General features: G+C 27.9%; 54 protein-coding genes, 1 tRNA gene and 1 pseudogene (1 of these 56 only partly in view). 37 read left to right on the top strand and 19 right to left on the bottom strand.

Features of this window, described 5'->3' with window-relative positions; genetic code table 11:
- The 4 genes from KQ44_RS10285 to KQ44_RS10270 form a co-directional block, all read left to right on the top strand.
- Positions 1-983 carry the 3' portion of a V-type ATP synthase subunit B gene (locus tag KQ44_RS10285; RefSeq protein WP_013114055.1) on the top strand. Its footprint begins 340 nt before the window's first position, so only the last 983 of its 1,323 coding nucleotides appear in the window; the start codon falls outside the window, past its left edge; it ends in the stop codon at positions 981-983.
- A gap of 21 nt (positions 984-1,004) precedes the next feature.
- Positions 1,005-1,604 carry a V-type ATP synthase subunit D gene (locus KQ44_RS10280; protein WP_008721418.1) on the top strand — a complete coding sequence of 200 codons (600 nt, stop codon included), beginning with the start codon at positions 1,005-1,007 and terminating at the stop codon, positions 1,602-1,604.
- On the top strand, positions 1,601-3,469 hold the full coding sequence (locus tag KQ44_RS10275; protein ID WP_096737318.1) for a V-type ATPase 116kDa subunit family protein: 1,869 nt from the start codon (positions 1,601-1,603) through the stop codon (positions 3,467-3,469). The genes KQ44_RS10280 and KQ44_RS10275 overlap by 4 nt, the downstream gene beginning before the upstream one ends.
- A 77-nt stretch (positions 3,470-3,546) precedes the next feature.
- Positions 3,547-4,014 (top strand): V-type ATP synthase subunit K, encoded by a 468-nt coding sequence (locus KQ44_RS10270; protein ID WP_008721414.1) that lies wholly within the window; start codon positions 3,547-3,549, stop codon positions 4,012-4,014.
- 1,191 nt (positions 4,015-5,205) lie between these two features.
- Here KQ44_RS10270 and KQ44_RS10265 read toward each other — a convergent pair.
- Positions 5,206-5,580 carry a hypothetical protein gene (locus KQ44_RS10265; RefSeq protein WP_240516593.1) on the bottom strand — a complete coding sequence of 125 codons (375 nt, stop codon included), beginning with the start codon at positions 5,578-5,580 and terminating at the stop codon, positions 5,206-5,208.
- 196 nt (positions 5,581-5,776) lie between these two features.
- Here KQ44_RS10265 and KQ44_RS15435 point away from each other — a divergent pair, with 196 nt between their 5' ends.
- The 5 genes from KQ44_RS15435 (at position 5,777) to KQ44_RS10250 (ending at position 8,431) form a co-directional block, all read left to right on the top strand.
- A complete protein-coding gene (locus tag KQ44_RS15435; protein WP_276307040.1) occupies positions 5,777-6,031 on the top strand; it encodes a DUF1349 domain-containing protein in 255 nt (84 codons plus the stop codon).
- Positions 5,956-6,153 (top strand): DUF1349 domain-containing protein, encoded by a 198-nt coding sequence (locus KQ44_RS15605; RefSeq protein WP_346426137.1) that lies wholly within the window; start codon positions 5,956-5,958, stop codon positions 6,151-6,153. The genes KQ44_RS15435 and KQ44_RS15605 overlap by 76 nt, the downstream gene beginning before the upstream one ends.
- A 5-nt stretch (positions 6,154-6,158) precedes the next feature.
- The gene (locus KQ44_RS15425; protein ID WP_276307039.1) at positions 6,159-6,371 is read left to right on the top strand and encodes a DUF1349 domain-containing protein; all 213 of its coding nucleotides are present in this window, start codon (positions 6,159-6,161) and stop codon (positions 6,369-6,371) included.
- Positions 6,372-6,491: 120 nt separating this feature from the next.
- Entirely contained in the window at positions 6,492-7,214 is a 723-nt protein-coding gene (locus KQ44_RS10255) for a hypothetical protein (protein ID WP_096737317.1), read from the top strand.
- 311 nt (positions 7,215-7,525) lie between these two features.
- The gene (locus KQ44_RS10250; RefSeq protein WP_143277862.1) at positions 7,526-8,431 is read left to right on the top strand and encodes a hypothetical protein; all 906 of its coding nucleotides are present in this window, start codon (positions 7,526-7,528) and stop codon (positions 8,429-8,431) included.
- Between the two features lie 85 nt (positions 8,432-8,516).
- Here KQ44_RS10250 and KQ44_RS10245 read toward each other — a convergent pair whose 3' ends face one another.
- Complete coding sequence (locus KQ44_RS10245; RefSeq protein WP_096737315.1) at positions 8,517-9,620, bottom strand: DNA/RNA non-specific endonuclease; 1,104 nt, start codon at positions 9,618-9,620, stop codon at positions 8,517-8,519.
- 254 nt (positions 9,621-9,874) lie between these two features.
- Between KQ44_RS10245 and dnaX the strand changes: the two genes are divergently transcribed.
- Positions 9,875-11,431 carry a DNA polymerase III subunit gamma/tau gene (dnaX, locus tag KQ44_RS10240; RefSeq protein ID WP_096737314.1) on the top strand — a complete coding sequence of 519 codons (1,557 nt, stop codon included), beginning with the start codon at positions 9,875-9,877 and terminating at the stop codon, positions 11,429-11,431.
- A gap of 188 nt (positions 11,432-11,619) precedes the next feature.
- On the opposite strand, the gene KQ44_RS10235 is transcribed toward dnaX, so the two are convergent.
- The gene (locus KQ44_RS10235) at positions 11,620-12,207 is read right to left on the bottom strand and encodes a thymidine kinase (protein WP_096737313.1); all 588 of its coding nucleotides are present in this window, start codon (positions 12,205-12,207) and stop codon (positions 11,620-11,622) included.
- Between the two features lie 290 nt (positions 12,208-12,497).
- Here KQ44_RS10235 and KQ44_RS10230 point away from each other — a divergent pair, with 290 nt between their 5' ends.
- Positions 12,498-13,382 carry a fumarylacetoacetate hydrolase family protein gene (locus KQ44_RS10230; RefSeq protein ID WP_096737312.1) on the top strand — a complete coding sequence of 295 codons (885 nt, stop codon included), beginning with the start codon at positions 12,498-12,500 and terminating at the stop codon, positions 13,380-13,382.
- A 505-nt stretch (positions 13,383-13,887) separates the two neighbouring features.
- Here the strand turns inward: KQ44_RS10230 and KQ44_RS15600 are convergent.
- Together KQ44_RS15600 and rfaE1 are read right to left on the bottom strand one after the other, a co-directional pair.
- Positions 13,888-15,019, bottom strand: a pseudogene (locus KQ44_RS15600) (hypothetical protein).
- 34 nt (positions 15,020-15,053) lie between these two features.
- Positions 15,054-16,061 carry a D-glycero-beta-D-manno-heptose-7-phosphate kinase gene (gene rfaE1, locus KQ44_RS10220; RefSeq protein ID WP_096737311.1) on the bottom strand — a complete coding sequence of 336 codons (1,008 nt, stop codon included), beginning with the start codon at positions 16,059-16,061 and terminating at the stop codon, positions 15,054-15,056.
- A gap of 500 nt (positions 16,062-16,561) precedes the next feature.
- Between rfaE1 and lspA the strand changes: the two genes are divergently transcribed.
- The 3 genes from lspA to KQ44_RS10205 all read left to right on the top strand — a co-directional run bounded on the left by lspA (position 16,562) and on the right by KQ44_RS10205 (position 18,779).
- Positions 16,562-17,113 carry a signal peptidase II gene (gene lspA / locus KQ44_RS10215; RefSeq protein WP_096737310.1) on the top strand — a complete coding sequence of 184 codons (552 nt, stop codon included), beginning with the start codon at positions 16,562-16,564 and terminating at the stop codon, positions 17,111-17,113.
- Between the two features lie 2 nt (positions 17,114-17,115).
- Positions 17,116-18,042 carry an RluA family pseudouridine synthase gene (locus KQ44_RS10210; protein ID WP_096737309.1) on the top strand — a complete coding sequence of 309 codons (927 nt, stop codon included), beginning with the start codon at positions 17,116-17,118 and terminating at the stop codon, positions 18,040-18,042.
- A 92-nt stretch (positions 18,043-18,134) separates the two neighbouring features.
- Positions 18,135-18,779 (top strand): leucine-rich repeat domain-containing protein, encoded by a 645-nt coding sequence (locus KQ44_RS10205; RefSeq protein WP_096737308.1) that lies wholly within the window; start codon positions 18,135-18,137, stop codon positions 18,777-18,779.
- Positions 18,780-18,895: 116 nt separating this feature from the next.
- On the opposite strand, the gene KQ44_RS10200 is transcribed toward KQ44_RS10205, so the two are convergent.
- Together KQ44_RS10200 and KQ44_RS10195 are read right to left on the bottom strand one after the other, a co-directional pair.
- Positions 18,896-20,026, bottom strand: a complete 1,131-nt coding sequence (locus KQ44_RS10200) for a tetratricopeptide repeat protein (RefSeq protein WP_096737307.1) — start codon at positions 20,024-20,026, stop codon at positions 18,896-18,898.
- Positions 20,027-20,051: 25 nt separating this feature from the next.
- Positions 20,052-21,188: a VWA domain-containing protein gene (locus KQ44_RS10195; RefSeq protein ID WP_096737306.1), complete on the bottom strand. Its 1,137-nt coding sequence runs from the start codon at positions 21,186-21,188 to the stop codon at positions 20,052-20,054.
- A 332-nt stretch (positions 21,189-21,520) separates the two neighbouring features.
- On the opposite strand from KQ44_RS10195, the gene KQ44_RS10190 reads away from it, so the two are divergent.
- Together KQ44_RS10190 and KQ44_RS10185 are read left to right on the top strand one after the other, a co-directional pair.
- Positions 21,521-21,592 (top strand) — tRNA-Gly (locus tag KQ44_RS10190).
- 106 nt (positions 21,593-21,698) lie between these two features.
- Positions 21,699-23,495, top strand: coding sequence for a methyl-accepting chemotaxis protein (locus KQ44_RS10185; protein WP_096737305.1), 1,797 nt, complete (start codon positions 21,699-21,701; stop codon positions 23,493-23,495).
- Between the two features lie 56 nt (positions 23,496-23,551).
- Here KQ44_RS10185 and KQ44_RS10180 read toward each other — a convergent pair whose 3' ends face one another.
- Entirely contained in the window at positions 23,552-24,583 is a 1,032-nt protein-coding gene (locus KQ44_RS10180) for an alpha/beta hydrolase (RefSeq protein WP_096737304.1), read from the bottom strand.
- A gap of 150 nt (positions 24,584-24,733) precedes the next feature.
- Here KQ44_RS10180 and KQ44_RS10175 point away from each other — a divergent pair, with 150 nt between their 5' ends.
- The 3 genes from KQ44_RS10175 (at position 24,734) to KQ44_RS10165 (ending at position 27,640) form a co-directional block, all read left to right on the top strand.
- Positions 24,734-25,624, top strand: a complete 891-nt coding sequence (locus tag KQ44_RS10175) for a LysR family transcriptional regulator (protein ID WP_096737303.1) — start codon at positions 24,734-24,736, stop codon at positions 25,622-25,624.
- A 118-nt stretch (positions 25,625-25,742) separates the two neighbouring features.
- Positions 25,743-26,996 carry an AAA family ATPase gene (locus KQ44_RS10170; protein ID WP_096737302.1) on the top strand — a complete coding sequence of 418 codons (1,254 nt, stop codon included), beginning with the start codon at positions 25,743-25,745 and terminating at the stop codon, positions 26,994-26,996.
- A complete protein-coding gene (locus KQ44_RS10165; protein WP_096737301.1) occupies positions 26,993-27,640 on the top strand; it encodes a hypothetical protein in 648 nt (215 codons plus the stop codon). The genes KQ44_RS10170 and KQ44_RS10165 overlap by 4 nt, the downstream gene beginning before the upstream one ends.
- Before the next feature lie 77 nt (positions 27,641-27,717).
- Here KQ44_RS10165 and KQ44_RS10160 read toward each other — a convergent pair whose 3' ends face one another.
- Both KQ44_RS10160 and KQ44_RS10155 read right to left on the bottom strand, forming a co-directional pair.
- Complete coding sequence (locus tag KQ44_RS10160) at positions 27,718-28,812, bottom strand: alpha/beta hydrolase (RefSeq protein WP_096737300.1); 1,095 nt, start codon at positions 28,810-28,812, stop codon at positions 27,718-27,720.
- Between the two features lie 27 nt (positions 28,813-28,839).
- The gene (locus tag KQ44_RS10155; RefSeq protein WP_096737299.1) at positions 28,840-29,427 is read right to left on the bottom strand and encodes a DapH/DapD/GlmU-related protein; all 588 of its coding nucleotides are present in this window, start codon (positions 29,425-29,427) and stop codon (positions 28,840-28,842) included.
- Between the two features lie 226 nt (positions 29,428-29,653).
- Between KQ44_RS10155 and KQ44_RS10150 the strand changes: the two genes are divergently transcribed.
- Positions 29,654-31,009 carry a PhoH family protein gene (locus tag KQ44_RS10150; protein ID WP_096737298.1) on the top strand — a complete coding sequence of 452 codons (1,356 nt, stop codon included), beginning with the start codon at positions 29,654-29,656 and terminating at the stop codon, positions 31,007-31,009.
- A gap of 669 nt (positions 31,010-31,678) precedes the next feature.
- On the top strand, positions 31,679-32,425 hold the full coding sequence (locus tag KQ44_RS10145; RefSeq protein ID WP_096737297.1) for a DUF3108 domain-containing protein: 747 nt from the start codon (positions 31,679-31,681) through the stop codon (positions 32,423-32,425).
- A gap of 123 nt (positions 32,426-32,548) precedes the next feature.
- Here KQ44_RS10145 and KQ44_RS10140 read toward each other — a convergent pair whose 3' ends face one another.
- The 5 genes from KQ44_RS10140 to xth all read right to left on the bottom strand — a co-directional run bounded on the left by KQ44_RS10140 (position 32,549) and on the right by xth (position 36,463).
- Entirely contained in the window at positions 32,549-32,758 is a 210-nt protein-coding gene (locus tag KQ44_RS10140; RefSeq protein ID WP_096737296.1) for a DUF1858 domain-containing protein, read from the bottom strand.
- Between the two features lie 53 nt (positions 32,759-32,811).
- A complete protein-coding gene (locus KQ44_RS10135) occupies positions 32,812-34,938 on the bottom strand; it encodes a tetratricopeptide repeat protein (protein ID WP_096737295.1) in 2,127 nt (708 codons plus the stop codon).
- A gap of 2 nt (positions 34,939-34,940) precedes the next feature.
- Complete coding sequence (locus KQ44_RS10130; RefSeq protein ID WP_096737294.1) at positions 34,941-35,261, bottom strand: YggT family protein; 321 nt, start codon at positions 35,259-35,261, stop codon at positions 34,941-34,943.
- A 17-nt stretch (positions 35,262-35,278) separates the two neighbouring features.
- Positions 35,279-35,611, bottom strand: coding sequence for an STAS domain-containing protein (locus KQ44_RS10125; protein WP_096737293.1), 333 nt, complete (start codon positions 35,609-35,611; stop codon positions 35,279-35,281).
- Positions 35,612-35,689: 78 nt separating this feature from the next.
- Positions 35,690-36,463, bottom strand: a complete 774-nt coding sequence (xth, locus tag KQ44_RS10120) for an exodeoxyribonuclease III (protein ID WP_096737292.1) — start codon at positions 36,461-36,463, stop codon at positions 35,690-35,692.
- 185 nt (positions 36,464-36,648) lie between these two features.
- On the opposite strand from xth, the gene KQ44_RS10115 reads away from it, so the two are divergent.
- Complete coding sequence (locus KQ44_RS10115; RefSeq protein ID WP_096737291.1) at positions 36,649-37,533, top strand: MBL fold metallo-hydrolase; 885 nt, start codon at positions 36,649-36,651, stop codon at positions 37,531-37,533.
- A 95-nt stretch (positions 37,534-37,628) separates the two neighbouring features.
- On the opposite strand, the gene KQ44_RS10110 is transcribed toward KQ44_RS10115, so the two are convergent.
- A complete protein-coding gene (locus KQ44_RS10110; RefSeq protein WP_096737290.1) occupies positions 37,629-39,467 on the bottom strand; it encodes a methyl-accepting chemotaxis protein in 1,839 nt (612 codons plus the stop codon).
- A 352-nt stretch (positions 39,468-39,819) separates the two neighbouring features.
- On the opposite strand from KQ44_RS10110, the gene metG reads away from it, so the two are divergent.
- From metG to KQ44_RS10095, 3 genes are all read left to right on the top strand, one after another.
- Entirely contained in the window at positions 39,820-41,775 is a 1,956-nt protein-coding gene (gene metG, locus KQ44_RS10105; protein WP_096737289.1) for a methionine--tRNA ligase, read from the top strand.
- 18 nt (positions 41,776-41,793) lie between these two features.
- Complete coding sequence (locus KQ44_RS10100) at positions 41,794-42,558, top strand: FtsQ-type POTRA domain-containing protein (RefSeq protein WP_096737288.1); 765 nt, start codon at positions 41,794-41,796, stop codon at positions 42,556-42,558.
- A 291-nt stretch (positions 42,559-42,849) separates the two neighbouring features.
- Positions 42,850-43,236, top strand: coding sequence for a hypothetical protein (locus tag KQ44_RS10095; RefSeq protein WP_096737287.1), 387 nt, complete (start codon positions 42,850-42,852; stop codon positions 43,234-43,236).
- Between the two features lie 60 nt (positions 43,237-43,296).
- On the opposite strand, the gene KQ44_RS10090 is transcribed toward KQ44_RS10095, so the two are convergent.
- Complete coding sequence (locus tag KQ44_RS10090; protein ID WP_096737286.1) at positions 43,297-44,154, bottom strand: aldo/keto reductase; 858 nt, start codon at positions 44,152-44,154, stop codon at positions 43,297-43,299.
- Between the two features lie 88 nt (positions 44,155-44,242).
- On the opposite strand from KQ44_RS10090, the gene KQ44_RS10085 reads away from it, so the two are divergent.
- From KQ44_RS10085 to KQ44_RS10030, 11 genes are all read left to right on the top strand, one after another.
- Complete coding sequence (locus tag KQ44_RS10085; RefSeq protein ID WP_096737285.1) at positions 44,243-44,857, top strand: GDSL-type esterase/lipase family protein; 615 nt, start codon at positions 44,243-44,245, stop codon at positions 44,855-44,857.
- Between the two features lie 462 nt (positions 44,858-45,319).
- Positions 45,320-45,508 (top strand): hypothetical protein, encoded by a 189-nt coding sequence (locus KQ44_RS10080; RefSeq protein ID WP_096737284.1) that lies wholly within the window; start codon positions 45,320-45,322, stop codon positions 45,506-45,508.
- A gap of 32 nt (positions 45,509-45,540) precedes the next feature.
- The gene (locus KQ44_RS10075) at positions 45,541-46,161 is read left to right on the top strand and encodes a hypothetical protein (protein ID WP_096737283.1); all 621 of its coding nucleotides are present in this window, start codon (positions 45,541-45,543) and stop codon (positions 46,159-46,161) included.
- A gap of 449 nt (positions 46,162-46,610) precedes the next feature.
- Positions 46,611-47,822: an MFS transporter gene (locus KQ44_RS10065; protein WP_096737282.1), complete on the top strand. Its 1,212-nt coding sequence runs from the start codon at positions 46,611-46,613 to the stop codon at positions 47,820-47,822.
- 301 nt (positions 47,823-48,123) lie between these two features.
- On the top strand, positions 48,124-48,621 hold the full coding sequence (locus KQ44_RS10060; protein ID WP_096737281.1) for a ferritin family protein: 498 nt from the start codon (positions 48,124-48,126) through the stop codon (positions 48,619-48,621).
- A gap of 54 nt (positions 48,622-48,675) precedes the next feature.
- Positions 48,676-49,425, top strand: coding sequence for an MIP/aquaporin family protein (locus KQ44_RS10055; protein ID WP_096737280.1), 750 nt, complete (start codon positions 48,676-48,678; stop codon positions 49,423-49,425).
- Positions 49,426-49,461: 36 nt separating this feature from the next.
- Positions 49,462-50,946, top strand: coding sequence for a glycerol kinase GlpK (glpK, locus tag KQ44_RS10050; protein WP_096737279.1), 1,485 nt, complete (start codon positions 49,462-49,464; stop codon positions 50,944-50,946).
- A 119-nt stretch (positions 50,947-51,065) separates the two neighbouring features.
- On the top strand, positions 51,066-52,505 hold the full coding sequence (locus tag KQ44_RS10045) for an NAD(P)/FAD-dependent oxidoreductase (RefSeq protein ID WP_096737278.1): 1,440 nt from the start codon (positions 51,066-51,068) through the stop codon (positions 52,503-52,505).
- Between the two features lie 64 nt (positions 52,506-52,569).
- Positions 52,570-53,844, top strand: coding sequence for an FAD-dependent oxidoreductase (locus KQ44_RS10040; RefSeq protein WP_096737277.1), 1,275 nt, complete (start codon positions 52,570-52,572; stop codon positions 53,842-53,844).
- Positions 53,845-53,865: 21 nt separating this feature from the next.
- Positions 53,866-54,732, top strand: a complete 867-nt coding sequence (locus tag KQ44_RS10035; protein ID WP_096737276.1) for an arginase family protein — start codon at positions 53,866-53,868, stop codon at positions 54,730-54,732.
- 45 nt (positions 54,733-54,777) lie between these two features.
- Entirely contained in the window at positions 54,778-55,137 is a 360-nt protein-coding gene (locus KQ44_RS10030) for a DUF1667 domain-containing protein (RefSeq protein WP_096737275.1), read from the top strand.
- Between the two features lie 111 nt (positions 55,138-55,248).
- On the opposite strand, the gene KQ44_RS10025 is transcribed toward KQ44_RS10030, so the two are convergent.
- Positions 55,249-55,503, bottom strand: a complete 255-nt coding sequence (locus KQ44_RS10025) for a DUF167 domain-containing protein (RefSeq protein ID WP_096737274.1) — start codon at positions 55,501-55,503, stop codon at positions 55,249-55,251.
- Positions 55,504-55,537: 34 nt separating this feature from the next.
- On the bottom strand, positions 55,538-56,155 hold the full coding sequence (locus KQ44_RS10020; RefSeq protein WP_096737273.1) for a carboxymuconolactone decarboxylase family protein: 618 nt from the start codon (positions 56,153-56,155) through the stop codon (positions 55,538-55,540).
- Positions 56,156-56,397: 242 nt separating this feature from the next.
- On the opposite strand from KQ44_RS10020, the gene KQ44_RS10015 reads away from it, so the two are divergent.
- Positions 56,398-57,671 (top strand): CDC27 family protein (locus KQ44_RS10015; protein WP_096737272.1); only part of this gene is annotated, 1,274 nt, incomplete at its 3' end.

The raw sequence follows: 57,671 nt of genomic DNA, 5'->3' as shown, positions 1-57,671 counted from the left end.
CTGTTAGAAGAAAACAGCCTTCTGAACTTATTGCTACTGGTATTGCTGGTATTGACCTTAATAATACTCTTGTTACTGGACAGAAAATACCGTTCTTCGCAGACCCAGACCAGCCTTACAACGCAGTTCTTGCTCAGGTAGCATTGAGAGCTGAAGCTGATAAAATCATACTTGGCGGTATGGGACTTTCTAACGATGACTATTTATCATTTAAAAATACATTTACTGAAGCTGGTGCTTTGGATAAAATTATATGTTTCATCAATACTACTGATGACCCTCCAGTAGAAAGACTTTTGATTCCAGATATGGCTTGTACAGCTGCTGAATATTTCGCAGTTGAGAAAAAAGAGAAAGTGCTTGTTCTTCTTACAGACATGACTCTTTATGCCGATGCTTTGGCTATAGTATCCAACAAAATGGATCAAATTCCTTCTAAAGACTCTATGCCTGGTTCACTATATTCTGACCTTGCTAAAATATACGAAAAAGCAGCTCAGTTCCCAGATGGCGGTTCTATCACTATTATTGCTGTTACTACTCTTAACGAAGGTGATATTACTCACGCTGTACCAGACAACACTGGTTACATCACTGAAGGTCAGCTTTATTTAAGACGTGACTCTGATATAGGTAAAACAATCATCGACCCATTCAGAAGTCTTTCACGTTTGAAACAGTTGGTTATAGGTAAGAAAACTAGAGAAGATCACCCTGCTGTAATGAACACTTTGGTTCGTCTTTATTCAGATGCTGCTAATGCTAAAATGAAAAAAGAAAACGGTTTCGACTTGACAGAATATGATGAAAGATGTTTGAAATATGCTGCTGAATATTCTGAAAGATTACTTGCTATAGATATTAACATAAAAATTGATGAGATGTTGGAAACAGGCTGGGAATTGATGGGTAAATATTTCAGTAAAGCAGAAGTGGGTGTAAAAGAATCATTGGTAGAAAAATACGGCAAATGGTCAAACTAATTTAAAAAAGTAGGTAAAAATATGGCATTAAAGTTTCAATACAATAAAACGGCTCTTCAAAACCTAAGACGCCAGCTTACTATTCGTGAGAAAGCTCTTCCTACTTTGAAAAGTAAAGAGGCAGCTTTACGTCTTGAGGTGAGAAAGATTACCGCTGAGATTGAATTACTTAAAGAAGAATATCAAAAATTAGTTAAAGAAAATCAAAACTACAATGGATTTTGGACTGATTTCCCAGAAATAGTAAAAATCAAAAAAATCAATTCAGAATTAAAAAACATTGCAGGTGTTAAAGTTTCTATACTATCTGATATAGACTTCGCTATTGAAAATGTCAGCCTTTTTAATATGCCTTCTTGGATTAGACTTGCTATCAGCATGTTTGAACGCCTTATGACTATTCAGGTAAAAATTGAAATGACTGAGGCTAGACTTAATGCTTTGGCTTATGCTAGGAAAAAAACTACTCAGAAAGTTAACCTTTATGAGAAAGTTCAAATCCCAGAATATAAAACTGCTATAATCAAGATTAAAAGGTATATGGAAGACGAAGACAATTTAAGTAAGTCTTCTCAAAAAATAGTTAAAGAAAGAAACAGAGCTAAGGAGGCGTCTTTATGATTAGAAAAATGAAGAAACTCTCTCTCTTTGTCTTTCATGAGGATAAGGAAAAAACTTTAAATGATTTAGCATCTCTTGGGCTTGTGCATATAGAAATTGCAAACGGTGTTTCTAGCGAAAATATAGATAATATCGCTGCTAAAAAACATGATGCTTCAAGAGCTAAAGCTATCATTAATAATGCTTTGGCTGATGCTAAAAAAGCTAAAAAAGATGTTTCTAATGTTAAAGCTGAAAATACTTCTAAAAAAGCATCAGAAGTAATAGAAAATGTTATCAATACTTCTCAGGATTCTGATAAATTAAAAACAGAAAGAGATACACTTAAAAAAGAATTATCTGTTATAGCTCCTTTCGGTAATTTTAGCTTTGACAAATTGAATGACTTAAAAGAAAAAACTGGATATAATACTTTATTCTATAGTGCTAATGCTAAAGAATATAATGATTATAACTTCTCAGAGCTTAAAGATATATTTACTTGCACTATCAAAGAAGAGGGCGGAAAAGTTTATTTTGTTGCTTTCAAAAAAGAAGGTACTGAAGAAACTCTTCCTTTTGATATTATCAATATGCCTTCTAAATCTTATAATGATATAAATGCAAGAATAGCCGAACTTGATGAGAAAATCGAAAATAATGAAACAGAGATTATAAAAAATCAAGTATATATAGAAGCTATTAATAAAGAAATAGATACTCTTAATATATCTAATCACTTTGAAGAGGCTAAAGAAAGTTTTGTTGCTAGCGAAGGTACTGAAGGCAAAATACTTTATGTAGAGGCTTATGTACCTAAAGATAAAGAAAGTGAAGTAAAATCTTTATTAGATGCTAAAAATATAGCTTATATATTGGAAGACCCTAGTAAAGATGATAAAGTACCTGTTGAACTTAAAAACAATAAATATTCAGGTGCTTATGAGCTTATTACTAAATTATTCCAATTGCCGAATTATTTCGAGATAGATTTAACTCCTATGATAGCTGTTTTCTATCCGTTATTCTTTGCTTATTGTTTCGGCGATTCTGGTTATGGTGTAGTATTAACTATAGTTGCTTTGATAGGCTTATTCACTGTATTAAAGGGAAGTTTAAGAGGTGTAGGTATACTTGCTCTAACATTGGGTATATGTACTACTATTATGGGTATCATTAATGGAGGAAGTGTATTTGGTGTAAGTATACCTGCAAATACTCAGATACCTTTATTTGCTGCTTTAAGTAAATATTTGATTATTACTGATACTAAAGAAAATTGGTTCTTAACTCCGTTTAATACTGCATTGCTTATAGGCGTACTTCATATATGTTTCGCTTTGGTTGTTGGTGTTGTAGACAGAATCAAAACCAGCTCTATAGGTGATATACTTGGTGCTATTGGTAAACTTCTATTTATACCAGGACTTGTTTTATGGTTCTTGGGCGATATGCAGAAAATGGAAGTTATTAAACAATTTAGCACTATATATTATGCTTTAATAGCTGTTGGTTTGGTATTCTTAGTAATACTTTCTAATGTTGGTAAAAAACCAGATGTGTTAAACTCTATACTTGGTGTGTACTTTGCTGCTACTGGTATAATGGGTGATACACTTTCATACATACGTTTGTTTGCTTTAGGTGCTTCTGGTTCTATATTAGCATTGGTAATAAACCAAATAGGTATGAGTTTCAAAGCTATACCTGGTGTTGGTGTGGTAATAATGGTAATATTCCTTGTAGTAGGTCATATTGCTATATTCTTACTAAACATACTTGGTGCTTTGGTACACCCTTTGAGATTAACATTTGTTGAGTTCTACAATAATGTTGGTTTTGAAGGCGGCGGTAAAGAGTATAAGCCTCTTAAAAAAGCGGCTTAATTTAGTTTTAAGTTTTTTATAAATAAAAAATTAATATAAAAATTATATTTCATTAATCTAAAAAAGGAGATTTTATTATGGGTTTTACAATGAACACAGCACTTTTATTAGGATATTTAGGTGCAGGCTTAATGGTAGGTATGTCTGGTATTGGTAGTGCGGTTGGTACTTCTATTTCTGCTATGACTACAGTTGGTGCTTTAAAGAAAAATAAAGATGCTTTCGGTAGCTGTCTTGTTTTAAGTGCTTTGCCTGGTACACAAGGTCTTTATGGTTTTGCTGCTTTCTTCATTATGCAGCCTTATTTGACAGCTGATATAAGCATATTCCAAGGTGCTGCTATATTAGGTGCTGGTATTGCTGTTGGTTTAGCTTGTATGGTTTCTGCTATATTCCAAGGTAAAGTTTGTGCTAACGGTGTTGAAGCTATAGGTAATGGTTATGATGTATTTGGTAACACTATCATCGTTGCTGTATTCCCAGAACTTTACGCTATCGTTTCTTTCGCTACTGCATTCTTAATCAGCGGTGTTTTAGGTGCTTAATTAAGTAATTAATAAAAGTGAATAAATAGAAATCCGTAGGAGTAATAATTACTCTTACGGATTTTTTTATTTTGCCTGTTTTGTCTGATTTTTTATGTATGTATTATATAATATTTTAACTATATTTTTAATATTTTATTGTGAGTATTAATAAATGAAAGAAATTTATTTTGAGTATAATCCTTTTACTTCAGAATTTAAATTAGAAAAAGATGGCGTTAAATTTAATACTGAATCCAAAATATATAGTTATAATAGAGATAATAAGAGGCTTCAATTATAGATTCACAAATTTATACCTGAGCTTTATGCAGTAATTAATGAAGACTTTATTTTAAATTTTAAAGGAACTTCTTTTGATTATGATGATATCTCATTAGAAATATATGAATTTAATAAAAAACATAAAACTAATATCAAATCTTCATCGAAGGAAGTTAAGTCAATATATAAAAGATTAAAATAATTGGTAACACTATTTAATTCTATAAAAGAACAATCTCCTATAGACGAATTAAAAGATGAAAATATATTTTCCAGATTTTATTCAGATATTAATAAGTAATTTGAAATAGCAGTTAAATCTACTTTAATAAATTCATTATTGAGTAAAGAACTTATGCCATCAAAAAGCAGTCATATACTGCTAAAATAATTAGAATTAAAGATGTTGATAACACTGATAATGTTAAAGTATTATGCAGAGATGAGAATGAAAATATAATAGACGGTGAAGAATACAGATCATATAATGCTGATATAGATATAATTAGAAATACAGGGAAAAGACAGATTTATTTTTGTAGTTAATAAAATAGATGAACTTGAAATAGAAAACGGTGATTCTGTTGATAAAGCCTATCATAAAATTATTACATATTTAGATAATTTTGATATAGTAAATATAAATATATATTTTGTATATGCAAGAATGGCTATGATCATTAAATTAACAATTAAAAAGAAAATTTAAGAAATATACAAAATAAATGAAATGCTTTTGAAAAAGAAGATAAAAATACCTAAATATATGAATTTACAGCTGAGACTCTTATTATTAAAAAATCCCAGCTATAAAGTTAAAACAATTAATATTATGAAGTAAATATTTTAAGATATATAAAACACAATACTTAAAAACTAAATAATATTATTCAATTTCTTTTTTAAATAAATCTATTATTTTTTCTGTTATATATAGTAATTTTTTTCATCTTTAGGAAATACAAATTTTCTGTATAATGTATCTTCATCTTCAGATTTAGAAAAGCCATACATACATTCATTTTCTGAAAGTATTCTTTCCAAATCATTAGAGCCTTTGCTTGAATGAAGTATTAAAGAAGTAGAATCTATTTTATCGCAGTATATATCAATAGCATATGATATATTATCATTTTTTATTTCTTTATAGAAACATTCATTTTCATAATTATTTCCGCCGAAAGTTTTAATAAGATTATTAATCCTAATGGAGGATAGATTATGACATATATCAACAACTTTTAGATATTCTTCATAGTTATTTAATATATTATTATACATATCTTTATATGAGTTTTCCATACTGTTAAATACCGCCTTTGCCGATTTCTTATATGAAAAGCCGATTATCTAATAACAAAACTAATCCGTATGTATTATATAAATTTATGCATATTTAGTCAATAGAAAAATAAAAAATATTTGATTTATTATTAATTATTGAATTGCATAAAAATAAGATATATAATCATTTTATACTTTATTTATGATATAAGTCATGTATAAAGAATTTTTAAAAGAGAAGTTATTTTGGATTAGAGAACCGAAGAATATATTGATTATTGGTGATAAAAAAATAGAAATATACACAGAGCCTAATACTGACTTATGGCAGATAACATATTATGGCTTTAGAAATGACAATGCACCAATACTTCAAACAAAAACTAAAGATAAATATTTTTCTTTTACAGTAAAACTGTATTTGAAAGCAAACGCCGTTTTGACCAATGCGGAGCTACTATTTACATAGACAGTGAAAATTGGTTTAAGGCTTCAATAGAATATGAGAATAAAGATTATCAGCGTTTGGGAAGTGTTGTTACAAATAACGGATATCTAACTGGGCTACTCAGGATATATCCGCTTCTATAAAAGAGATGTACTACAGATTAAGCAGAAGAGAAAGCGATTTTTTAATAGAATACAGCGAAGACGGAGAAAATTTTAAACAGATGAGAATATTTCATCTATTTAAAGGAGATGATAAAATAAGTTTTGGAATATATGCATGCAGCCCAGAAGATTCATCTTTTAAGGCAGTATTCACAAATATGTATATAACAGAGTGCCAATGGCATGAGCATAAATAAAATGTTTTAAATTTTAGTTTTATAATATACTTAATTATATATAAAGAATAACTTGCTTTATGTTGAAAAATATGTTAAATAGTTTAGAATATTTATGGTTTACATATAGGAGTTTTAATAATGAAAAAGCTATATAAATATGTAATGTTTATTACATTTATATTATCTATATTATTTTTTACCTCTTGCAATATGAATGATAGCGGAGCTAAAAAAATGGCTGATACTAATACTGCATCCATTAATAGTAATTTTAATACAAATACTTCTATTAGTAATAATATGTTAATAAATAATAATTTACTTACTAATAATTATCAAGAATATTATATAGAAGATGTATTTTATTTAAATCCTTCTTTATCTTTTGCTTCTAACACCAATTTATCTAATACTAATTTTATGCAAAATACAAATGAAATAAAAATTCCAAATTTAGATATTCAAACATTTATCAATTATAAAATAATTTCTGAAAATGAAAAAGAATCAGACAGTACAACAGTTAGGGTTGGAGATTCTTTATATCTCTATATAGATATAATAGCTAAAAATTTTGATGATGAAAACAAAAATATAAATATTGCTTCTATAATAAATATTCCAAGTTCTTCTTCATATAATGTGTCATTTTTAGAAGGACATTTGTATAACGAAGAAACTTTACCATATAAAATTATAGCAAGAACTTCAAATGTAGAAGAAGTTATTACTAATAAGTATACAATAAAAATAGATATTATTGAAAAGTCTGATATTCCAATATATATAGAATTTGATAAATATTATTCATCGTATAATTTTAAAAAAATTATAGAGGTTCAAGAAAAATTCCTAAATTAGATATAACAACTTCATTTATTTATAAAGAACATGATGGTGATAAATTATCTAATGTAGAAAAAGGCAGTGGTGAAAGTTCATTATATGTTTATATAAAAATTATTGCTGAAAATAAAGATGTAAATGATAGCAACTTCTATATACCTGTTACAATATCTGTACCAAAAAGCGACATATATAAAACAGAATTCGTAGAAGGTACATTATCAAATATAATAGATAATTCTAGCTGTGAAGCATCAGTTTATACATCAAATAATGGTAATTTATATGAAAATATATTTGTAATAAAGATAGATGCTGTTGATAAAGTGAGCGTACCTATACAAATGATATTTCCAAAAGAGTATAAAGAGTACAATTTAAAAAAAATTGTTGAAATAGAAGGTAAAAAAGTACAAAATCTAAATATAACTACTTCATTTTTATATGAGGAAGCTTTTGGAAATCAACTAATTGAAGTTGATAAAGGAACTGTTGGTGAATCATTATATTTTTACGTAAAAATTATTGCTGAAAATAAAGATGCAAATGATAATAACTTGCATATACCTGTTTCAATAAATATTCCAAGCAGCAGTAAATACAAAGTAGAGTTTATGGAAGGTAAATTGAATAATGTAAGTAATAATATATACAAAGTAATTGCAGATACATATAATAAAGATGAATTATATGAGAATGTATTTGTATTTAAAATAGATGCTCTTGATGAAGTTAGCATACCTGTAGAAATATTATTTCCTAGAGAGTATTCAGTGTTTAATATTAGAAAAAATATAGAAATATATAAAAAAACTATAGAAATACCTGATATTAAATTTGATACTAGTTTTTATGCTGGTAAAGATATTAAAAAAGTTCAGCCTCTTTCTGGTCAGGAATTTAAAGTTGGAGATACAGTATATCTTTTTGTAAAAATTAATGCTTATAATTATGATAATGAAATTAGTTACGCCAACATAAACATTCCAATTAGCAATGAATATTCTTTATATTTCACTAAAGGAACTATTCAAAGTACAGATAAAAATAATACTCCTTATAGAATTTCTGTTTCCTCAGGGGCAAATGGAAACGATAATGAATTTGTGATAAAGATTACAGCCAAAAAAGCTTGTAAAATACCTATAAGTATTGATTTCGGACCTAATTATAAAAGCTATAATGCAGTAACTGAAATTAATTTTAGAAAAAAAATATTATTCTTTTTCTGATTATAATGATAAATTCTGCTGTAGAGTTATAAAAATTCTATAGCAGATTTTATTAAATTATTTTGATATAAAAGTCAAAACATGATTATCTATATCTATTATCTATAATATCTTCTGCAACCTTTCCATTTACTTTATATTTTACATGAAAAGAATAAGGTATTTTGTCAGCACCTCTATAATTTATTTTTACTTTAAAATCAGTTACTCTATTTCCTGATTTTAAAAGTTGAGCTATTTTTTTTTCCATTTTATACCATTCTCCTCCTGCTCTATTAACATTTCTAGGCATAGGAACTATATTATCTATATCAGAAGAACCTCCAAATATTCTTGCTATAATATGACCTCCATCATAATTTCTGTCGGCATATTTGGCAGGATTTCTTTCTACTGCTCCTCTAACAACGCTTTGTTGGTTATGAGGCTTCCTTATTCCATCTTCAGTTAATTTTAATTCTTTAGCTTCTACCTGAGTTAATCTGCCTAAATCATCAGTTTGACTAAGATGCCCCTGTTTATTAATTCTAGTAGCATTTTTAGCTAATACTTTTTTCAATCCATGTTTTATAATTGCAGGTTTTCGCATAGCAGCATATTTTATTCCGCCAACTACAGCTCCGCTGATTGCTCCCCACATAAAACCGTCTGCAGCACCTTCTATAGCATATTTTATAACTCTTTTATCTATAGGCTGACCATTTTTGACAGATTGTATGCAGCTATTTAACACAGAAACAACAGCACTTCCTATTGCACCTCCAATGATAGCCTCTTTAGCAACAATACCAAATACAAAAGGAAATGAGGCTACTCCTGCAATAGATAATATACCAGTAACAGTAATAATAGTTCCTCCTACAGCAACTTTAGGTATTACCGATTTCCAATCTACTTCTTTTAATACGTCACTGTATGATAAACTCTCTATATTATCAGAAAAACTATTTTCATCTTGAACTATAGATAAATCCAATTCATTTATATCAGCACCATGTACATTATTTTTAACATAATTTATAGTTTCAAATACTATTTCTTCAAATGTTGTTTCTTCAAATGCAGTTTCTTCAAAAACTGTTTCTTCAAAAATAGTATCCGAAGAAGTTTTTGCATATAAAGAATTTATTCCAGCATAAAAAAATAATATCAATATTATATAAATAGTTTTTAAATACTTATTTATCATATATATCCTCTATTAAATTATATTTATTAATTATAAATATATAAACTATTATGTCAAGTTGTATAAAAAAATTATATCTATCAATATTTATTAATAGATATAGTTATTAATTTTTGAGTGAAAATTTTCTATATTAAATAATATATGTTATTAATATATTAAATATATTTTAATTAATACTAAAATTGACAAATAAATATAGTCTGTTAAAATGAATTAGTTAAAAATAATAAATATAATGGAACACTATAAATATGGCAGAAAACTATAAAGTAATAGCAAGAAAATACCGTCCTCAAACTTTTGAAGAGGTTATAGGTCAGGAGCATATAACTAAGACTATATCAAAAAGTATAGCACAAAAAAAGATAGCACATGCATATCTATTTTCAGGGGCTCATGGTGTGGGTAAAACTTCTCTTGCTAGGATTATAGCCAAAGCTCTAAACTGTGTTAATGGTCCTACTGATAAGCCATGCGGAGTTTGTCCTTCATGTACTCAAATAGAAAACGGAACTCCTCTTGATGTTATAGAAATTGACGGTGCAAGCAATAGAGGTATAGAAAATATTAGAAGCATTATAGAAAATGTGCGTATATCTCCAGTAGCTGGAAAATACAAAGTATATATTATAGATGAGGTGCATCAGATAACTAATGAGGCTTTTAATGCACTTCTTAAAACTTTGGAAGAGCCTCCTGCTCATGTTGTGTTTATACTTGCTACTACTGAAGCTGACAGAGTACTTCCTACTATAAGAAGCAGATGTCAGCAGTATACTTTTAAGTCATTAGGAATAGAAGATTTAGAGAAAATATTAAAAGGAATACTTGATAAAGAAAATATTAAATATGATGAAGAGGCAATATTTTTAATAGCAAAGCAGGCAAGAGGCTCTGTGCGAGATAGTGAAACTATACTTGAAAAAATGATAGCTTACACTACCGATAAAAAGTATATAACAAGTGCTGATGTTAATGCTGTTGTAGGAGGAAATAATTTTTCTTTTGTTAAAGAGTTTTTTGATATTATAATGTCTGAAAATAAAAAATCTTATTTTGAGTTTGTAAAGAAATTATTTGAAGATGCAGTGGACCCTAGAACATTTATAAACAGTGTAATAGAGTATATGCGTGTTGTTCTTATGATAAAAAGTGGTATTGATGATATAAAATTATTAGAGATTACTGAAAATGAAAGAGATGATTTAAAAGTATTTGTTAATCATTACAGTGATGATGAGATAGAGAGAATACTTGATTATATATTACTTACAGAAGAGCGTATAAGAAGTGCTTCTAATCCTAGAACTATATTTGAAATGCGTATGCTTCTTTTACTTAATACAGATAATCTAATACGTCCTGTTGATATAATAGCTTCTAATATGCAGGCTGTTTCTGTTAATGAAGATTATGGTTTTGAAAGTGCTAATAATAATACAGTTTCACAGTCAAATCAGCCTAAACCTCAGTATGATGTGCCTTTAAATCCAACTGATAAGAGACGCATATTCTACAATAAAATACTTTCTTTTATAGAAACAGAAAGCCCTACTATATATTCTCTTTTATCACAGGGTAATCCTATAGAAAGTAGAGGGGCTACATTAATAGTGGCACTTCCTGATAATATATTTGAGATGACACAGTCTGATAAAAGAATAAATGATTTGATATCAAAAGCTATACCTAAGTTTACAAAAAATAAAGATGTTGCTATACAGTTTCAGAAAGCAGTTGAAGGTAATATGATAGATAAATTAAAAAGCCGTCTTCAGGCTACCGAGGTAGATGAGGGTTCTCTATAATATATATAATGATAAAATTATAAAAACAAATTTAAATAAATATTTATAAAAATATAATTTTTAAATTTTTATTATTTTGCACTAAGTCTTGCCCTTATGTACAACATTACTTATTTTATTATATAGACATTACTAGGTATTTATATAACTTTTATTTTTTTATTCTCAGTTACTATTTTTGACAATTATTATAGGTCAAATTTTTCTTCATCTTCACCTTCATAACAGTATCTGCAAACGCATTTATATATATCATCTCCAATTACAACTCTATCAATATCTTTTGCTATCCTTTTTGAATATATACCCTTTCTTCCGCATTCACACTTACCGAATACTTTTGTATGAATATCTATTAAATCTTCCTCTATAAGATTTGATACACTTTCCCAATAATTTCTTTTATAATCCATATCAAGAGAAGCTACGCAGAAGTCTATATCATCATTACTGCACATTTTCATTAAATCGGCAAATATTTTTGGTTCTTTTAAAAAACAAAACTCATCTATGCCTATAACATTATATTTTGAAATATATTTATAAATACTTTCTATATTATTTCCTAAATCTTTTTCAATTTCTTCTTCGGTAATTATATCTATTCTTTTATCTAAATATACATTTTTGTCTCGGCAGAAATATCCTCTGAAAGAAATAGCTGGGTATATAAATAATATTTTTATATCTTTATTTTCCATTAAGAGATAGTCTAATGTCTTTATCAGATATTTAGACTTTCCTGCAAACATTGGTCCTGTGATTAAATGGTTCATACTAAAGAAAAATCCACAATTTATTATAATTAAATAATTTTTATAGTTTTTTATTATATCATTTAATTGTGTATATATCAAATTATTTATACAATATTAATTCGAAAATAATTTTAAAAAATTACAGCATATTGAAAAACAATTATAAATCTATTATAATATAATGAACACTATTATAAATTAAAAAACTTTTTAAAAATTGTCTTAAAAACATCATTAATTTTTTATATAGCTTTATTTGTTAAGCTATAATAATGTTATTTTTTCAATTTTTGTAAATGGAGTATTAAATGAAATTTGTATCTTTTGTAGAATGGAATAACACAGAATCTATTGGTATACTAAGTAAAGACTCAAAGAAAGTAATAGCCATAAATGAAATAATCCCTGATTTCAAATCAAATGATAATCCTATGATACAGTTAATAAAAATGATGAATGATGATATATTAAAAAAATTGAAATATGCCGAAGAGAATTGTACACGTTCTTATTCTCTTGAGAATGTACAGATACTTTCACCTATAAGAAAACCTATTCATGATATTATATGCGTAGGGGTTAATTATGATGATCATTTATCTGAAATTAAAAAAGATATGAAAGATTTTAAAGAGGTTAAAGCCCCAGTGTATTTTTCTAAACGTGCTATAGAAATTATAGGGCTTGGCGATAAAATAAAGGGAAGATTTGATTTAGATGAATGCCTTGATTATGAAGTTGAGCTTGCTGTAATTATTGGTAAAACGGCAAAAGACATAAATCCTGAAGATGTTAATGATTATATATTCGGATACAGTATTTTTAATGATATATCTTCTAGAAATATACAAAAATGTCATTCTCAATGGTATAAGGGAAAAAGTTTAGATTCTTACAGTGCTATGGGGCCTTGTATAGTTTATAAAGATGATATAAAATTCCCTCTAGAAGTAAAAAGTATTTTGAATGATGAAGTAAGACAATCATCAAACACAAAATATATGATACATAATATAAATTATTTGGTTTCTGATATATCAAAAGGTATGACATTAGAAACTGGAGATATCATAGCTACAGGAACTCCTGGAGGTGTTGGAATGTCATTTAATCCTCCTAAATATATGAAGCATGGTGATAAAATAACATGCTCTATAGAAGGTATAGGAGAACTTATAAACTTTGTAGAATAAAGAATATGCTTGTTTTTTAGTGATGTTTAAATTAGATGTAATATTTTATTATGATATATCTAAATAATTATAATTTATTAATAATATAAAATATTATTATATACCTAAAAAACTATAAATTGTTAAAAATGAAATAATATTTTGTTTTTAATATCTTTGGTTTTACACAAAGCGGTAACTTTTCATTCTTATACAAGACCACAATGTTTTTATGACTCCTGTCCGTCCGCAACAGATAAAGTACAGTTGGCTAGGTGTACTATCCTTTACGAGAACCACTATGTTTTATTCTATGAAAAGGCTGAATTTGGCTAAGTACCATCTCGAAGCGTGCCTGTAGATATTAATATACGTTTAATACATATCTTTAAGATATAAAGTTCTAGCGATTACGTTTTGATCCTATGGCAAAAACTTTGGCGAAACCCGTAGAGCATGTTATGCAAAAAAGCTGATAATTCTATATAAAGTGTATCAGTTGACAAACTATAATTTTTTAGATATATCAATAATTTTGAAATCTAATTATCCCTTCTTCTACCATAAAGCCATAAATAGAATCATCAAACATATGTATTCCTCTTAACTTATTAAAACCGTCAGTACCTAAATATTCTTTGCTGTAATTTTGAGATAAAAATGGATTAGTTCTTATGAAGAAATACATTCCATTATCCATGCCAGTATATGTAACTCTTCCAGTGCTTGATATTCCTACTGCAAGAGAATTATCTCTATTTGGTATTTTATATGTTTCTTTAAGATTAAAATTATCCAGTTTTGATGTGTATATAATATCTTCCTGATGCTTACCTTCTACTATATTCATCGTAAGAATTGCTATAACCTCTTTATCTGGTACATATACACAGTCTACTATTTCTCTGTAAGACATAGCTGTCTTATCAGTATATTCAACATCTTTAAGAGAGAATCTTTTTTTCCATCTTTCCAGTGTCCATATCATATATATCTAATAAAGGAACTTTGTTTTCATCTCTTTTAAGAAGAGCAAATTTATGATTGGTTAATGTTATTAATTTAACTAAAGATTCGTATTCGTTATCAATAACAGTATCTATGCTGTACAATGTATTACCGTTGGAAGATATTTTATTTAGAGATACAAAACCTACTTTAGTATAATTAGTATTAGTTACTTTTACTGTATAAGTTTCTATACGCGGAGTATCATCACCCTCAGTTGTAGGACTTTCAGATGGAAGACTCATCATAACATTGCTAACTACTATATCTCCTACATATCTTAAATTGTATCCTGTTATATAAATATTAGCATTTGAATCTATAAGAGATATTTTTGAAGTTTCGAGATTATTATATTCCAAAGGAAAATACCTTACATTACTTCCAGAAGCTATAACCATTCTTGAATTGGATACATCTAAAGCATAAACAGTATCATCTTTAACTATATAAAAATCACCGAAATAGTATTCGTTATCAACTTTATATATTTTAGGACTGTCCAAATCTACAAACTCATTGCTGTAAACACCTATATCCTTACCTAAAGTAAGTTCTGTAACAACCTTAGCAGGCACTATTAAAGGTTTTGGCAGACAGGAAACAATAAATAATAATAGTATAAATAATAATATAATTTTTCTCTTCATAATAAAATAATATTTCCAATTTGTATAAAACTTATTATAATACTTCCATAAGCTCATCTAATGTTAAAGTGGAAGTTCCCCTCTTTCCTACAACAATACCAGCAGCAGCATTTGCTATTTCAGAAGACTCCTTAAAAGTTAATCCTACTGATAAACACATAGCAAGTACCGATATAACAGTGTCTCCCGCTCCAGAAACATCAAACACACTTTTTGCCTTTGTAGGTATTATAAAAGGAGTTTTTTTATCAGGCCCTTTTATATCTTTATCAAATAATGCCATACCATTAGCACCTAAAGTTATCATCAGTTTTGAGAGTGCTAATTTTTTTATTATATCATTTCCTAATATATTTATAGCTTCAGGATTAAACTCATAAAAAGGAAATTTACTGTCCATACCTTCAACGGCTTCCTTCAAATTAGGTGTCATAAGTGTAGCTCTTTTATAAAATGAAAAATGTTTTATAGCAGGGTCTACCAATACAGGCTTATTTTTTTTATTGCAGGTATCTATTATCTTTTTTGCAAGCTTATTTGTAATAATACCTTTTGCATAATCACTTATTATCACAGCATTATAATTATCTATATTATCAGTAAAGTTTTTTTCTATTTTCTTCATTATGCTATCAGAAAAAGGCTCGGTACTTTCATTATCTATGCGTACTATCTGCTGAGTATTTGCTACTATTCTTGTTTTTGTTATAGTATCTCTTGAATTATCTTCAACTATGCCATTAGAGGATATATTAGATTTATTCATACTACTTATAATAGTATCAGCAGAATTGTCTTTTCCTATTACGCCTATCATAAAGATATTGTCATTATTATCTTCGCCAATTAAAGCAGCGATATTTCTTGCCACATTTCCAGCACCGCCCAAATAATTTTCTTCATGATTAACATGAAGTACTGGAACTGGAGCTTCAGGAGATATTCTTATGACATCTCCATATGTAAATCTATCTAGCATTAAATCGCCTATAACAAGAACTTTAGAATGTTTAATCTTTTTAGCTTTAATTTTTAAATCCATACTTAAATCATTAATAAAATATATTTTTGCAATAATTATAACATAAAATAAAAAAAATTGTAAATAATAAAAGATGTTTGAAATAGTTATATATATTATTATATTTGTGTATACTGAAAATTCTTAAGTTTGTCAAAAGTTATTGTTTGTGTAGGCTTTTCTCCACCCCCGCTTCTTTTGCCGTCTGGTCCACAAAGACGCAGTTGCGAAAGACTGCATTTTTTAACTAAAATATATTTATTATAATACATTTTAAACTTATTTTATTAATATTAAATAATCTTTATACTATTTATAAGTTATCATTACATTTATAAATAATTAAAATTTGACAAAATATAGTTGTTTAGGGATATATTAAAATCAAACTTGTAATTTTTGTTAATATAAATTATTATACTCTATTATATTTAAAAATATTGAAAAAAATTCACTTTTTATATTATAGGTAAGTTATATATTGCAGTAAAAATTAAATATATTAAAAGAGTTAAAGCCGTATGATAAAATTAAAAAAAATAGCACAAGAGATAAAACAAAAAAAAATATATTTTTTAGCAGCCTTGCTTATCTTTATAGCAGATGCAGTATCAAAATATTTTATAGATAAATACCTTCAGGAAATAATTGTACAAAGAGTAATAGGCGATATATTAATATTTATATATACTAGAAATTACGGTGTATCATTTGGATTTCTTAATAGTGTTCCAGAATCTATACAGCATATAATACCAGAACTGCTTAAAGTTGTAGTATTTTTAGCTATGATTGTAGTATTTTTTATAATGCTGTCTATAAATGTAAAGAAACAAAAACTTTCTATGATTGGCTTTACTATGGTTCTTGGAGGAGCTATGGGGAATTTGATTGATAGAATTATGAGAGGATATGTTACTGACTTCATTAGTATGGGATTTAATGAAACTATAAGATTTCCTTATAACTATAATATAGCTGATGCTTCCATTACTATAGGAATATGTATAATAGCTATAGGTGTATTTTTCTTTAAAGAAGATTTTGATAAAAAGAAAGATGAAAATAATTAATTATGAACAAAGAACAAGATGAAAATGATAATAAATATTTTATAATCGAAGAAGCAGATGTTAAAAAAAGACTTGATGTATTTATAAGCGAAAAACTAAATATATCAAGAAGTCAGGTAAAAAATTATTTAAACTCTATCAAAGTAAACGGAAGTGAAAAAAAACTTTCATATGCTCTTAAAATTAATGATAAAATAGAAGTTGATATAAACAATAGCGATAAAGAAATAGATATAGAAAATCCTAAAGCTGAAGATATAAGTTTAGACATATTGTATGAAGATAAATACCTTCTTGTAATAAATAAGCCTGCAGGAATGAGTGTGCATTGTTCGGCATCAGAAATGACTGGAACTTTGGTTAATGCTTTGCTTTATAATATAAAAGATTTTGACTTTGTAGGTAATAAAAGCAGAGCTGGAATAATACATAGGCTTGATAAAGATACTTCTGGAATTATGATTATAGGAAAAAATGCTAATATTGTATCAAGTATTCAGGAGCAATTTAAAAACCGCAAAATAAAAAAAATATATCATGCTATAGTTATAGGACTGCTTAAAGACAATTATTTAGAAATTAATTTGCCTATAGGAAGACATAAAATATATAGAAAAAAAATGACTGTAAGAGAAGATGGTAAAAAAGCTCTTACATATATAAAGGTATTAAAAAGATTTAAAAATCATACACTTATAGAAATAGATTTAAAAACTGGAAGAACTCATCAAATAAGGGTACATTCATCATACAAAAATTTTCCAGTAGCAGGAGATAAAATATACTCAAAAAGCTCAAACAAATATAAAGCCCTTATGCTTGTTGCCAAAAAAATAGAGTTTACTCACCCTATAACCAATGAAGTGCTTAAATTTGAAATTGATTATCCTTCTTATTTTTATGATTTTTTATATTCAGAAAATATATAAAAATACTATTAAATATGTATTAATGCGTCAATTTTTGTCGTATATGCATGCTAATATAAACCATAAATAATAAAGATATGGCTTTAATAAATATGACTAAGAGTAGTTTTAAATATATAATTAAATGGGCTAAAGAAAATGATGCTTACGATATAGCAAATATCAAAAAAGAAGATTTCAATGATATAAAAGAATTAAATTTAAGCAATTTAGATATAACAGAGATTCCTTTGGAGTTTTTTGAAATTGAGAATATAGAAAGCCTATACATATCTATGAACTATATAAAAAAGATTCCAAAAGAAATAGCGAATTTAAAAAACTTAAAAAATCTTGATATATCTTCCAATAAAATAAGATATATTAATAAAGAAATTTTTGAGCTTAAAAACTTAAAATCTCTTAATATTTCTTATAATTACATATATAAATTAAATAAAAATATCAAAATGCTTGAAAAACTTGAAGAACTTGATATAAGTGGCTGCAGTATTTCTTATTTGCCTGATGAAATCTATGAACTTCATAATATAAAGTTTATAGATGCTTCATTTAATAAAATAAAAAAAATAGATTCAAGAATACAAAACCTTAAAAAACTCAAAGAATTAATACTCGATTCAAATGAATTAGATGATATACCAGAAGAATTGATAAAATTAAAAAAATTGAAGTTTATCTCTATTTTAGAAAATAATATAAAATCAGAAAATAATATAAAAATTAACAAATTATAGTTGCTTATTGGTATTATTAATTTTAATGCATAAAACCGCAGTATTTTTACTAAATGTAGTATTTGTTTTTTAGTGATTTTGCGGCACTTACAAGTAAAACAAATTTAATATAAATATTATATTTGGTTCTTTTGTTTTTCAAGCTCTTCATATTTCTGAAAATCTTTTAAGGCTTCTTCTTCTTTATTTAAACTTTTTTTAATATTTCCTCTCACAAAATAAACAAATGAATTATCTGGATTAATTTCAGCAATTTTATCAAAGTCTTCAATACCTTCTTCATTTTTGTTTAGACCAAGTTTTGAAAGCCCTCTGTGATAATATGCCTCTATATAATTGGGGTTTAATTCTATAGTTTTATCAAAATCTTTAATAGCTTCTTCATATTTATTTAATCCCAATTTTGATATTCCTCTATACATGTATGCTTTTGCATAATTAGCATCTAATTCTATAGCCTTATCAAAATCTTCTACAGCCTCTTCATCTTTTTTTAATAGATTTTTTGAATGTCCTCTATATAAATAAAACTTTGGATAATTTGGATCTAGTTCTATCGCCTTGTCAAAATCTTTAATAGCTTCCTCATTTCTTCCCATAACTAATTTTGATACTCCTCTATAAAGGTATGCTTTAGATTTATTTGGGTCTAATTCTATAGCTTTATTAAATGTTTTTAATGCATCTTCAAATTGTTTTTTATTATAATAATTAATACCTTCTCTGTAGTAATTATCAAATGACTTATTAAGATTATAGTCTTTTAATTTTTCATTTGCTTCTTCCAATGCTTTTTTAGCTTCGATGTAATTAGGATTAAGTTCTAATGCTTTTCTATAGTCTTCAATGGCATCGTCATACATGTTTAAATCTGTTTTTACATCTCCTCTATGTTTATAGAGTTCTATTTTATAATCTTCAAAATCTTCTTTTGACAGCGAAATTAATTTATCCAAAGATTTTAAATATTTTTCAGAATGTTTATAAATATCATTGATAAAGTTTTCATCATAGGAAAATGTTTCTAATTTATTTATATGAATATCTGCTGTAAAAGATGAGTTTAAATTTTCTATATATTGATTAAACTCATTAAAGTTTATATAATTTTCTGTATCTATAGTACTTAAAAACTCATTTGCCTTATCAGCATAATTTTTTAATTCTTCTGCATCAGTATTAATTTCATTTAATTTATTTCTGCATTTTTCAATATGCTTGGTAAAAAAATATTTAATGATTTCCATATATTATTAAACCTCCATTAAATATTTAAGATATTAAATTGCTTATCCACTTTGAAAGCTCATCAGGTGTAATAGCTGCCACTTTAGCCCCCATTTTTGCAAATTGTTTTGCAGCCTCTTTATCGTAACTGGCATTTGCATTATAGTCCAAAGCAGGAAGTACAAAAAGTTTAGACCTTGATTCTATTATATCATTAGCACTTTTATACATGTGTTTATAATTATAATCATATAAATCACTTATAAGAAGCACTATTGTTTTATCTGGTACAGTTGTTATTTTTTTAGCATATTCCAAAGCTAATGATATATCAGTACCGCCGCCTAATTGTACTTTAAACAATACATCTATAGGATCTTTGACATAATCTGATAAATCTACAATAGATGTATCAAATATTACAAGTTTTATAGACAAATAAGGAAGATTAGAAAATATAGAAGCCATTATAGAAGAATATATAACTGAATCAAGCATAGATCCGCTTTCATCTATAAGGATTATTATATGCCAAGGATTGTATTTTTTTATATTTTGATTGAAATATAATTTATCTACAAAAATGGTTTTATCTGTTATGTTATAATTTTTAAGATTATTTCGTATAGTTTTTTTTATATCAAGGTTTTTGAATATTTTATTTTGAGTTGTAGAGTTAGGAAGTTTTTTCCCATAAAATACTTTTTTAATATCACTTTCCATTTTCTTTTTAATATCTTCTACAACCTTTCTTACTATATTATAAGCGAGTTTTTTCACGTTTCCGTTCATCATATCTTTAAAAGTGAGAACATTTTTTAAAAGCTCCATATTAGGCTCCATCTCTTTTAAAATATTCTCATCAGTTATCATTTCTGTAAGTTTATATTTTTCTAATGCCTGAGTTTGCATTATTTCAACAGTTTTTTTAGGGAATAATTTTTTTACTTTGCTAACCCAAGCAGGCACAGTTAAATTGCTTTTTCCCCTGCCGCCTCTATCTTTTTTGTCATTTTCAAAATCGGCGTATCCTGATTCGCTGCTGTATTCTCTGTCATATAAAAAACCTAATGTCGAGTCAATTTCAGCATATTTAGTATCAAGTTCTAAATTATTTTCAGCAAAACTTCCTAATATCAAACGCCATCTGTTTAAATTTTGTTTATCATTTTTTATACTCATATTATTATAATATAAATAAACTCATAAAAAATCAAGATTCTTTATAAGTTTAAGAATTTTAATATATACAATAATTAAATTAATTGTGTGTGTTTGGGAGTATTATCAAATTTAAAAAACACTTGGGCGGGCAGCCAGAATAACAGTAAAAGCTAGAAAATTAAAAATTATTTATAAATAACATATAGTATTAAAAAATTTAGAGGGTGGGAATTAAAATAACTTTCAAAATTTTATTTTTCTTTTATTAGTAGGTATTAATTTTTATAAAAATATTAGTAATGCTATTGATTTTTTTTATTGTTATGCTATAATTTTAACACTTAAAAAATGCGGGCGTCGTATAATGGTTATTACCTTAGACTTCCAATCTAAAGATGACGGTTCGATTCCGTTCGCCCGCTCATTACTAGCTTTATTTCTTTAACTGTCTTTTTACAAATAAATTTTTTATTACTCTATTTTTTAATATTTTAAATTAGTTTTTTATATATTTACGGAGTTTTGTGCATGAGAAAAGGATTAATGTTTAAATTTTTAAGCATATTTTCTATATTTTTATTTATTGCTTTTTTGTTATTTTATATATTTTATAAGCCAGTTTATAAATCTAAATTTTTAAATGAAAAATATTTTCAGACCATAAATGCTAAAAATGAAACAGAAGGCTATATAAGAGAAATAAAAAATACAGTTAATCTAATAGTTAATAATTTGGAAGCTAATCCAGATTTAATAAGTTTCGGAGAGTTCATTACAAATGTAGAAAAATCAAGTGAAGGATATTTGAATATGTACTTTGGAGATACTGTTCCATATTCTGAAGGAGGCATATATATAAATACTTTGGAAGAATATTCCCGCACTTATAATCAGACTTCAAGACCTTGGTATATAGACGCTATTAATACTAAAGATATAGTAATAAGCGAGCCTTATATAGATTTTGCAGTCAATGAACTTACAGTTACATTCAGTAAAGCTGTATATACAAACGCTGGTTTAAAAGGTGTATTTGCTATAGACTTTATAAATATGAATAAAATTATGGAGGATGTGAAGAAGCATTTGGATGGCAGTTTTTATATAGTTTCAGAAAACGGTATATACATAACGCATGAAAATAGTGATTATGTTTTAAATGAAAATAATAATTTATTTAAAGACCCTATATTTGCTGAGTTTAAAGGAAATCTTACTTCTCATATAGGCGAAATAAAAATAGAAGGCAATGAATGGTATGCTGTACAAAAAACAGATAATGCCCCTTGGATTTTGATATTTAAAGGAGATGCAAGTATAGTTCATAATCAGTTTAGACTTTTAATGCTTGCCGTTTTTATTGTTATGCTTATTATACTTATTTTGGAATGGCTTCTTGTAGGAAAAATAGTTAAGCCTTTAAAAAATACTATAAAAATAATAGACTTAATGAAAGATGGCAATTTTAATAGTGTATTTGATAAAAATGATTTAGCTTTGCAGGACGAGTCTGGTCATTTAGTTAATTCAGTTAATGATATGCAAAACAAAATATCTTCAATAGTTTCTGGAATAAAAATGCATATATCTTCCATTAATAATTCAAGCAGTCAGATATCAAATGGCATAGATAATTTATCAGATAGAACTTCATCACAGGCGGCAGCTATAGAAGAGGTAAGCGGTTCTATAGAAAGTTTATTTACCTCAATATCGGATACTTCAAAACATACCAATAATGTAAAAGATATGAGCAATAAAGTAGCTGAAGAAACTAAAGCAGGAGTTGAAGCTGTAACTGAGATTTCAAATAATATGCTTGATATATCAGAATCAAGTAAAGAGATATCAGATATTATTAAACTTATACAGTCAATAGCTTTTCAGACTAATATATTATCTCTTAATGCGGCAGTGGAGGCAGCACGTGCTGGAGAGCAAGGTAAGGGCTTTGCAGTTGTGGCTTCTGAAATACGTTCGCTTGCCCAGAATGTTAATGATGCTGCTGGTAAGATTACTGATATAATAGAAAATACTGTAGCCAAAATAGAGACAGGAAATGAGTCTGTAAAGCATTCTCTTGATGTGCTTTTGAATATAGAAAACTCAGCAAAAGAGGTATCTGATGTGCTTATTGATTTGCATAATGCCGTGTCTGATGAAGAGGGAAGTGTTAAGGAGATTGCTCTTGCTATGAATGAATTAAATAAAATCACTCAGGAAAATGCAAATCTTGTGCATAACAGTGCTGTACTAGGAAGGGAAGTTGCTGACGGTACTGATAATGTTTATTCAGAACTTGAATATTTCAAACTTCATGCTTAAAAGATAATGGGGCTTTTTTATATTTCAAAGCCCTATTAATAATTTTAGTGTTTTTTTTAATTATTTTTATTTGTTAAATTAGTATTAAAAAATTCTTCTAATTTATCAAAAGGTATTAAATCTGTTCTGTCATAGAGATCAACATGATTAGCATTAGGTATTATGATTAACTCTTTTGGTTCTTTAGCTTTTTTATATGCATCTTCACTGAAATATCTTGAATGAGCTTTTTCACCAGCTATAAAAAGTATGGGTCTTGGAGATATAATGTCAATATTTTCCAAAGGATAATAATTCATTAAGCTAATACTGCTTATAACAGACATAGCAGTTGTGGCACGAGGATGAAAACCTCTCTTTGTACGATAATAACTGTAGAACTCTTTTACTATATCTGGGGCGTTTTCATCTATATTTTCAGGAGTACCTATTTGAAATTGTTTTTCTCCGCCCTGATATTCATTCCATCTTTGCATAGAAGTAGCTTCAATCATTTTTTTTCTTTCTTCATCAGTTAAAGAATCATACATTCCGTTTCGTGCTACTCTTCCCATATCATACATACTTGCTGTAGCTATTGCTTTTATTCTGCTGTCAATTTTAGCTGCACTTAAAACAAAACTTCCGCTTCCACATATTCCTATAGCTCCTATTTTATTTCTATCAACATAGCTTAATGTACCTATAAAATCTACCGCCGCACTGAAATCTTCTGCAAATGCCTCAGGAGAAGCTGTATAATGAGGAGAGCCTCCACTTTCTCCGTTGTATGATGCATCAAATGCTATAGTAATGAATCCTCTCTCTGCCATAGCCTGAGCATATACTCCAGCAGCCTGTTCTTTTACTGCTCCATATGGACCTCCTATAACTAATGCCTTATATTTTTGATTGGTATTAATATTTACAGGTGTGTATAAGTCGGCTGCTATATTTATACCTAGTCTGTTATAGAATGATACTTTTTTTACATTTACTTTATCGCTCTTTTTGAAAGTTTTATCCCATTGTAATGTATTATTCTGTGCCATGATGCTTCCTATAGGAAAAAGCATATATGCTGAAAATAATAAAATATTTTTAAACATTATAATATCCTCCTTTTTTAATTATTTATAGAATATAATAAATAATTAACTATAGCAAATATTTATTATTTATAAATATATATACTTTTTAGGTATTGATTAAAAATGAATAATTTTGTATTATTATAAAAATAAAGGAGATTTAAATATATGGAAGTAAGAGCTTTAAAATACTTTTTAACTGCAGTAAGAGAAGGAAATATCACAAAGGCAGCAAAATACCTTAATTTAACGCAGCCTAATTTATCGCGTCAGATAAACATGCTTGAAAGAGATATAGGGCATAAATTATTTGAAAGAAAGCATAATAATATAGAGCTTACACCTGAAGGCATTTTGCTAAAAAAAAGAGCAGAAGAAATATTAAATATGATAGATAAAACAAGGGCTGAGTTTAACTTTGATGATAAGATTATAGCAGGCGACATATTTATAGGTGCTGGGGAAACTTGGGCTATGGCATTGCTTGCCTCTATTATGCGGAACATGCAAAAAGACTACCCGCATATAAGATATAATATTTACAGTGGTAACTCTGAAGATATTACAGAGAAGCTTGATAAAGGATTATTGGATTTTGGAGTATTGATAGACCCTGCTGATTTATCAAAGTATGATTATTTAAAAATGCCGGCCAAAGATACTTGGGGGCTTATTATGAGAAGAGACTCAAAGCTGGCACAAAAAAAGTATATCGTAAAAAAGGATATTCTTAATATTCCTCTAATAGTATCAAGACAGACTATTCAAGATGAGATGAAAAACAATGATTTTTTAAGATGGTTAGGAGTAAGTTTCAGCAGTTTGAATATAACAGCTACTTATAATCTTATTTACAACGCCTTGATTATGGTACGCGAGGGTATGGGTTATGCTTTTGCTTTGGACAGGCTTATAGATAATATACATAATGAAGATATATGTTTTTTGCCTTTAAAACCTAAATTGGAATCGGGGCTTAATGTTGTTTGGAAGAAAAATCAGGAGTTTTCAAGAGCTTCAAAAATATTTTTGGAAAGAATGAATAAAAGTTTTTTATAATAGAATTTATAATTAAAAAATAGTAGACTTAATTTATATACATGATAAAATTTATCATATATAAATATTTTTTATTCCAAATTATATAATAATTTTTTATAGTAAAGTGAGAAAACAAATGCTTGTAAGTTTTAGTGCCAAGAACTATAAATCATTTTATGATGAAGTTACTCTTGATATGCGTATAGAAGTTAATGACAGCAACAGAGAAGAAGTAGAAAATAATCCCTTTGTATATAAAATAAATGATGATTATATATCAAAGCTATGCATACTATACGGACATAACGGAAGCGGAAAATCCAATTTGCTTGATGCAATTAAATATTTATTTCATATAAATTCTTATCAAGATGATGATATTAATCAGCATTATAAGAAGTTATTTATACAAAATATGATTTACGGTAAAGATGAAGATATAACATTTTCTTTGGAATTTTATTATAATAATAATTTATATCATTATGAAATAGTACATAACATCGATATAAAATATGAATTATTGAAAGAAAATAATGATATAATTTTTGAAAGAAAAGAGAATTCTATTATTAATGGTATAAATCTTTTAAGAAATAAAGAAGGCATACCAAATAATATTACAGTTATAACATATCTAAATAGTGTAAATAGCTATAAATCAATAATAGAAAATTATAGAATAGCATTTATAACTAATTTTATATTCCCATTACTAAATGCAAATGAAAATTATACTGACAGTTTATTTTTTCAACTTGATAAAGTTTATTATGCTTTGGATATATCAAACTCTTGGAATATATATAAAAAACTTATTTTACTTGCTGATGTAGGAATAGATGATATAAAAGTAATTGAAAATAGAAATTATCTTGAAACTACTAATATTGTAGAAAATCTTATTAATAGATCTAATAAAAAAAAGTTAATTTCAATTCATAATAACTATATAGATGAATTTAGAAAAATAGAATCTTATGGAACAAAAAATTATGCTAATAATCTATTTGATATATTAGGATGTGTAAAAAGTGGTAAATTATCTATAATTGATGAATTTCAAGGTGTGCAGTCTGAACTTTTAGAGCTTGTTATAAGTTTATTTCAAAAAAATATGTTTGAAGATTTAGATAATCCTACAGCTCAGTTAATATTATCAACTCATGATACAAATTTAATGTGCCTTAAAAATACATTGTTAAATCATTATTGGTTTCTAAACAAAGAAGATAATAAAAGCGAATTATACTGTGCTTCTGATTTTGAAGATTTAAAAAGAGAAGATTTAGAAAAAGAATATAAAAGAAACAGCCTAAAAGCAAAATACAACTCCAGATTATTTGAAGTTCCTTCAAAGTTTTTTATTGATGGGGATATAAATAAATGAGGAAGAAACAAACACTAAATACTTTAAATAATAAAAAATATTATTTGTACTGTTTTTCACCCGGGGAAACCGAATTTGAATATTTCAAAAAATATATAAATGAAAAACTTAATTATAAAATTAAATATCATGGTAATGCTCAAACACATCAATTAAGTTCAAATATTAAAGATGATGAACAAAAAAATAAAGAAATAAATAGAATAGTAGATTTTATAACAAATAGAACTTCCACTATGAACGAATATGGTTTAGGAAAAATAATTGTGTTTATAACTGACTGTGATAATGCTAAACTCAACCATATAGAAGATTTAAGAAAAAAATTTAATAAGTGTTTGCAATTATACAATAATATTAATTCTAGTATATTCATACTTAATTATCAGGCATTGGAAAGCTGGCTTGAATATTATTATGATAAAACAACAGATAAACAAATAATTAGAGATGATGTATTTAAACATTGGGATAAAGTATTTCAAAACAATCATGATAAGGCTGTAAATAAATATTTAAAAGAACATAATCAAAAAGTGCCTTCATCAATAGATAATTATTCAGATATACATACTAAAAGCTATTCAGATTTTCCTTATGCTTTTAAATATTTGGAAGAGCTTGAAATTGATAAAAATAGTTAACTTTTAAAGATATATAACAAAAACTCCCAAGCAAATTAATACCTGAGAGTTTTCCTTAATTAATGATTAACTGTATATTATTTTAGATTGTCATTAAAAAACTGTGTTATTTTCTCAAAAGGTATTTTTGACATATCATCATATAATGAAACATGGTCTGCATCTTCTATTATTACTAATTCTTTATTATTGCCAGATATTTCACTGTAAACATCTTCAGAATAATATCTTGAATGAGCTCTGTCGCCTGCTATTAAAAGTACAGGAGTAGTATCCAAATCCCTAAGATTATCCATCAAATTAAAGTTCCAGAAAGAAAAAGGCATAGTAGCAGTCCAAGAAGTAACAAAGTTTATAGCACGAGGGTGATAAGCTCTTTTTGCATAATAGTTGTAAAAGGCAGCAAATACTGGGTCGGCATTCTCTGGAAGCTCTTCAGGTACAACCATAGCAGAAGCCTGTATATTATTATTTGCATCAAAAGTAGGCTCATGATTACCCAAAGCATAATTTCCATTTTCAGCATCTTTCCAACGCTGCTCGCTTAAATATTCTCTTATTTTTCTTCTTTGCTCTTTTGTATAATAATCTTGATGTCCTTTGCTCATATCTCTTGACATATCATACATTGAAGCAGTTGCTACAGCTTTAATTCTAGTATCCGTACCAGCAGCAGTTATAGCCATACCAGAAAGCCCGCATATACCTATTGCTCCAATACGGTTTCTATCTACATAATCAAGCAAACCTAAATAATCTACAGCAGCACTGTAATCTTCTGTAAATATATCTGGGGAAGCATTGTTTCTAACTTCTCCGCCGCTTTCACCTGTAAAAGATGGGTCAAAAGCTAATGCTACAAAACCGTTACTAGCCATTTCCTGAGCATATAAACCTGATGCCTGCTCCTTAACTGCTCCAAATGGTCCTGATACCACTAAAGCAGGATTTTTTTTATTGCTGTAGTCTTGAGGCAAATATAAATGTCCTGCTATCTCTATGCCGTAACGGTTTTTGAATCTTACTTCTTTCATTTCAATATTTGTGTAAACTGTAAATACTCTGCTGTCCATATTATTTTCTCCTTTGTTTTGATTATTTTGTGTACTGTTATTATTACAAGAAATTATAAATGATAGTAATAATAATATTGATGATATTGTTTTTTTCATGTTATCTCCTTAAATTAAATTTTTTAATTAATTTGCTATTTTTAGTTTATTTATTTCTTTTATAACTTTGGCTGGCATTCCTCCTACTATCACATTTGAAGGCACATCTTTATTAACCAAAGCTCCTGCTGCTATTATAGAATTATCACCTATAGTTACTCCAGAAAGTATATGTACTCCTGAACCTATCCATACATTATTTCCAATTACTACTTTTTTTGGGTAAGTTATACTTCTGTATTCTACTTCTATTCCATGATTGAGTGTTGAAATAGTGGCATTCATTCCTATAAATACATTATCTCCTATAACAATGCCGCCTCTATCCTGAAATGAACATCCGCAGTTGAAAAATACATTCTTTCCTATCTTTATATTCTTTCCAAAGTCAGTATAAAATGGAGGAAAGCATGTGAAACTTTTATCTATTTTTTCGCCTGTAAGCTCTTCAAATAATTCTCTTACTTCATCTGTATTATGATATTTATTATTAATTTCCATAGTTATTTTTATTGCACTCTGAGAGCATTCATATAAAAGCGGTGATAACTCTTCATCTTCGCTTGATATTGGATTGCCTTCTTTGCAGTATTTAATAAACTCTTCCATATTCATTTTAGTTATTCCTTATGTTTTTTATTTATTTGTATTTTACACAAAAATCAAATTATATCAAATAATTATGTGTTATATATTATAATACCTAAAAAGTATAATACTAGTGCGTATATTTAATAGGCTTTTATATTAAAATTAAGTTGCTTTTTTTATTTTTATGTATCATACTATAAGTAGGCGGTATTATATATGCTGACAATACAAACTGAAAGGATTTGCGATAATGATAGAAAATTTTATACCTAATAAAAAAGTATTCGTATTTGATACTAATGTAATACTTCATGATTTTAAGTCAATATTTTCTTTTGAAGAGACAAATATAGTTATACCTATTACAGTACTTGAAGAAGTTGATAAGTTCAAAAAGGGAAGCGATACAATCAATTTTAATGCTAGAGAGTTTATAAGGGAGCTTGATGTAATAGTAGAGAAAAATGAAGAACTTCAGGGAACTAAAGATATTTTTAAAAAAGGTGCTTTGCTTGATAATAAAAGTAAAGTATTTATAGATGTTAATAATGAAGAGAGAGATGATTTTAAAAAAATATTTTCAAACAGTATTCCAGATCATAAAATATTATCATGTGCTTATAATATAAAATGCGAGAATCAGAGAGTAATTCTCATAACTAAAGATATTAATATGAGAATGAAAGCCAGAAGTTTGGGTATAGACACGCAAGACTATAATACTGACAAGATAGAAAAATTATCATCATTATTTACAGGTATAGAAAGCATATCTGGAGATAATGCTAAAATCTATATAAAAGAACTTAATGAAAACAAAGAGATAGCTGTAAAAGGAGAGCATCCTGTTTATCCTAATACATATTTCTGCTACAGAGTAAAAGAAGATGATGAGGCAGTAATAGGTAAATATAAAGATGATACAAAAACAATAGTTCATGTTGATACCAATATAGATGCATACGGAATAAAACCTAGAAATGAAGAGCAGGCTATGGCTTTGGATGTTTTACTTGATAATGATATACCTTTAGTTACAATAATGGGCAAAGCTGGTACTGGTAAAACACTTCTAGCACTTGCAGCCGCTTTGGCAAAGAGAAGAGAGTACAGACAGATACTTTTAGCACGTCCTGTAGTAGCACTTTCTAATAAAGATTTGGGTTTTCTCCCTGGTGATATTAACAGCAAATTAGACCCTTATATGCAGCCTTTATTTGATAATCTTTCTGTTATACAGCATATACATTCTGATGACAGCGATGAAAGTAAAAACATAAAAAAAATGCTTGAAAATGAAAAGATAGTAATCTCACCTTTGGCATACATAAGAGGAAGAAGTTTGAACAAAATATATTTTATAGTAGATGAAGCTCAGAACCTAACACCTCATGAAATAAAAACTATAATTACAAGAGCAGGGGAGGGTACAAAAATAGTGTTTACAGGAGATATTCATCAGATAGACACTCCGTATTTGGACGAAAGAAACAATGGTCTTACTTATTTGATAGACCGTACAAAGGCAGAAGTATTAAGCGGTACTGTAACACTTGAAAAAGGCGAGCGTTCAAAACTTGCAGAGCTTGCTGCTAATGTTTTATAAATTACAAAATAACTTTTAATTATAATATATTTAACGCACGCAAAATGCATTATTTAGTATAAGAAAGTTTATATTACAAACAAAAACTATACTTTTAATTTCATTCATACGTGCGTTGTATAACATTATAAATTTAAAAAACGCTTGGGTGGGCAGTTATAATGACAGTAAAAGCCAACAAAAAAAAACTATACAGAAATAACAGATAGTATTGAAGAATTTAGAGGGTGGGGCTGAAAATAGATTAAAAAATTTATTTAAATTCCCGCCCTTTTAGATTTAAAAGCTTTATTTTTTATATAGACTTTAATTAAATCTATGATACCATATTTTTTCAATTACGCCCGCCCAAAACGTTATTTAAATTTGAACTTTCTTTCACGCACGGAGCATGAAGTTTTTATATATAATATTGATTAGAATTAATAATTAGTTTATATATAAGAATCGATTGAACGTGCGTTGAAGAAAGAAATATTAACATTGGGTGGGTGCTGATAAATTGAACTTTTAAATCTAAATAAAGTTTGTTAATATCAAAATAAATTAATAAATCTTAAAGTATATGGAGTAAAGAGAAAGTTAAAACTTGACAAATTATAATTGTTTAGGTATATATTATATATAATAAATATGATAATTTTATCATTATAAAGGAGATTGTATTTTATGAAAAAATATGTTTTTATAATTACTCTTTTAATTTCAAATATTATATTTGGATACAATCAAACATTTAAAGTAGGCGAATATATAAAATATGATGTTTTGGCACAAGTTCCAGAGTTTAATATAAGTGGTAAAGTAGGAACACTTGAAGCTAAAGTTCTAGCTATAAGCAATGTAAACGGAATACCAGCCTATCATCTGTATGCCCATGTTTATACTACAGGAGCAGCTAATTGGGTTTATAAAGTAAGCGACGTATTTGAGGCTTGGGTTTCTACAAATAATTTTAGTCCTTTAGTTCTTAAAAAAGATACTTCTGAAGGCGAATGGATAAATAATGAAACTTTAACTTTTTACAAAAATTATTATCTCTTTAATGATAAAAGAACAACTGATGAAAAGATAGAGTTCAGCGGAATGGCATATGATGCTTTATCTTTGGTATTTTTCATGCGTTTTGTTGATAAGAATATAGGAACATTTAAAGTTAATTGGCTTGAAGGAAAGAATATAAAAAGAGATATAAGATTTACTATAGAAAATGGTGAAGATTTAAAAACTAAACTTCAAAGGGATAAACTTGCTACTGTAAGAGTTTATGAAAAAGATAAATACGGAACAGACGCCTTGATCTCTAAAGACAAATATAATCAGGTGCCTCTCGATGTAATCATAGCCGAGCAGAAAGTTTACGGACTTACAATAAGAGTAAGAGGAATAATAAGAGAATACAAAGACGGAAAATAATAGACTTGTAAAAAATAAGTATTAATAATTTTAGAAATAAGTATAATACTTTATAAAATAAAAGACAGCGTATAAAAATATATGCTGTCTTTTTTAAGAGTTATATAAAGCTAAAAAACAAAATTATTTGCTTGCTTCATATTTAGTATTAATTTCTTTAACTAAAGCTTCAATGATGGAATCATTCATTCCATGTCCGCGGCAGCCTTCTTCCAAAGTTTCCCAGCTTGCTACATGACAGCCAACGCAATGAAGTCCATAATTCATCATTATTTCTACAGAATCTGGAAAGATTTGTATTATTTCACCTATACTCATAGTTTTGTTTATCATAATGGTTACCTCTTATTTATTTTATATTATAATATATATAAATGATTTTTTTGTCAAAGTGTAAAAGTTAAAATAGGATAGAAGTCATTAAACTTTTTTATGTATTTCCTTAAATATGACATGTTTAATTCCCCAGTTACCATTATAGCATTTTTTTCCATTTTTTCCATTCTTTTAACATCAAGTTTTCTTCCTAGTTTCTTATATATTCTTTTTAGAGTCATTATTATATATAGATTATTTGCATGAGATTCTATAGTGTCAAATAATGATAATGCTGTAACTAAATCAAAGCCTTTTATATTATTTAAAGCAAAATATGAATAAAGTAATGCTATATGATCATGCGAATCTTTACCCTTACTCATAGCCGTTTTATTAACTATATCAAAAGCTATATGTTCATTTTTTTCAACCCCTATTCCTTTATAGTAGCAATGAGCAGTAAGTCCTTTAGCACATGAACATTTTGAATTGTTTATATCAGAAAGTTCACATGCTTTATAGTACATTTCAAACGCCTTATTAGGATTTTTTTCTATTCCTCGTCCTAGTTCATATCCTTTTCCTATAATAGTTAAAGAACATTCCAAAGTATTATCTATATTAAAAGACATATCAGCCATAGATATAGCAAGTTCTGGATATGGTATTATAATATCACCGTAAAATAATTCCTTGGCATACATAAAATATGATAAAGCATCATTTAATCCTATGGCTTTTTTTAACATATCTATTCCGTCATTATTATATTTATTAGGCATATTATAAAGCATTATCTTTGCTATTGAACGGTATATAGTAGCTTTATCTAATTTACTGTTTAAGCATCTTTGAAGATTATTTAATATAAGCTCATAATCATTTGAGCCTATCATCTGAAGAGAATGTGCATATATAAATCTTATATAATACACCTCTTCATCGTCTTCATAAATATATTGAAAAAGCTCTTCGCATAATTCAGCCGTTTTCTCGTAATTTTTAAGCTCATAATTGGAGAATATCATTATATAGTATGTTGAGTATTTGTATTCACTTTTATCAATATGATATAGATATTTTAAAGCCTCTCTATAATCATCATCGCTTTGAGCATAATTATGATAAAGCTCTGCTATTTTTTCATAAATCCAAGCCTCATCATTTTCATTTAGTATTTTTTTAAATTCAGCTATAGCTTTTTTTATCTCCCCCTGATATGCATACAAATTAGCCCTGTAATATCTGTACTGCATGCTGTTTATTCCAAGCACATTTATAACTTTATCAAGCAAATAAAAAACTTCTTTAAGGTCTTTTCCTTCTTCCTGACTGTCTGGATAGAACTTATCTTCATTTTCTATAATAAGATCATGAAGTGCCTGAATTTTACCAAGAAGAGCATTTAATCTGTATTTATTATTATATTTTAGAAGTTCATTATAATTTTCTATTGCTTTTCTGTAATTGCCTTTATTAAAATACCATTCACCTCTTTCATATATGGCATTAAAGTTTAGGCTATTAAGTTCTATTGCTCTGTCAAAAAAGAATACAGCATCATCATAAAACTCTGACTTTATGCCGTTTTTGGCTAGTATAATTCCTTTAAGAAAATAAGCGTCATCATAAAAAGGAAAATCATAAATAAGTTTATTAGCTTCAATGTCTGCTTTTGGAAGTATATTAAGATTGTAGTAGCAAAGACCTCTTTCAAACCTTGCTATTCTGTTGTCTTCAGCATTTTTGATAAAATCATCATAATAACCTATAGCCTGATGAAAGTCAGCTTCATTTTCTCCGTTATTAAGATAGCTACTTGCAAGTATTAATAGAGCATCATATGCTGTATTATCTTTATCAAAAAGTATTTGAGCATACTCTCTTTCTTTGTCTATGTTTTTTAAATCTCTATTTAAATACATAAGACCTCTGTATGCATCTGCTATATTAGGATCAATGTCTATAGATTTATTTAAGTCATATTCTATTGAAGAATATATTAATGCCCTTCTAGCATCATATTTACTATTGTCAAACTCTTCCTGCTGAAGTTCTATAAAAGAATATTTGCCTCTCATATAAAATGCTTTGGCATTATCAGGTTCTTTAGATATAAGAATGTCAAGCTCTTCTATAGCTTTTTTATAATCTCCGTCATCAATGTACTTACTTATATCATCTAATGAACTCATAACTATATCCTAACAGCAAGATTTAGCAAGAATTGAAATATTATTTTTAATATTATAGGAGCTGCCATTTGAAGAACTAAAAGAAATATTAAAGGAGATAAATCAAGTACTCCTACAATAAGTCTTCTTCCGCCAAAAATTTTATCTATAACGCCGTCTGTTATCTTATAAAAAAAGTTTACTATAGGATTATAATAGTCTAAATGCATAGCTCCAAAAGCCTGAAGCCAGCTTAATATAATCCATACAAACCATATAAAAGAATACAGTCTCAAAGCCTGCATACATACTACATATATAAATCTTATAATTTCTACTAGCATAAACTTCCTATAAAAAATTATTTAATATTATTAAGTGCCTCGTCTACATTATTGGCAGTATTTACTATAGTTAAAAATTTAGTAGCCTCAAATAATGCTTTTAATTTGTTACTTAAAGAACAGAAATAAACAGTACCTCCATTTTCACCTGATACCCTTAAAGCAGAAGCTATGAGTCCTAATGCAGAAGAACACATATATTCTATATTATGAAAATCAAATATAAAGTTTAAAGCTCCTGCATTTTTAGCATAATTTAATTTTTCCTCCAGTATATCAACATTTTCAGAGATAATATTTTTTTCTATATTGATTATGGCTGTTTTATCCTCAATGATTGTACGAACCATGATAACTCCTTTAAATAAAAAAGTAAAAAGCAAACTGACTTAATATTATTATAAAAAGTCAAAAAATCAAGCAGTTTTTTATTTATCCCATTCTATAAGTATAGGGCAGTGATCACTTCCCATAACATCAGTTAATATATCAGCTCTTTTTATATTCTGAGCTATTTCATTATTAACAAAGAAATAATCTATTCTCCAGCCCACATTTTTTTCTCTTGATCTAGTTTTCATATCCCACCAGCTGTAATGTCCGCCTTCTTTTACAAACATTCTGAAAGTATCAGTAAATCCTTTATTTAAAAACTCTGTTATTTTTTCTCGCTCTTCTGGTAAGAAACCTATACTCTTTTCATTTTCTTTAGGTCTTGCCAAATCTATAGCTTCATGTGCTATATTCATATCGCCGCATAATATAACATTAGTTTTGCTTTTTAATTTAGTTAAATGTTTTGTAATCTCATCATAAAAAGAAAGTTTATAATTGAAATGTTCTTCAGATTTTCCGCCGTTTGGAAAATATACATTAAATATAGTAAAATCATCAAACTCTAATGATAATATTCTTCCTTCATTGTCTGAGAACTTAGTTCCTAATTTATTTTTAATAACTTTATTAGGTTTTAATTTTGTGTATATAGCAACTCCGCTGTATCCTTTTTTTACTTCAGGGTCAGCAGGATTGATAAAAAGTTGATATCCTTCTATATTTCTTAAATCTTCAGGCAGCTGTTCTTCAAAAGCCTTAGTTTCCTGAAGGCATATTATATCAGGATTCTCTTTTTTTATAAAATCAACCAAGCCTTTTTTATATGCAGCCCGTATGCCGTTTACATTCCAAGATATTATTTTCATTAATTAATCAGCCTTTTTTATTATAGTTATATATGGTATTTATTATAAACTCTATATAATAATAATACAACTATATAAAAATTATCTAAAATTAAAAAATATGTTAAATAAATAGTAAGCAGATTGATTTTTTTTTATTATTGTATTATGATATAAACGTATAAAAAATAATTTAAGGCTAAATTGTGAAAGTAAGGTTTCTTGGAAGCAGAGGTTCTATACCGACCCCCGGTAATAGTTTCAGTGAATATGGCGGTAATACATCATGCCTTCAGGTTATTGATTATGACGGCAATTATATAATATTAGATGCTGGAAGCGGACTTAAAAATGCCAGCTATTATGCATTAAAATCTGATAAAACTGAAAGTATTATACTATTAACTCATTTCCATTGGGATCATATTATAGGAATACCTTTCTTCGCACCTTTTTTCTCAAATAAATACAGCTTTACAATATACGGTCCTAAAGATTCTTCTACAGAGATGTATGATACTATCAATAATATACTTGCAAAAGATTATTTTCCAGTAAACTTGGAGCAGTTTGCAGCCAACTTAAAGTTTGAAGCTTTTTACGAAGGAAAGAAAATTACTTTCGGAAATATGACTATAGAAAGTATGTGGGTTAATCACCCTTGTCATACACTTTCATATAAGATAACATCAGGAAATAAAACAGTAGTATATCTCACAGACCATGAGCCATATAAAAAACGTCTTCATGCACAGCACCCTTCGCTTTCGCATTACAATCATAATGCCGATTTGCTGCATGCCAGATTAATAGATTTTGTACGCGGAGCTAATGTTCTTATTATAGAGGGTGAATACACAAAAAGCGAATATTATAATGGGCATGTAGGCTGGGGGCATTCTACTTTGAATGATGCTATACAGGTTGGACTGGATGCTAATGTTCCTTATGTTATACTTCATCATCATAATCAGGAAAGAACTGATGCACAGATAGACCTTATATATAATAAACTTCTTGCTTTCTTAAAAAAAGAAGAAATAGATATTAAGCTTGCCTTTGCCAAAGAGGGGTCTTATATTAATATATAACAATTATAAAATTATATATTAATATAAAAACAATGGACTATAATAAATAATGCCCATTGTTTTTAAATGCCTATTATATATTTTATAAAATAAACTTAAAATTTAAAAAACAGTATGCATTTCTCTAGTTTTTTAGCTCTGCTTAGTAAATTCTTTGAAATGCTGCTTGATTCATTAGCTAAAACGGCATTTTGTGTAGTTAGACTTTCCATACTATTTATAGCTGTGCTTATTTGATTTACTCCAGATTGCTGTTCTAATGCAGTAGAGGCTATATTTTCCATTAAATATGAAGTATCCTTTACTTTATGCTGAAGTTCTGAAAACAGTTCCTGAGATTTTCTTGCAGTTTGTGTGGCATTATTTATTCTTTTGGCTGTATTATCTATAAGATTTGCTATATCTTTAACTGATGACTGAGTAGTTTGTGCTAAGTTTCTAACCTCACTTGCCACAACAGCAAATCCTTTACCCTGTTCCCCAGCACGTGCTGCTTCTACAGAGGCATTAAGGGCAAGTATATTTGTTTGAAAAGCTATATCTTCTATCATTTTAGTTATATCTTTTATTTTTTCGCTTGACTGATAAACCTCTTCTATATTTGAAGATGTTTGCATTATAATATTGGCGGCCTCTCCTATATAGTTTATTGATTCATTCATAATATCCTTTCCGCTTACAGCATTTTCAGTTGATGACTGTATAGTTGATACTATTTCTTCTATACTTGCAGCAGTTTCTTCCAAACTAGAGGCTTGTGATTCTGTTCTTAGTGATAACTCCCCGCTGCTTTCCATCATATTTTCTGAGGAATGTATAATTTCTTTTGCCGCTTCATTTACCTCATTTATAACTTCAGAAAGTTTTTTGCTCATTATATTGAATGCTGATTCAAGTTTTCCGAATTCATCTTTTCTCTCTTTTTTGGTATTCTTTGAATTATTTATTTCTATATGTCCTTCAGATATTTTTTGTGCCTGCTTCATTAGGCTGTCTAATGGAGACATAGTTTTCTTTATGTAAGAGAGTGCAAAAGTATTAATACATATTATAGAAATTATACATACTAATAAGGCTATTTTTAGCATATTGATATTTTCTTTGTATATAATATCATTATCCATAGCCATAGTTAAAGTCCAAGGCAGTTCTTCCATTTTGGTATACACTGCTGTTCTTGATTTATTATTTAATTTATAATTTATTACACCTTTTTGTTTATTATCATTTTTTATGAGGTCAAAATATGATCCTGCTTTTTCATTTATATAATCATATGTATCGGCTACTATAATTCCGTCATCATCTAATGCAAATAATCTTCCAGTATCATCAAGTTTTAATTTTTTTAAGCTGTTTATAACCTCTTCCCAATTAATTATCATATAAATAGAGCCTATCAATTTATTATTAGCATCTCTTACACCTGCTATCAATGCTAATGACAATTTACCATCTGAACTTGATTTTATTATTTTTGTTCCGTATGCTGCATCATATACGCTTTGTACAAAATTATCCCATATACCAGGTCTTAAATCCTGTATATTATTTCCTATTTCAACTTTCTTGGCATTGTCTAATATTGTACCATTTGTATCTGTTACTCCTATATTCAAAGAAAATTTATTAATTGATTCAAAATGCTCCAATGTTTTTGCCAACTGATGATCTTCGTTTATATTTCCAGATAAGTAGCTTATTATAGCTGGCGTTATGGCATAAGTTTTTATTAGTGTCTTATTTTCTGAAAACCAAGAGTCAAGCATAGACTTGTATCCTTCTAATGTGTTTTCAAAACCAGAAAAAGTAGATTTACTTACTGTATTAAATGATTTATATGACAGTATTGTAATAGTGATGATTAAAAATATAGTAGTTATTATACTTATCATAAGCGGCATCTTAAATCTTATAGAATGTCTCCTCTTCATAAAAATTATTGCTCCTTCAAAATAAAAATTATGTAATGTGTAAACTAATATATTTTTTCATGTTTCCTATTGTTAAAATAAAAACTATATTAATCGATATTTTGTAATATTAATACGTATTTTATATTCTATAAGATATGTGCTAATGTAATAAAATATTCCTGTTTGTTTACAAAAAATTTATATATGGTATGTTTTGTAAATATGTATCAATATTTTTTATGTATTGTAAAATATAATTTTAAAATAAAAGAATAATAATAAAATATCATATTAATTTTTTAGCTTTACAAAAACCATTAATTTTAGTATAATTGATTTGTTTTTATAACTTAAAAGTGGAGGCATACAGATGACAGATAAAAAGTTTTATATTACAACTCCGATATACTATCCTTCAGATTATTTGCATATTGGTCATTGCTATTGCACTATAGCAGCAGATACTATGGCTAGATACAAAAAAATAATGGGGTATGATGTTTATTTTTTAACAGGTACAGATGAGCATGGTGAGAAAATTGCAAGAAAAGCTGAAGCAGCAGGCACTACTCCTAAGGCTTATGTTGATAATATTGTTAATGCCACCAAAGAGTTATGGAAAAGACTTCATATTAATTACAGTCATTATATAAGAACTACTGATGACTATCATGAAAGAAGAGTACAGAAGATATTTAAAATACTTTTTGATAAAGGATATATTTATAAGGGTGCTTATAAAGGGCTTTATTGTGTAAGCGATGAGGCATTTTTTACAGAAAGTCAGGTAGTAAAAAAAGATGATGGTAAGTTTTATTGTCCAGATTGCGAAAAAGAACTAGAGTATAAAGAAGAAGAATGCTACTATCTTAAACTTTCAGAATACGGACAATGGTTAATAGATTATTATAAGGATCACCCTGAGTTTTTAGAGCCTAAAGAAAGACAAAATGAAATGCTTAAAAACTTTCTTTTACCTGGTCTTGAAGATTTGGCAGTAAGCCGTAAGGGATTGCAATGGGGAATACCTTGTCCTGTTGACAGCGAGCATAGTATATATGTATGGATTGATGCTTTAGCTAATTATATTACTGCTTTAGGATATCCAGAAGAGGAACAAGATGAATTATATAAAAAATACTGGCCTTGTGATGTACATTTTGTAGGTAAGGAGATAGTGCGTTTCCATGCTATTATATGGCCTATAATGCTTAAAATGCTCGATATACCTCTTCCTAAAAAAGTATTCGGTCATGGCTGGGTGCTTTTTGATGACGGAAAGAAAATGAGTAAAAGCAGGGGAAATGTTGTTGATCCTAATACTTTGATAGATAAATACGGTGTTGATGCTTTAAGATATTTTTTGATGAGAGAGATTAATTTCGGTTCTGACGGATACTATTCTCAGGAGCTTTTCTTAAAGAGAATAAACAGCGATTTGGCTAATGATTATGGTAACTTATGGCATAGAATAACTACTATGCTTGGAAAATATTTTAATGGTGTGCTTCCAGATGAGGCTGAAAGTGTATTTGGAGATAAAGAAAAAGAACTTAAAAAAATGGTTCTTACACTTGATGCCAATGTGGAGTCTGCATTAGATAGTTTTAAATTTCATGAGGCATTATCATATATTTGGGAGGTTATAAGAATGACCAACAAATATGTAGAAGAGAGTGCTCCTTGGAATTTGGCTAAAGATGAAACTAAAAAAGATCATTTAGCTAATGTAATGTATATATCTTTCCAAGTATACTATATAGTAACAGCTTATTTACAGATATTCTTTGTAGAAACTCCGAAAAAAGTGTTTAACAGATTAGGTTTAGGAGATAGTGTTCCTTTGGAAAGTGCTAAAAAATGGGGTTCTTTAAAAGCTGGGATAAAAATAGAAAAGGGAGAACCTTTATTTAATAGATACGACATAGAAAAAGAAATAGGTATAAACATGGAAGAAAATAAAAAACAGGTTAATCCTCCTAAAGAAGATAAACATAAGGCAAATATAGAAAAAGAAGATTTTGAAAAACTTGAACTTCTCACAGCCAAAATATTAGTTGCAGAAAAGGTAGAAAATGCTGATAAACTTTTAAAATTTGTTCTTGATATTGGTGAAGGTGAGCAGAGGGTAGTTGTATCTTCTATAGCAGAGTATTATAAGCCTGAAGAGATGGTGGGTAAAACAGTTCTTTATTTGGCAAATTTAAAGCCTAAAAAGTTTAGAGGTGTTACTTCTCATGGTATGCTTCTTTTGGCTGATAATGGAGAGACTCTTTCTCTTATGAAGACAGAAAAAGATTTCGGCTCAGGATGTTCAGTTAATTAATTATAAGCTAATATTATAATGAAAGATATTAAAGAAAGCAGACTTAAAAGAAAGTTAAAAAAAAATAAGCTTACCGATAAGCAGAAAGCTTTAATAAAAAGATTAATAGCTATTTTTGTACTTATCATTATAATATTAGTTTTTGTTTTTATTATCAATAAGGCTAGAATTCTTCGCGTGGAGATAAGAGGCTTAAAAAGATTAAATGCTATGGATATAATGGAAGAGGCTGAATTATCAAAATACAATAATACAAGTCTATTCAATATACCAAAAAATGATATAACTTCTGATATAGAAAAAAATGTAAGACTTAAAGTAGAAAATATAAAATCCTCATTTCCAGACTTGCTTATTATTAATGTAGATGAAAGAGACACATTATTTTTACTTGAATCAAGCAGAGGAATATATGAGATAACAGATGACGGATATATTATAAAAAACGGTAATATTTATAATTATGATGTGCCTTATATTACTGGTTTAAGTATTAATCAAAACAGCGATAAAGTAGAAGATGAGTATACCAAGTATTTAGCCTCTGTAATTTATGAGCTTAAAAAAAATCATAATGAAATATACAATTTAATATCCGAAATTAACGCTTATGGAGATGATCTTATAGTTTATCCTAGGGGCTATCAGGTACAGGTGATATTAGAAAAGTATGTAAAAGCCGAAAAGTTTGTTGATTTGGCTGCTGTATTAAAGACTGTACAGTATCAGGGCAATCAGACAAAAAGAATTGATTTCAGATTTAAAGAAGCAATCATTAATTAATAAATGATAATTTTATTGATTAATGATTTATTAATAAAATTGTGTTATATGTGTTATAAAATAGCATTAATATGATTTTTTTTAAATAAAATTCATTTTTTCATAGAATAAACCATTCTAATATTTAAAAAAATTATTAAATTTGTCATGTCAATCAAAAAAATTTTTATACTATTGTATTTTATTTGATTGTATTAAATAAAATACAATAGTATGTATTTATAATATTTTTTTAATATGGTATTTACAATTTTTAATAATATGTTATATTTATAGTGTTTAGGAGAATATATGATATTAGATATTAATTTTACCGATAAAAATGAGAAAGAATATGCTGATATTTTTATTAGTTTTTTAGAAAATAACACTTTAGATGATTATTCAATGTCTATTTTATATAAAATAAGAAATCAATATGGTATAACAAGTGAAAGGGCATATGAAATTGAAAATATTATAAGGGAAGCGTTTGATAGTGAAGAGAATGTTAATTTTAGTTCTGAAAGTGAAGAGGATTATTATAATTTTTTAATGAGCTTTATAGAAAACGGAAATATATCACATAAATATAGAAATATTATTGATAAAAAGAGAATAAAAAACTCTATATCATATTCTAGGGCTAAAGAACTGGAAGTATTTGCTATTAAGTATCATAAAGTTAAAGATATTTAATAACAAAAGAGCTATAGATAATAAAAACTATAGCTCTTTTGTTTTTATATCAAAAATATTTTAGAAATTTACTTTATCTGGATGATGTCCTGAGCCTCCAAAATAAGGCATGTTGTTTATTTTTTTCATATCTTCATCGCTTATCATAAAATCAAATATTTCGGTATTTTCTTTTATGCGTGATGGAGTTATAGATTTAGGCAAAGGTAGAGTATTATTTTGAAGACACCATCTTATACAAAGCTGAGCTGCTGATTTATTATATTTGTTAGCTATTTCTTTTAATGTATTATTATCAAGCATTTTTCCAGTACCCAAAGGACTCCAAGCTTCTATTAATATGTTATTATCATTGCAGTATTTGAAAGTTTCTTCCTGTATAAATCCGACATGAAACTCTATCTGATCAACCATAGGCTTAATTTCTGTTTCCATTAATGATTTTAGATGATGAGGCATGAAGTTAGATACACCTATAGATTTTATTTTACCTGCTTTATAAAGTTCGCTCATAGCCATCCAAGTTTCCAAATTAATATTATCCCAATCTTTAAATTGATTTACAGAAGCAGGCCAGTGAATAAGATATAAGTCTAAATAATCAAGTTCCAAGTCATTAAGAGTTTTTTCAAATGCTTTTAATGTTGTTTTATATCCTCTTTCTTTATTCCATACTTTGCTTGTTATAAAAAGTTCATCTCTATTAACTCCGCTTTCTTTGATAGCTTTTCCAATACTTTTTTCATTTCCATAAATTGCTGCTGTATCAATATGCTTGTATCCTAATTTTATTGCTTCTTTTACAGCATTTACAGCAGTTTCTCCGTCTGGTGTCTGCCAAGTACCAAATCCTATGCATGGAATTTTATATCCATTGCTTAATGTGAATGTGTCTTTTAGGCTTTTAAAATTGCTCATTATATATTCTCCGTAATAATTTTTTATTTAAATATTTATATTATTATTATATAATAAAATATTATACAAATTTTAGGAAAATAATGCTATGAAAAAAATAGTTTGTTTGGGCGATAGTACTACTTACGGATATATGGTGCCAAGAGATAAAGTGTGGACTGAAATATTAAATGATAAATTTAGTAATGATAATAGATATAATAATAAAGACTTTACTTTTATAAATAAAGGAATTAATGGGGATATGATTTCTGGGATGCTTGCTCGTTTTGATAGAGACTGTATAAATGAGAATGCTGATACGGTCATTTTGATGGGAGGTGTGAATGATATATTTACATGCAAACATATAAAAAAAATAGAAAATAATTTAATAGGCATAGTAAATAAATCTTTAGAAAATAATATTGATATAATAGTATTTACTCCAATTGCTTTTATTAAGGAGGCATTTAATTTTTTTGAATCAAATAATATAGAAGAGTTTGATAATATTCTAAAAGAGTATGTGAATTTTATAAATAATTATACAAAAACAAATAACATAAAAAGCATAGATGTTTATAATATATTTACTGATAAAATATTAAAAGAAAATAATTATTATGATATATTTTTTGACGGAGTTCATTTAAACGAAAACGGACATAATGTATTTGCTTCTGAAATTTATAAAGAATTAAAAAATATTTATGATTTATAATAATATATTTGTTTTAAAAGTACCTTACAAAATTATATATAAAAATTTCGTAAGTTATCAATTATAAAATAATGTTTCATATTTTATATAAATTGTTATTTTAGTATATAAAATAGTTCTCTTTAACCTGCCTACTACACATGCTTTGTGGTGAACAAATATGAAGTATGCCTGCAGCTAGAAGTTTATATTCTTGATAAAATTGTATATACTTCACGAAGTACTGCATTTTTTTATACCTTATTTTCAGATAAAACTATATATTATATATTTTTAACATTAACTGTATAAAAAGGTAAAATTGCAATAGTTATGCTATATCTAAAATTATTATAAATAATTATTAAAATAGTTTTGAACCAAGTACATTATAAAATAAAAGTAATATTTTATAAATTTTTTTTTATTGACTAATTGTATCTATATGATAATATAATTAAAAATGTTAAGGAGATTTTAATAATGTTAAGAAGAATTTTACCTATTTTTATAATAGTTAGTATTTTAGCATTAAGCTGTTCAAACCCTAATAATCCTGATAATAATAGTGGTGATAGCAGTACTTCGGATTATGCTGCTTACGGCATATCAGATCTTTTTTATGGAACTACAAGTTCTACAATACGGATGATACAGGAAATACTCCTGTAGATGTTACTGTATCAGACGGTTCTATAAGCGGATTGGTAATATCAAATAAAGCAACTACTATAAATTTTGATAAATATAAAATATACAGTGAAAACGGTACTTATAAAAATATATATTACGGAGGATATAAGGGTTATATAGTTTCTGACGGTAATTGGGTTGGGGAGATACAGCTTCCTAATGGGTCTTCTACTGGTATAGGATATGTAAGTATAAGAAATGTTTCAACTGAAGAAATAATAGAAGGAATATTGGATAATAATTCAGGAACAAAAAGAGGTGAAGATTTAACTACTGTTGTTGATATAAAAGGAACTTGGACTAGCGGTACTATGAAGTTAGTTATAGATGATCAATTTCTTACTTATTCTGACAATAATCAGCAAAAGTTAAAAATACCTTTTATGTTTTTTAATAGTTTTTCAGGATACGGCGGTACTGGCTATGAAATTAAAGGTCTTTTATATGATGGTGTTAGTATAAATACAACTACAGTAACAACAGTAGGAAAAAATATAAATTTTCAATATGTTGAAAATTATCATCATCTTGATATAACAATAGGATCTGACGGAGTGCCTACTACAGTAGAATGGGCAATGAAAGATAAACCTACAACTGAAGTTCCATCAACTGAATTTACTAAATCTTAAATATTATTTTTATAAATAAGAAGTGCATCGGTACAATAATTCTATATGCACTTCTTTATTTTTATAAAAACTACCATTTAATTAATTTTCTTTTTTATATAAAAATTCATTAAAATATATTAAAAAGTTTTGTATGTTTATTTAATTGTACGCTTCCTTTTGAGTTTTTCTCAATTTCGTATGTATGAGTTTATAAGATTAATACTGAAGTAGGCTTCAATATTTTCGTAATTTTCTTCTAATTCTTTTTTTATAATATTCTAATGCCTCATTATAAGCCCTGCTTCTTCTTTCTCTTTTGCTTTGTAAAAATATGATTTATATTCCATACAAGTGTCCTATAAATTAATATAAAAAAATATCAAAATTATTAAAAAAAATTATATATCTTAATTGAATTTTTTTGAACATAATATATCATTGATAGTAATTTTTTTAGAGAAAAAATTATGTCAGTATTAGAAAGCAGTATATCAGAAGTAAAAAAAGAAGAAAATAAATTATTGGCTATAATAGCATTGGTGCTTTTAAGTTTTGCTTTAGGTACAAGCGAGTTTATAGTGATAGGAGTTTTAACAGAGATAGCCGAGAGTTTTAATATTACAGAAGTTAAAGCAGGCGGTCTCGTTTCGATGTTTGCTTTAGCCTATTCAATATGTACTCCTTTTTCAGCTGCTATAGCAGGTAAGTTTAACAGATTTCATTTTATAATATCTGCAAGCATAGTATTTATCATTCTTAATTTTTTATGTTCATTAGCGTATAATTATACATTTCTTCTTCTTTTAAGAATGCTTATCGCTGTAATTTCTGGTTCTCTGATATCGGTTTCAATATCTTTTAGTCCGTATGTATCATCAAAAGAAAAAAGACCTATGGTAGTAGCTTGGATTTACTCAGGATTTAGTATAGCCTCTATTTTTGGAGTGCCTATAGGAACAACTTTGAGCTATAATTTTGGTTGGCGTTCTTCTTTTATATTCATCTCTATTTTTAGTGCTGTTATGACTGTTTTAATGTTTATAACTCTTCCAAGAAATACTGTAAGTTATAAAGTAAAATTATTATCTCAGTTTGTACTATTTAAAGACAGAAGATTTATATTAAGCACTTTTACAATACTTTTCGGAGCTGCATCTTCATATGTGCTATACACTTATTTGAAACCTATTTTTCTTGATTATGTCCATATACCAAATAAATATATTAGTGCTGCCTTACTTGTATTTGGAGTCGCTGTTCTTTTTAGTAATTTACTTTCAGGTAAACTAGCAGAGCATAACGGAGTTTATAGATTAAGATTTATTTTTATAATGCAGTTTTTATGTATGATAATACTTCCTTTTGCTTTACTTAATATGGTGAGTGCAGCTATTGTAATACTTATTATAGGTTTTTTAATGTATTTGATGAACTCTCCTGTTCAGCTTAGTGTGCTTGATTTTACAGAAAAAGATTATCCTTCATGCATTACATTAGCTTCATCAAATAATTCATTTTCATTCAATTTTGGTATAGCTTTGGGCTCATTTGTGGGAAGTAATATATTTGATAATTTCGGAGTTAGGTTTGTAGGTTTTGGAGGAGCTATATTATCTGTTCTTGCTTTTCTTTGTGTGGTTATGCTTTATAATAGCAATAAATCTAAAAATAATGTATAAAATGTATTAAATGCTAGTTTAAATTTTTTTATAAATATACAGGTACTCAGTACGGGTATATTTATAAGTATATTAATGTTTTATTAAAGTTAATATAATTCACATTAAAAAGAATATAAATTATACTATAACATGGTATGTGTATAATTTGTATAAATCAAATATTTTTTATTATATTTCTATTATTTTTTATCATAAAAATATAAAAAAAAGCGTTTTTTTTAAACATTCATATATATTTCATTAATAAAATTTCTATACTAGTTAATTAGAACAAATAATTAAAAGATTGGAGGTAATAATGGATTTAAAAAAATCAAAAACAGCGGAGAATTTAAAAACTGCTTTTATTGGAGAGGCAATGGCAAGGTGCAAATATATGTACTATGCCGAAAAAGCTAGGGAAGAGGGAATGGAAAATTTGGCATTAGCCTATGAGAAAGCCTCCAGAAATGAGCAGGAACATGGCAAATTATGGTTTGAACGCTATCATGGAATACTCTCAAAAGATGAGAATTTAAAAGATTCAATAGCAGGAGAGACTTATGAATCTGAAGATATGTATTTAAAATTTGCTAAAACAGCAAGGGAGGAAGGCTTTAATGATATAGCCATACTTTTTGAGCATGTAGGAAAGATAGAAGAGGAGCATAAAAAGATGTTTGAAAAATATTTAGGAGAGAATGTTCCTAATATTGATAAGTGGCAATGTGGTAAATGCGGTTATGTTCATAATGATTCTGTTGCTCCTAAAAGATGTCCAGTATGTGAGCAGTACAGAGTAGGTGGTATCAATTAATTTCTTGATATTTTGGTAAAAAATTAGTTATTATTATTATGTAGGAGGATTTTTATGTATAGTAAAAAAGCAGAGTTTTTAGCTGAACTAGTAGGTTCTTTCTTTTTAATACTTTTAGGCTGCGGAGTTGTTGCTGCGGTTGTTGTATGTAATAATGGTGCTCCAGTTAATATTCATATAGCTTGGGGACTAGCTGTTATGTTTGGAGCTTATGTATCTGGTAAAATAAGCGGTGCTCATTTAAATCCGGCACTTACTTTAGCATTAGCGGTTACTGGAAGATTTCCATGGAATAAAATATGGTATTATGTAATAGCTCAAATGATAGGCTGTTTTCTTGGTGCTGCTGTAGTATTTGCTGTTTATTATGCTAAATGGATAGAAGTAGACCCTACATTTTCAAGCACTGCAGGAGTATTTACTACTTTTCCAGCAGTAGCAGGATTTTGGCCTGGCTTTATAGACCAAGTAGTAGGAACATTTATACTTGTATTTTTAATTCTTGCAACAGGAGATGCCAATAATACTCCTGCAGGTTCTAATTTGGGATACTTAATAGTAGGACTTATTGTAGTTGTTATAGGTATGTCATTTGGATTTATGCATGGTTATGCTATTAATCCTGCACGTGATTTAGGACCTAGACTTTTTGCTGTTGTTGCGGGATTTAAAAATAACGGACTTACAGATGGAACTAATGTATGGCTTGTTCCTATAATAGGTCCTATAGTAGGTGCTGTTTTAGGTGCTGTTTTGTATGATTTTACAATAGGAAAATCATTAGCAAAAGACAAAGTTCAATAATTTTTTATTGTTATTTTATTTTTAAGGAGTTTTAATATGTCAAAATATGTAGTTGCAATAGATCAAGGAACAACCAGCAGCAGAGCTATAGTATTTGATTATGATCAGAATATGGTTTCAGTTGCTCAAAAGGAGTTTACACAAATTTATCCTCATGAAGGCTGGGTTGAACATAATGCAGCAGAAATTTGGGCTACTCAGTTCGGAGTTTTGCAGGAAGCTATACAGATTGCAGGAGTTAAGCCTGAAGAGATAGCTGCCATTGGTATTACAAATCAAAGGGAGACTACTGTTGTATGGGATAAAAATACTGGAGAGCCTGTTTATAATGCTATAGTTTGGCAATGTAGGAGAACTGCTCCTATTTGCGATGAATTAAAACAAAAAGGACTTGATACATATATAAGAGAAAATACTGGTTTGGTAGTAGATGCTTATTTTTCTGGTACAAAAATAAAATGGATACTCGATAATGTAGCAGGTGCTAGAGAAAAAGCTAATAAAGGCGATTTGCTTTTCGGTACAATAGATACTTGGCTAGTATGGAAACTTACAGGCGGTAAAGTTCATGTTACTGACTATACTAATGCATCAAGGACTATGATATATAATATCAAAGAACTTAAATGGGACGAAAACATTTTAAGAGAATTAGGCATTCCTATGAGTATGCTTCCAGAGGTAAAAGATTCTTCATGTGTTTATGGATATGCTAATATTAATGGTAAAGAGGTACCTATATCTGGAATAGCAGGAGACCAGCAGTCTGCTTTATTTGGTCAGGCTGGATTTAATAAAGGCGACACCAAAAATACTTATGGTACTGGAAGTTTCATTCTTATGAATGTTGGAGAGAATTTTATATTAAGTAAGAACGGACTTATCACTACTATAGGTATAGGATATAACGGAAAAATAGAATATGCTTTGGAAGGTTCTGTATTTATAGCTGGTGCTGTTATACAATGGGTACGCGATGAATTAAGACTTCTTCATGATGCAAAAGATACTGAATATTTTGCTACAAAAGTAAAAGATACTAACGGAGTTTATTTAGTACCTGCTTTTGTTGGTCTTGGTGCTCCTTATTGGGATATGTATGCTAGAGGCTGTTTAGTAGGTATTACAAGAGGAGTTAATAGAAGTCATATAATAAGAGCAGCTGAAGAGGCTATAGCTTATCAAAGTAAAGATGTTATTGACGCTATGGTTGCTGACAGTGGAGTTAAATTAGCTTCATTAAAAGTAGACGGAGGAGCCTGCCGTGATAATTTCTTAATGCAGTTTCAGGCTGATATTATTAATACAAAAGTTCTTCGTCCTCAAATTACTGAAACTACTGCTTTGGGTGCTGCTTATTTGGCTGGTCTTGCTGTAGGATTCTGGAAGGATAAAGATGAGATAGCAAATAGATGGAAATTAGAGAGAGAGTTTACTCCTTCACTTTCAGAAGAAGAGAGAAATAAAAAATATATGGGCTGGAAAAAAGCAGTTGAGAGATCAAGAGGCTGGGCTTTATAATTTCTTATTGTCATTATCTTGCATATTAATATTCATTTATAATAATTGAATATTAATATGCATTTAGTTCTTACTTATTTCAATCAATAACATCTAATATAATTTACGAGGGATATATAATGTATGATATATTAATTATAGGTGCTGGTGTGTCTGGTACTTCTTCAGCACGCGAACTGTCTAGGTACAAGGCTAGCATATGTGTTGTAGAAAGAGGCGAAGATGTTTGCTCAGGCACATCAAAATCCAACAGCGGAATAGTGCATGCAGGTTTTGATGCGGCAAATGGATCTCTTATGGCTAAGTTAAATGTTCTTGGCAATAAGATGATGAAAAAAATATCAGAAGACCTTGATGTACCTTTTAAACAAAATGGTTCATTGGTGGTTTGTACTAATGAAGAGGACATTCCTAATCTTAAATCCATATATGACAGAGGAATAAAAAACGGAGTTGAAGAACTTCAAATATTAAATAAAGAAGAAGTTCATAAAAAAGAACCTAATCTAAACGACAATGTCTGTGCTGCTTTGTATGCTCCTACTGGAGGTATAGTAGATCCATTCATTTTAAATATTGCTTATGCTGAGAATGCTTATGCTAATGGTGCAGAGTTTAAGTTCAATACTGAAGTTATAAATATTAAAAAACTTGATGACGGCACTTTTGAAGCTGAAACTAATAACGGCATTATAAAAGCTAAATATATTGTTAATGCTGCTGGAGTTTATGCTGATAAATTTCATAATATGATGAGCAAAAACAAAATACATATTACTCCAAGAAGAGGCGACTATATATTACTTGACAAGGAAGTTGATAATCTAGTAACTTCTACAATATTTGCACTTCCTACAAAATTGGGTAAAGGTATATTAGTTACTCCTACAGCTCATGGCAATATAATGCTTGGACCTACTGCTATTGATATAGAAGATAAAGAGGGCTTAAATACCACAGCGGAAGGACTTGCACAGATTATAGAAAAGTCAAAACTCACAGTAAAAAATATACCATATAATAAAGTTATAACTTCATTCTGCGGGCTTCGTCCTCATGAAGATAATCATGAGTTTATTATAAAAGAGCTTGAAGACTGCGAAGGATTTTTTGACTGTGCTGGTATAGAATCACCTGGGCTTGTTTCTTCTCCTGCTATAGGGGTAATGGTGGCTGATATTGTAAGTAAAAAAGGAAACTTTGAAAAAAAAGAAAACTTTATAGAAAAAAGAAAAGGAATAACACATTTTAATAAACTTTCTAATGAAGAGAAAAATAAACTCATAAAAGAAAATCCTTTATACGGACATATAATTTGCAGATGTGAAAAGGTAACTGAGGGTGAGATTGTAGAAGCTATAAAAAGTCCTATAGGAGCTAAATCTCTTGACGGAGTAAAAAGAAGAGTGCGTGCTGGGCTTGGAAGATGTCAGGGCGGTTTCTGTTCTCCTAAAATAATAGAGATATTAGCACGTGAACTTAATGTTTCTCCTATAACCATTACTAAATGTGGCAAAGGCTCTGAAATAGTTATTGGTTATGATAAGGAAACTTTTTGATTTAGAAATTATTAGTATTTAATTAAAAACAATATAATCATTTGTTTTTATTTAAGGAGTAAAAATGCAGTCTTATGATGTTGTTGTTATAGGCGGAGGTCCTGCTGGGCTTGCTGCTGCTGTTTCGGCTAAGGAAAACGGCATAGATAATTTGCTTATGATAGAGCGTGATGAGGTGCTTGGAGGCATACTCAATCAATGCATACATAATGGTTTTGGGCTTCATAGATTCGGAGAAGAGCTTACTGGTCCTGAATATGCTTACAGATTTATAGAAAAAGTTTATGATTTAAATATTAATTATAAGCTCAATACTATGGTGCTTGATATTGTACTTAATGATAATAAGGAAAAAATAATTACTTATATCAATAAAGAAGAAGGTTTGGTGCAGATTAATGCCAAAGCTGTAATACTTGCTATGGGATGTAGGGAGCGTTCAAGAGGGGCTTTGAATATACCAGGATTTAGACCTGCTGGAATATTTTCTGCGGGGGCGGCTCAGCATTTAGTAAATATAGAAGGATATATGCCAGGCAAGGAAGTTGTTATACTTGGTTCTGGGGATATTGGTCTTATTATGGCTAGGAGAATGACTTTTGAGGGGGCTAAAGTTAAGGTTGTTGCTGAGATACTTCCATTTTCCGGAGGACTTAAAAGAAATATAGTTCAGTGTTTGGACGATTTTAACATACCTCTTAAATTAAGTCATACAGTTATAGACATAAAAGGAAAAGACAGACTTGAAGGCGTTACAATAGCTAAAGTTGATGAGAATATGAAGCCTATTAAAGGCACTGAAGAATATTATTCATGTGATACTTTGCTTTTGTCTGTTGGTCTTATACCAGAAAATGAGCTTTCAAAAGAGATTGGCGTTGAGATTAACCCTATAACCTCTGGTGCTATAGTTAATGAAAGTTTGGAGACTAACATTGACGGAGTATTCTCCTGCGGTAATGTTCTTCATGTTCATGACTTGGTAGATTTTGTTTCTGAAGAGGCTGAAACTGCTGGAAAAAGTGCTGCCGAGTATGTACTTAAAAACAAAAGAAGAGATAATACAAACTCTATATCTTTAAAAGGCTCTAATGGTGTGAGATATACTGTGCCTTCTATGATTAATGCTCATAATGTAGATGATCATGTTATGGTAAGGTTTAGAGTAAGTGCTATATTCCAAAACAAATTCTTAAATGTATATTTTGACGGAGAGAGAGTGATACATAAAAAGCATTTGATATTTGCTCCCGGTGAAATGGAGAGTGTGAAATTAGATAAGGCTATGCTTTCAAAAGAAGGGCTTAAAAATATTGAGTTTAAGATAGAAGATAATTAATATAATTTGGAGTTTATATTTATGTCTCAAACTTTAAGGTTAGTTTATCCGCAGTGGCAGGGCGGTATAATATCGCATTGGATAAAGGAGCTTAAGCCTGAGGATTCTTCAAGAGGATATTATCTAGGAGCTAAACTTTTAAGTATATTAGCACCAGAAAATAATACTCATAAAACTATAGAAGTTCCTGTTTCTCTTAATATAGAAAAAAGAGAAGTAAAAAATGGTATTATGGATTATGATTATATAGTAAATCAAACTAATAGTGCATTAGATATACTAAATAAAAATAATCCTGATAAAATAATAGTTTTTGGAGGAGAATGTTCTGTAAGTGTTGCTCCTTTTACATATTTAAACAAAAAATATAATAATGATATAGCTTTGATATGGATAGATGCTCACCCTGATATAACTTTACCTGAAGATAATACTTATGCAGGATATCATGCTATGGCTGTAAGTGCCTGCATGGGTAAAATAGATGCAGTAAATAATCTTCCAAGTAAAATTTCTGCAGAGAATATTTTATTTTTAGGACTTAGAGACTATGAAAGAGAGGAGATAAAGGTACGTCAAAAAGAGTATGGTATAAAGCATTTTGCTCCTGAAGAGATTTCCAAGTCAAGCAAATGTATAATAAAATGGCTTAAAGAATGCAAAGCTAGTAAAGTATTAATACATTTTGATTTAGATGTTCTTGAGCCTAATGAAATAATAGCGGCTGTCGGTGTTTCTCCAAATGGAATGAAAATTAATGAAGTTGTAAGGGTTATAAATGATATAGCAAGAGAAAAAGAATTGGTAGGTCTTACTATAGCCGAGCATATGCCAAAAATAGAAATACTTATGAAAAATATGATGGCTGAGCTGCCTTTATTTAATTAGATAATTACAAACTAAAAACTATTAAAAAATAAAAGGAAGTAATTTATGGAAAAAAAAGAATTAACTTGTATATGCTGCCCTATGGGCTGTGCTTTGTCTGTGGAGATGGATGGAAATCAAGTTACAAGCGTAAGCGGTAATACCTGCAAAAGAGGAGACACTTATGCCAGAGATGAGGTTGTTCGTCCAGTGAGAATGGTTACTTCTATAGTAAAAATAAAAAACGGAAAATTAAAAATGCTTCCAGTAAAAACTAAAGAGCCTATAGACAAATCAAGAATTAATGAATGTTTAGAGGCTTTAAAAACTGTAGAAGTCAATGCTCCTGTTCATATTGGAGATATTGTGCTTCATAATGCCGCAGGTACTGATATAGTCGCTGCTAGAAATATAGAAGCTCTTTAATTTTTTTTATTTATTAATATAATACTCATTTTTGACATTAAGATGAGTATTATATTTTATAATTTATATTAAACTTGTTTCAAAATGAATTGATAATTATTAAAATAAAACCTAATTTTTACTAAAATATTCTTTGAGTTTATTTTCTTCGATATTAATAGCTATAATTTTTTTGCTGCTTTTCTCACCCTTTAATATTTCAATATCTTTTTTTTTAATATTAAGCTCATCAGCCAAAAATTCAATTATAGCCTTATTAGCCTTTCCGTCTATAGCCTTAGCCATAATGCGAATGGAATAAGCCCCATTCTCAAATTTAAAACTATTGGATTTAGCTCCCGCTGTTACTTTAACTTCTATGTTCATAATATTATAGCTGTTATATTTTTTTTATTTCATGTTATTTATTAATTTTACATATATTAGTAAACCCAGCAGTAGGTACTCCCAAAGCCCTTATAAGCCTTGCCCAATAATTCACCTGTGCAGCAGTGGAAGCTAATATAAGTATTGCTCTCTCTGAATACTCTTTTTTTATCTCTGTTATTAATTCTTCGGATATTATTACTGGTGTTTTTGTAATGGCTGAAATATATTTTAAAGCAATCTTTTCTTTATTTGACATTGTATGGCATGAATCTATATCTTTATTTTGTAAATATTTTATTTCTTCTTCAGTTACACTGTCTTTATCATATTCAAAGCTGTTCATGTCTATACAAAATGGACAGGCTATATCTATTGAGATTTGTATTCTTATGAGTTTTAAAAGTCTTTTAGGTACTTCTTTATCATCATGCGTAATTAATGCTTCCAGTATACCAGAACTTATTGCTGTTTTAGGGTTCCAAGCTAAAATCTTTGGAAGGAGTAAGTCTTTTTTTACTTTCTTTTTTGCTATCCACATTGGAAGTTTTAAAAAGAATGGTATTTTTTTAGGCGGATTAATATATGCTTCTTCTATGCTTTCAAAATAATTGTCTTTATCTTTAATTTTAAAATTGATTAAATTATTCATCATTCTTTATCCTAATATAGTTTTTTATTAGTGTTAATTTATACTAAAAATATAATTTTTTGTCAAAGTTTTTTATTATTAAGATATGTTCATAAAAAATAAATTATTTTGATATAAACTGTATGATTATACATGTGTAGAATGCCTAAAACCGTTATTTTTTTGTAATTGTAAAAGTTAATAGGTTTAAATTTCTAAATAATCATTTATAATATAACATTAATATTATAAAAAGTTTGAATATGAAAAATATAGATAAATACCTACAAGATATAGATAATTATATACATAGTAGTAATTATGAAGATGCATTTTCTTTATGCAATAATATTTTAGATAATATTGATATTAATAACACAGAAGCCATATTTAAAGCAGGATATTGTGCATATAAATTAGAGAGATATGATATAGCGATGATTAATTTTTTAAAAGCATTATCATTAGATAAGTCCAATATTAATAAGGCTATGTATAAGTACTATATGGGAAGATGCTATGATATATTTAATTCATTAGAAGATTCTTTAGAATGTTTTAAGAGTGCATATAAATTAGATAAATCAAATCATTACTATGCTTTATGGTTAGGTATTACATATGCTAAAATAGGAGCTAATGATTATAATTATAATTTGGCTTTACTTTATTTATATAAGGCTTTTGGTATAGAGGATAGTTTATTATACAAATATGCAGGATATTGTCATATGCAGTTAAAGAGCTATTCTAAGGCTATAGAATTTTTAGAAAAATCTATGCTTTTGAAAAAAGATGATTACCTTACAAGATATTATTTAGGATATACTTATTTTTCTGTTCATATATATGATAAGGCACTTGAACATTTAAGTGAATCTTTAAAATTAAAAGATGATGAGTTTAACAGCTGGCTTTCTATAGGTATTCTTTATAAGATAATAGATGAAGAGGTCCTATCAGAGGAATGTTTGGATAAGGCTAGAAATATAGCTTTGAATTATAGTGATAATATAGATTATCAGCTTGAATGCTTTATCAAACTTTCAGAAGCTGAGGAGAATGAATATTTAAACTATCTTTATCTTGGTATTTGTTATGCAAAACTTGAAAGCTATAAAAATGCTGTTCATTATTTGTTAGAATCTATAGAAATAAATGAAAAATACAGCAGTGACAATAATTATTTAGCATATTATTGGATAGGATATATTAATTATATAGACAGTGAGTATGAAGAAGCAGTTAAATATTTAGAAAAATCTATTAAACTTAATAATGATGAAGAGAATTATTTAATTTTATTTTGGCTGGGAGATTCTTATTTTAGACTTAGTAATTATAAAAAGGCATTAGTTAATTTGCAAAAATCTTTAGACCTTAAAGAAGATGAAATAGAAACGTATAAATTAATAGCAAAAACATATCTTGAACTTGGAGATAAAGATAAATATAATGAATATATTACTCAGTATAAAATATTATCAAGAAAAGAAAACATCAAAATAATAAAAAATAATGATCAATTAAAAAGATG

It is taken from the genome of Brachyspira sp. G79 (genome assembly GCF_002379365.1).
In the GTDB taxonomy this organism is placed as follows: domain Bacteria; phylum Spirochaetota; class Brachyspiria; order Brachyspirales; family Brachyspiraceae; genus Brachyspira.
Note: the sequence above shows the minus strand (reverse complement) of the source record. Positions and strands in the feature narration are given on the sequence as shown.

What these genes read in the sequence shown, in the direction of transcription:
- KQ44_RS10095 (WP_096737287.1), top strand. Translation starts at nt 42,850, where the DNA reads ATGATATTAGATATTAATTTTACCGATAAAAATGAGAAAGAATATGCT.
- KQ44_RS10145 (WP_096737297.1), top strand. Translation starts at nt 31,679, where the DNA reads ATGAAAAAATATGTTTTTATAATTACTCTTTTAATTTCAAATATTATA.
- KQ44_RS10085 (WP_096737285.1), top strand. Translation starts at nt 44,243, where the DNA reads ATGAAAAAAATAGTTTGTTTGGGCGATAGTACTACTTACGGATATATG.
- KQ44_RS10080 (WP_096737284.1), top strand. Translation starts at nt 45,320, where the DNA reads ATGTTAAGAAGAATTTTACCTATTTTTATAATAGTTAGTATTTTAGCA.
- KQ44_RS10055 (WP_096737280.1), top strand. Translation starts at nt 48,676, where the DNA reads ATGTATAGTAAAAAAGCAGAGTTTTTAGCTGAACTAGTAGGTTCTTTC.
- KQ44_RS10175 (WP_096737303.1), top strand. Translation starts at nt 24,734, where the DNA reads ATGGAAGTAAGAGCTTTAAAATACTTTTTAACTGCAGTAAGAGAAGGA.
- KQ44_RS10210 (WP_096737309.1), top strand. Translation starts at nt 17,116, where the DNA reads ATGAACAAAGAACAAGATGAAAATGATAATAAATATTTTATAATCGAA.
- KQ44_RS10205 (WP_096737308.1), top strand. Translation starts at nt 18,135, where the DNA reads ATGACTAAGAGTAGTTTTAAATATATAATTAAATGGGCTAAAGAAAAT.
- KQ44_RS10275 (WP_096737318.1), top strand. Translation starts at nt 1,601, where the DNA reads ATGATTAGAAAAATGAAGAAACTCTCTCTCTTTGTCTTTCATGAGGAT.
- KQ44_RS10030 (WP_096737275.1), top strand. Translation starts at nt 54,778, where the DNA reads ATGGAAAAAAAAGAATTAACTTGTATATGCTGCCCTATGGGCTGTGCT.
- KQ44_RS15435 (WP_276307040.1), top strand. Translation starts at nt 5,777, where the DNA reads ATGTATAAAGAATTTTTAAAAGAGAAGTTATTTTGGATTAGAGAACCG.
- KQ44_RS10140 (WP_096737296.1), bottom strand. Translation starts at nt 32,758, where the DNA reads ATGATAAACAAAACTATGAGTATAGGTGAAATAATACAAATCTTTCCA.
- dnaX (WP_096737314.1), top strand. Translation starts at nt 9,875, where the DNA reads ATGGCAGAAAACTATAAAGTAATAGCAAGAAAATACCGTCCTCAAACT.
- KQ44_RS10200 (WP_096737307.1), bottom strand. Translation starts at nt 20,026, where the DNA reads ATGGAAATCATTAAATATTTTTTTACCAAGCATATTGAAAAATGCAGA.
- KQ44_RS10020 (WP_096737273.1), bottom strand. Translation starts at nt 56,155, where the DNA reads ATGAATAATTTAATCAATTTTAAAATTAAAGATAAAGACAATTATTTT.
- KQ44_RS10165 (WP_096737301.1), top strand. Translation starts at nt 26,993, where the DNA reads ATGAGGAAGAAACAAACACTAAATACTTTAAATAATAAAAAATATTAT.
- rfaE1 (WP_096737311.1), bottom strand. Translation starts at nt 16,061, where the DNA reads ATGGATTTAAAAATTAAAGCTAAAAAGATTAAACATTCTAAAGTTCTT.
- KQ44_RS10040 (WP_096737277.1), top strand. Translation starts at nt 52,570, where the DNA reads ATGCAGTCTTATGATGTTGTTGTTATAGGCGGAGGTCCTGCTGGGCTT.
- KQ44_RS10150 (WP_096737298.1), top strand. Translation starts at nt 29,654, where the DNA reads ATGATAGAAAATTTTATACCTAATAAAAAAGTATTCGTATTTGATACT.
- KQ44_RS10090 (WP_096737286.1), bottom strand. Translation starts at nt 44,154, where the DNA reads ATGAGCAATTTTAAAAGCCTAAAAGACACATTCACATTAAGCAATGGA.
- KQ44_RS10195 (WP_096737306.1), bottom strand. Translation starts at nt 21,188, where the DNA reads ATGAGTATAAAAAATGATAAACAAAATTTAAACAGATGGCGTTTGATA.
- KQ44_RS10160 (WP_096737300.1), bottom strand. Translation starts at nt 28,812, where the DNA reads ATGAAAAAAACAATATCATCAATATTATTATTACTATCATTTATAATT.
- KQ44_RS10185 (WP_096737305.1), top strand. Translation starts at nt 21,699, where the DNA reads ATGAGAAAAGGATTAATGTTTAAATTTTTAAGCATATTTTCTATATTT.
- KQ44_RS10255 (WP_096737317.1), top strand. Translation starts at nt 6,492, where the DNA reads ATGAAAAAGCTATATAAATATGTAATGTTTATTACATTTATATTATCT.
- KQ44_RS10110 (WP_096737290.1), bottom strand. Translation starts at nt 39,467, where the DNA reads ATGAAGAGGAGACATTCTATAAGATTTAAGATGCCGCTTATGATAAGT.
- KQ44_RS15425 (WP_276307039.1), top strand. Translation starts at nt 6,159, where the DNA reads ATGTACTACAGATTAAGCAGAAGAGAAAGCGATTTTTTAATAGAATAC.
- KQ44_RS10135 (WP_096737295.1), bottom strand. Translation starts at nt 34,938, where the DNA reads ATGAGTTCATTAGATGATATAAGTAAGTACATTGATGACGGAGATTAT.
- KQ44_RS10125 (WP_096737293.1), bottom strand. Translation starts at nt 35,611, where the DNA reads ATGGTTCGTACAATCATTGAGGATAAAACAGCCATAATCAATATAGAA.
- KQ44_RS10270 (WP_008721414.1), top strand. Translation starts at nt 3,547, where the DNA reads ATGGGTTTTACAATGAACACAGCACTTTTATTAGGATATTTAGGTGCA.
- KQ44_RS10170 (WP_096737302.1), top strand. Translation starts at nt 25,743, where the DNA reads ATGCTTGTAAGTTTTAGTGCCAAGAACTATAAATCATTTTATGATGAA.
- KQ44_RS10155 (WP_096737299.1), bottom strand. Translation starts at nt 29,427, where the DNA reads ATGAATATGGAAGAGTTTATTAAATACTGCAAAGAAGGCAATCCAATA.
- KQ44_RS10245 (WP_096737315.1), bottom strand. Translation starts at nt 9,620, where the DNA reads ATGATAAATAAGTATTTAAAAACTATTTATATAATATTGATATTATTT.
- KQ44_RS10060 (WP_096737281.1), top strand. Translation starts at nt 48,124, where the DNA reads ATGGATTTAAAAAAATCAAAAACAGCGGAGAATTTAAAAACTGCTTTT.
- KQ44_RS10265 (WP_240516593.1), bottom strand. Translation starts at nt 5,580, where the DNA reads ATGGAAAACTCATATAAAGATATGTATAATAATATATTAAATAACTAT.
- xth (WP_096737292.1), bottom strand. Translation starts at nt 36,463, where the DNA reads ATGAAAATAATATCTTGGAATGTAAACGGCATACGGGCTGCATATAAA.
- KQ44_RS10035 (WP_096737276.1), top strand. Translation starts at nt 53,866, where the DNA reads ATGTCTCAAACTTTAAGGTTAGTTTATCCGCAGTGGCAGGGCGGTATA.
- KQ44_RS10130 (WP_096737294.1), bottom strand. Translation starts at nt 35,261, where the DNA reads ATGCTAGTAGAAATTATAAGATTTATATATGTAGTATGTATGCAGGCT.
- glpK (WP_096737279.1), top strand. Translation starts at nt 49,462, where the DNA reads ATGTCAAAATATGTAGTTGCAATAGATCAAGGAACAACCAGCAGCAGA.
- KQ44_RS10230 (WP_096737312.1), top strand. Translation starts at nt 12,498, where the DNA reads ATGAAATTTGTATCTTTTGTAGAATGGAATAACACAGAATCTATTGGT.
- KQ44_RS10025 (WP_096737274.1), bottom strand. Translation starts at nt 55,503, where the DNA reads ATGAACATAGAAGTTAAAGTAACAGCGGGAGCTAAATCCAATAGTTTT.
- metG (WP_096737289.1), top strand. Translation starts at nt 39,820, where the DNA reads ATGACAGATAAAAAGTTTTATATTACAACTCCGATATACTATCCTTCA.
- lspA (WP_096737310.1), top strand. Translation starts at nt 16,562, where the DNA reads ATGATAAAATTAAAAAAAATAGCACAAGAGATAAAACAAAAAAAAATA.
- KQ44_RS10045 (WP_096737278.1), top strand. Translation starts at nt 51,066, where the DNA reads ATGTATGATATATTAATTATAGGTGCTGGTGTGTCTGGTACTTCTTCA.
- KQ44_RS10235 (WP_096737313.1), bottom strand. Translation starts at nt 12,207, where the DNA reads ATGAACCATTTAATCACAGGACCAATGTTTGCAGGAAAGTCTAAATAT.
- KQ44_RS10280 (WP_008721418.1), top strand. Translation starts at nt 1,005, where the DNA reads ATGGCATTAAAGTTTCAATACAATAAAACGGCTCTTCAAAACCTAAGA.
- KQ44_RS10065 (WP_096737282.1), top strand. Translation starts at nt 46,611, where the DNA reads ATGTCAGTATTAGAAAGCAGTATATCAGAAGTAAAAAAAGAAGAAAAT.
- KQ44_RS10100 (WP_096737288.1), top strand. Translation starts at nt 41,794, where the DNA reads ATGAAAGATATTAAAGAAAGCAGACTTAAAAGAAAGTTAAAAAAAAAT.
- KQ44_RS10180 (WP_096737304.1), bottom strand. Translation starts at nt 24,583, where the DNA reads ATGTTTAAAAATATTTTATTATTTTCAGCATATATGCTTTTTCCTATA.